The 57,671-nt window shown below is 44.3% G+C and carries 50 protein-coding genes and 1 riboswitch (2 of these 51 only partly in view); of the genes, 40 read left to right on the top strand and 10 right to left on the bottom strand.

Translation table 11 applies throughout. From position 1 onward, the window contains the following. The 3 genes from MHI25_RS22770 to MHI25_RS22760 form a co-directional block, all read left to right on the top strand. On the top strand, nt 1-389 hold the 3' portion of the coding sequence (locus MHI25_RS22770; protein WP_076134553.1) for a hypothetical protein. It extends 145 nt beyond the left edge of the window; 389 of the gene's 534 nt are visible here — the last part of the coding sequence; the start codon falls outside the window, past its left edge; its stop codon occupies nt 387-389. A gap of 97 nt (nt 390-486) precedes the next feature. Beyond that, nucleotides 487-1,605, top strand: a complete 1,119-nt coding sequence (locus MHI25_RS22765; RefSeq protein WP_340394362.1) for a DNA alkylation repair protein — start codon at nt 487-489, stop codon at nt 1,603-1,605. Continuing rightward, a complete protein-coding gene (locus MHI25_RS22760; protein ID WP_340394360.1) occupies nt 1,602-2,174 on the top strand; it encodes a type 1 glutamine amidotransferase family protein in 573 nt (190 codons plus the stop codon). The genes MHI25_RS22765 and MHI25_RS22760 overlap by 4 nt, the downstream gene beginning before the upstream one ends. A 65-nt stretch (nt 2,175-2,239) precedes the next feature. Here the strand turns inward: MHI25_RS22760 and MHI25_RS22755 are convergent, their stop codons facing one another. Continuing rightward, nucleotides 2,240-2,833: a hypothetical protein gene (locus tag MHI25_RS22755; RefSeq protein ID WP_076130242.1), complete on the bottom strand. Its 594-nt coding sequence runs from the start codon at nt 2,831-2,833 to the stop codon at nt 2,240-2,242. 208 nt (nt 2,834-3,041) lie between these two features. Here MHI25_RS22755 and MHI25_RS22750 point away from each other — a divergent pair, with 208 nt between their 5' ends. The 3 genes from MHI25_RS22750 to MHI25_RS22740 are packed head-to-tail and all read left to right on the top strand — an operon-like array spanning nt 3,042 to nt 4,846. Further along, the gene (locus MHI25_RS22750; protein WP_076184205.1) at nt 3,042-3,698 is read left to right on the top strand and encodes a ribonuclease H family protein; all 657 of its coding nucleotides are present in this window, start codon (nt 3,042-3,044) and stop codon (nt 3,696-3,698) included. A gap of 44 nt (nt 3,699-3,742) precedes the next feature. Further along, on the top strand, nt 3,743-4,411 hold the full coding sequence (ung, locus tag MHI25_RS22745; protein WP_339187992.1) for a uracil-DNA glycosylase: 669 nt from the start codon (nt 3,743-3,745) through the stop codon (nt 4,409-4,411). Between the two features lie 30 nt (nt 4,412-4,441). Beyond that, nucleotides 4,442-4,846 carry a hypothetical protein gene (locus tag MHI25_RS22740; protein ID WP_036683006.1) on the top strand — a complete coding sequence of 135 codons (405 nt, stop codon included), beginning with the start codon at nt 4,442-4,444 and terminating at the stop codon, nt 4,844-4,846. Nucleotides 4,847-4,956: 110 nt separating this feature from the next. On the opposite strand, the gene MHI25_RS22735 is transcribed toward MHI25_RS22740, so the two are convergent. Both MHI25_RS22735 and MHI25_RS22730 read right to left on the bottom strand, forming a co-directional pair. Next, entirely contained in the window at nt 4,957-6,066 is a 1,110-nt protein-coding gene (locus MHI25_RS22735; protein ID WP_076130245.1) for an AI-2E family transporter, read from the bottom strand. A 190-nt stretch (nt 6,067-6,256) separates the two neighbouring features. Further along, a complete protein-coding gene (locus MHI25_RS22730; RefSeq protein ID WP_076130246.1) occupies nt 6,257-6,529 on the bottom strand; it encodes a hypothetical protein in 273 nt (90 codons plus the stop codon). Nucleotides 6,530-6,780: 251 nt separating this feature from the next. Between MHI25_RS22730 and MHI25_RS22725 the strand changes: the two genes are divergently transcribed. The 5 genes from MHI25_RS22725 to MHI25_RS22705 all read left to right on the top strand — a co-directional run bounded on the left by MHI25_RS22725 (nt 6,781) and on the right by MHI25_RS22705 (nt 12,203). Continuing rightward, nucleotides 6,781-7,545, top strand: coding sequence for a DeoR/GlpR family DNA-binding transcription regulator (locus MHI25_RS22725; RefSeq protein WP_305953507.1), 765 nt, complete (start codon nt 6,781-6,783; stop codon nt 7,543-7,545). A 117-nt stretch (nt 7,546-7,662) separates the two neighbouring features. Next, nucleotides 7,663-8,574, top strand: coding sequence for a 1-phosphofructokinase (pfkB, locus tag MHI25_RS22720; protein WP_076134545.1), 912 nt, complete (start codon nt 7,663-7,665; stop codon nt 8,572-8,574). 38 nt (nt 8,575-8,612) lie between these two features. Next, on the top strand, nt 8,613-10,541 hold the full coding sequence (locus MHI25_RS22715; RefSeq protein ID WP_076279190.1) for a fructose-specific PTS transporter subunit EIIC: 1,929 nt from the start codon (nt 8,613-8,615) through the stop codon (nt 10,539-10,541). A 174-nt stretch (nt 10,542-10,715) separates the two neighbouring features. Further along, nucleotides 10,716-11,216: a Crp/Fnr family transcriptional regulator gene (locus MHI25_RS22710; RefSeq protein ID WP_076134543.1), complete on the top strand. Its 501-nt coding sequence runs from the start codon at nt 10,716-10,718 to the stop codon at nt 11,214-11,216. A 315-nt stretch (nt 11,217-11,531) separates the two neighbouring features. Further along, a complete protein-coding gene (locus tag MHI25_RS22705) occupies nt 11,532-12,203 on the top strand; it encodes a YitT family protein (RefSeq protein ID WP_076130250.1) in 672 nt (223 codons plus the stop codon). Between the two features lie 255 nt (nt 12,204-12,458). On the opposite strand, the gene MHI25_RS22700 is transcribed toward MHI25_RS22705, so the two are convergent. Beyond that, nucleotides 12,459-13,355, bottom strand: a complete 897-nt coding sequence (locus MHI25_RS22700) for a rhodanese-related sulfurtransferase (RefSeq protein WP_076277386.1) — start codon at nt 13,353-13,355, stop codon at nt 12,459-12,461. 300 nt (nt 13,356-13,655) lie between these two features. Between MHI25_RS22700 and MHI25_RS22695 the strand changes: the two genes are divergently transcribed. Further along, complete coding sequence (locus tag MHI25_RS22695; RefSeq protein ID WP_038572584.1) at nt 13,656-14,450, top strand: TIGR00266 family protein; 795 nt, start codon at nt 13,656-13,658, stop codon at nt 14,448-14,450. 892 nt (nt 14,451-15,342) lie between these two features. On the opposite strand, the gene MHI25_RS22690 is transcribed toward MHI25_RS22695, so the two are convergent. Together MHI25_RS22690 and MHI25_RS22685 are read right to left on the bottom strand one after the other, a co-directional pair. After that, the gene (locus MHI25_RS22690; protein WP_340394356.1) at nt 15,343-15,681 is read right to left on the bottom strand and encodes a hypothetical protein; all 339 of its coding nucleotides are present in this window, start codon (nt 15,679-15,681) and stop codon (nt 15,343-15,345) included. A gap of 18 nt (nt 15,682-15,699) precedes the next feature. Beyond that, complete coding sequence (locus MHI25_RS22685; RefSeq protein ID WP_340394355.1) at nt 15,700-16,077, bottom strand: hypothetical protein; 378 nt, start codon at nt 16,075-16,077, stop codon at nt 15,700-15,702. A 241-nt stretch (nt 16,078-16,318) separates the two neighbouring features. Between MHI25_RS22685 and MHI25_RS22680 the strand changes: the two genes are divergently transcribed. The 8 genes from MHI25_RS22680 (at nt 16,319) to metE (ending at nt 25,729) form a co-directional block, all read left to right on the top strand. Then, the gene (locus tag MHI25_RS22680; RefSeq protein WP_340395700.1) at nt 16,319-16,765 is read left to right on the top strand and encodes an NlpC/P60 family protein; all 447 of its coding nucleotides are present in this window, start codon (nt 16,319-16,321) and stop codon (nt 16,763-16,765) included. A gap of 162 nt (nt 16,766-16,927) precedes the next feature. After that, nucleotides 16,928-17,629 carry a response regulator transcription factor gene (locus tag MHI25_RS22675; RefSeq protein ID WP_340394354.1) on the top strand — a complete coding sequence of 234 codons (702 nt, stop codon included), beginning with the start codon at nt 16,928-16,930 and terminating at the stop codon, nt 17,627-17,629. Then, a complete protein-coding gene (locus tag MHI25_RS22670) occupies nt 17,626-18,633 on the top strand; it encodes a sensor histidine kinase (protein WP_340394352.1) in 1,008 nt (335 codons plus the stop codon). Before MHI25_RS22675 ends, MHI25_RS22670 begins: the two co-directional genes overlap by 4 nt. A gap of 85 nt (nt 18,634-18,718) precedes the next feature. Then, nucleotides 18,719-19,489 carry an ABC transporter ATP-binding protein gene (locus MHI25_RS22665; RefSeq protein WP_280753404.1) on the top strand — a complete coding sequence of 257 codons (771 nt, stop codon included), beginning with the start codon at nt 18,719-18,721 and terminating at the stop codon, nt 19,487-19,489. Next, nucleotides 19,464-21,413: an FtsX-like permease family protein gene (locus tag MHI25_RS22660; protein ID WP_340010860.1), complete on the top strand. Its 1,950-nt coding sequence runs from the start codon at nt 19,464-19,466 to the stop codon at nt 21,411-21,413. The genes MHI25_RS22665 and MHI25_RS22660 overlap by 26 nt, the downstream gene beginning before the upstream one ends. Before the next feature lie 17 nt (nt 21,414-21,430). After that, nucleotides 21,431-22,054: a DedA family protein gene (locus tag MHI25_RS22655; protein WP_036682974.1), complete on the top strand. Its 624-nt coding sequence runs from the start codon at nt 21,431-21,433 to the stop codon at nt 22,052-22,054. Between the two features lie 50 nt (nt 22,055-22,104). After that, the gene (locus tag MHI25_RS22650) at nt 22,105-22,965 is read left to right on the top strand and encodes an undecaprenyl-diphosphate phosphatase (RefSeq protein WP_076184194.1); all 861 of its coding nucleotides are present in this window, start codon (nt 22,105-22,107) and stop codon (nt 22,963-22,965) included. Nucleotides 22,966-23,064: 99 nt separating this feature from the next. After that, nucleotides 23,065-23,271, top strand: a riboswitch (cobalamin riboswitch). 154 nt (nt 23,272-23,425) lie between these two features. Continuing rightward, nucleotides 23,426-25,729 carry a 5-methyltetrahydropteroyltriglutamate--homocysteine S-methyltransferase gene (gene metE, locus MHI25_RS22645; protein WP_076280507.1) on the top strand — a complete coding sequence of 768 codons (2,304 nt, stop codon included), beginning with the start codon at nt 23,426-23,428 and terminating at the stop codon, nt 25,727-25,729. Nucleotides 25,730-25,875: 146 nt separating this feature from the next. On the opposite strand, the gene MHI25_RS22640 is transcribed toward metE, so the two are convergent. After that, a complete protein-coding gene (locus MHI25_RS22640) occupies nt 25,876-26,028 on the bottom strand; it encodes a DUF1540 domain-containing protein (protein WP_076098619.1) in 153 nt (50 codons plus the stop codon). 428 nt (nt 26,029-26,456) lie between these two features. Between MHI25_RS22640 and MHI25_RS22635 the strand changes: the two genes are divergently transcribed. Next, nucleotides 26,457-27,572 (top strand): DUF4349 domain-containing protein, encoded by a 1,116-nt coding sequence (locus MHI25_RS22635; RefSeq protein WP_175619032.1) that lies wholly within the window; start codon nt 26,457-26,459, stop codon nt 27,570-27,572. Nucleotides 27,573-27,669: 97 nt separating this feature from the next. Here the strand turns inward: MHI25_RS22635 and msrA are convergent, their stop codons facing one another. Next, on the bottom strand, nt 27,670-28,656 hold the full coding sequence (msrA, locus tag MHI25_RS22630) for a peptide-methionine (S)-S-oxide reductase MsrA (RefSeq protein WP_038572566.1): 987 nt from the start codon (nt 28,654-28,656) through the stop codon (nt 27,670-27,672). 102 nt (nt 28,657-28,758) lie between these two features. Beyond that, nucleotides 28,759-29,376 (bottom strand): VTT domain-containing protein, encoded by a 618-nt coding sequence (locus MHI25_RS22625; RefSeq protein ID WP_339187977.1) that lies wholly within the window; start codon nt 29,374-29,376, stop codon nt 28,759-28,761. Between the two features lie 163 nt (nt 29,377-29,539). On the opposite strand from MHI25_RS22625, the gene MHI25_RS22620 reads away from it, so the two are divergent. From MHI25_RS22620 to MHI25_RS22580, 9 genes are all read left to right on the top strand, one after another. After that, complete coding sequence (locus MHI25_RS22620; protein ID WP_076184189.1) at nt 29,540-30,475, top strand: Gfo/Idh/MocA family oxidoreductase; 936 nt, start codon at nt 29,540-29,542, stop codon at nt 30,473-30,475. A gap of 23 nt (nt 30,476-30,498) precedes the next feature. Further along, the gene (locus tag MHI25_RS22615) at nt 30,499-30,822 is read left to right on the top strand and encodes a hypothetical protein (RefSeq protein ID WP_076184188.1); all 324 of its coding nucleotides are present in this window, start codon (nt 30,499-30,501) and stop codon (nt 30,820-30,822) included. A gap of 124 nt (nt 30,823-30,946) precedes the next feature. Next, the gene (locus MHI25_RS22610; RefSeq protein WP_036682958.1) at nt 30,947-31,264 is read left to right on the top strand and encodes a helix-turn-helix domain-containing protein; all 318 of its coding nucleotides are present in this window, start codon (nt 30,947-30,949) and stop codon (nt 31,262-31,264) included. A 211-nt stretch (nt 31,265-31,475) separates the two neighbouring features. Beyond that, nucleotides 31,476-32,201 (top strand): hypothetical protein, encoded by a 726-nt coding sequence (locus MHI25_RS22605; RefSeq protein ID WP_076302708.1) that lies wholly within the window; start codon nt 31,476-31,478, stop codon nt 32,199-32,201. 297 nt (nt 32,202-32,498) lie between these two features. Continuing rightward, nucleotides 32,499-33,194, top strand: coding sequence for an iron-sulfur cluster repair di-iron protein (ric, locus tag MHI25_RS22600; protein WP_076184247.1), 696 nt, complete (start codon nt 32,499-32,501; stop codon nt 33,192-33,194). A 150-nt stretch (nt 33,195-33,344) separates the two neighbouring features. Beyond that, nucleotides 33,345-34,055: a hypothetical protein gene (locus MHI25_RS22595; protein WP_076130686.1), complete on the top strand. Its 711-nt coding sequence runs from the start codon at nt 33,345-33,347 to the stop codon at nt 34,053-34,055. Between the two features lie 231 nt (nt 34,056-34,286). After that, a complete protein-coding gene (gene nirB / locus MHI25_RS22590; RefSeq protein WP_076308945.1) occupies nt 34,287-36,710 on the top strand; it encodes a nitrite reductase large subunit NirB in 2,424 nt (807 codons plus the stop codon). Nucleotides 36,711-36,742: 32 nt separating this feature from the next. Then, nucleotides 36,743-37,063, top strand: a complete 321-nt coding sequence (nirD, locus tag MHI25_RS22585) for a nitrite reductase small subunit NirD (RefSeq protein ID WP_076193069.1) — start codon at nt 36,743-36,745, stop codon at nt 37,061-37,063. 52 nt (nt 37,064-37,115) lie between these two features. Further along, nucleotides 37,116-37,907 (top strand): formate/nitrite transporter family protein, encoded by a 792-nt coding sequence (locus MHI25_RS22580; protein ID WP_076281375.1) that lies wholly within the window; start codon nt 37,116-37,118, stop codon nt 37,905-37,907. A gap of 186 nt (nt 37,908-38,093) precedes the next feature. Here the strand turns inward: MHI25_RS22580 and MHI25_RS22575 are convergent, their stop codons facing one another. Beyond that, nucleotides 38,094-38,819, bottom strand: coding sequence for a Crp/Fnr family transcriptional regulator (locus MHI25_RS22575; RefSeq protein ID WP_036682945.1), 726 nt, complete (start codon nt 38,817-38,819; stop codon nt 38,094-38,096). Nucleotides 38,820-39,241: 422 nt separating this feature from the next. Here MHI25_RS22575 and MHI25_RS22570 point away from each other — a divergent pair, with 422 nt between their 5' ends. The 10 genes from MHI25_RS22570 to pflB all read left to right on the top strand — a co-directional run. Then, nucleotides 39,242-41,548: a glycosyl hydrolase family 65 protein gene (locus MHI25_RS22570; protein WP_076307449.1), complete on the top strand. Its 2,307-nt coding sequence runs from the start codon at nt 39,242-39,244 to the stop codon at nt 41,546-41,548. Next, nucleotides 41,545-43,827, top strand: coding sequence for a glycosyl hydrolase family 65 protein (locus MHI25_RS22565; protein WP_340394346.1), 2,283 nt, complete (start codon nt 41,545-41,547; stop codon nt 43,825-43,827). The genes MHI25_RS22570 and MHI25_RS22565 overlap by 4 nt, the downstream gene beginning before the upstream one ends. Before the next feature lie 32 nt (nt 43,828-43,859). Further along, complete coding sequence (gene pgmB, locus MHI25_RS22560) at nt 43,860-44,498, top strand: beta-phosphoglucomutase (protein ID WP_076134520.1); 639 nt, start codon at nt 43,860-43,862, stop codon at nt 44,496-44,498. 1,233 nt (nt 44,499-45,731) lie between these two features. After that, nucleotides 45,732-47,525: a histidine kinase gene (locus MHI25_RS22555; RefSeq protein WP_076184180.1), complete on the top strand. Its 1,794-nt coding sequence runs from the start codon at nt 45,732-45,734 to the stop codon at nt 47,523-47,525. Between the two features lie 19 nt (nt 47,526-47,544). Beyond that, nucleotides 47,545-48,873, top strand: coding sequence for a response regulator (locus MHI25_RS22550; RefSeq protein WP_076134518.1), 1,329 nt, complete (start codon nt 47,545-47,547; stop codon nt 48,871-48,873). A gap of 117 nt (nt 48,874-48,990) precedes the next feature. Then, a complete protein-coding gene (locus MHI25_RS22545) occupies nt 48,991-49,911 on the top strand; it encodes a sugar ABC transporter permease (protein ID WP_076129625.1) in 921 nt (306 codons plus the stop codon). Between the two features lies 1 nt (nt 49,912). Then, complete coding sequence (locus tag MHI25_RS22540; protein WP_036682930.1) at nt 49,913-50,785, top strand: carbohydrate ABC transporter permease; 873 nt, start codon at nt 49,913-49,915, stop codon at nt 50,783-50,785. Between the two features lie 132 nt (nt 50,786-50,917). Further along, the gene (locus MHI25_RS22535) at nt 50,918-52,384 is read left to right on the top strand and encodes an extracellular solute-binding protein (RefSeq protein WP_076129626.1); all 1,467 of its coding nucleotides are present in this window, start codon (nt 50,918-50,920) and stop codon (nt 52,382-52,384) included. A gap of 408 nt (nt 52,385-52,792) precedes the next feature. Next, nucleotides 52,793-55,414 (top strand): bifunctional acetaldehyde-CoA/alcohol dehydrogenase, encoded by a 2,622-nt coding sequence (adhE, locus tag MHI25_RS22530; RefSeq protein ID WP_036682925.1) that lies wholly within the window; start codon nt 52,793-52,795, stop codon nt 55,412-55,414. A 254-nt stretch (nt 55,415-55,668) separates the two neighbouring features. Then, a protein-coding gene (gene pflB / locus MHI25_RS22525) for a formate C-acetyltransferase (RefSeq protein ID WP_076184179.1) crosses the window boundary here: on the top strand, nt 55,669-57,671 show its 5' portion. The gene runs 259 nt beyond the window's last position; only the first 2,003 of its 2,262 coding nucleotides appear in the window; the start codon lies at nt 55,669-55,671; its stop codon lies off the right edge, out of view.

The raw sequence follows: 57,671 nt of genomic DNA, 5'->3' as shown, positions 1-57,671 counted from the left end.
CTATGGAGCACGTCAAGCAGTTGTCGATACGGGACTGGGATGCGATTACGATACTGGAATCCATCTCGCGGAATTATCAGGATAGCTGGATTGTGGAAAAAGTGGCTTCTTTTGCTTCGCGGAATATTATGAGCGCTGATAGTTTGGTTAGACTGATTTATGCGGAAAAAATGCTTGAAATCATTCGTTCTCATAACCAGGTGATCACAAAAGAACTGTTATTTCAAGGCTGTAAGGTTGCTGTACAAATTCTCGAGGATGTAATCTCACAGCCGCTGGTCATTGATCCTGGACACGAACTTAAAGAACATAACCTTAAAGATAAACGCGCGTTAAACAGTCGAGCCCAACAAGGGATTGAAGAGGTAAAGGTACTTATTAATTCTTAGCTGCCAAAGTTGACATACTGTTGTCAAATTGGGTGTGCTACGATTTCATGACAGAATCAAGTCTGCTGATCTAAAGAAGAAAATGAGGGATTATCGAATGGCTGAACCTTTAAAAGCAATGTACAATGAACAATTTCTGCGTGAGTTCGGCGAAAAGATTCGTGGCGTACATAATGTCTTCGAGACTGAGGCATTTGTAAGCTCAGCCATGACTGAACCGTGGGAAATGCTTGAGCTGAAGGCAAGAATGCGGCGGGTCACCGAGACGTTGGGCAGCCACTTAAAGCTTCCTTATGAAGAAGCGCTGGCTATCCTATTCGCCATTGCTGACGATTGTGTAGGATTTCCTTATTTGATTTTTCCGGATTTTGTTGAGGTATATGGTCAGGGAGACGATCATTGGGAATTGTCTATGCAGGCTCTGGAAAGATTCACAGCGAAATCATCGGCTGAATTTGCAGTTAGGCCGTTTCTCTTACGGGAACCAGAGCGGATGATGGCTCAAATGCTGGTATGGGCGAAGCACCCTGATGAGCATGTACGTAGGCTGGCTAGTGAGGGCTGTCGGCCTCGTCTGCCTTGGGGACAGGCGCTTCCCATGTTCAAGCTTGACCCAGCTCCGGTATTACCTGTACTTGAGCAGCTTAAGGCGGATACATCCCTGTATGTGCGTAAAAGTGTCGCTAATCATTTGAATGATATTGCGAAGGATCATCCGGAAGTGGTGCTCGATACCGCTCGGCGCTGGAAGGGAACACATCCCGATACAGACTGGATTGTGCGGCACGGCTGCCGTTCTTTGATTCGTAAAGCTGAGCCAGAGATTATGGCTTTATTCGGATACGCAGAGCAGACAGACGAAGCTGCTCCACTTATAACGAGTGCCTTCATTCTATTGGAACCTTCAATCCTGACCATTGGCGAAAGCTCTGAATTACAGTATAAGCTTCAAGTTCGTGAGGGAGCTCCGGCACGGATTCGGATTGAATACGGAATCTATTTCGTGAAAGCGGCAGGTCGAACCTCCCGTAAATCTTTTTTGTTATCGGATAAGACCGTACCTGGAGGTACAATTCTGTCAGGTAAACGGACACATCGTTGGGCTGATTTAACAACTCGGCGTCATTATCCAGGAGAGCACCGGATTGTGCTGCTGGTAAATGGGCGAGAAGTGGCGGAAGTGGCGTTAGAACTTAAAGGGAGTGCTAATATATGAAAAAAGAAGTTTTGATGTTTCTATCCAATGGCTACGCTGATTGGGAAAGCGGATATATTAGTGCCGAACTAAATAAGCAGGAAAGTGAATATAAAGTAAGAACAGTTGCTCTAACTAGCGACAATGTCAAATCTATGGGTGGATTTACTGTTGTACCTGACTATACTTTAGAAAGTTTACCTGCTCAGTATGAAATGTTGATTTTAATCGGGGGCACAGGCTGGAAAGATAATTCAGCTATTACTCCAGTGATTGAAAAATGTCTGCAGGAGAGTGTACCTATAGCCGCTATATGTGATGCTACAACTTTTTTGGCTGAACATGGCTATTTAGACAACATACCGCATACCGGAAATTCATTGGATTATTTAAAACAAAATGCTCCTAATTATAAAGGAGAAGCAAATTATATTGAAAAACAGGCAGTTTCGAGTGAATATATTATTACAGCTAATGGCACAGCTTCTTTAGAATTTGCAAGGGAAGTTATGAAGAAGTTAGAGGGTTTCCCAATCGAAACCGTCGAGGGATGGTACAACTTTTTCAAAGATGGTTTTTATCAAGAATAAGGGTGTATATAAAAAAGGTGATCTCAAGTCTTAACGACTTGAGATCACCTTTTTGGGGTTGAAGTTTATTTTTTCACTTCTGTAACACCAGTTACTTTTCCTTGATCGGATGAATTAAAGGTGGATTTATATTGATCGTTTGCGAAGTAAACATTACCTTCAACGGTTGCGTTCACTAGGGTAAATCCATCCGCTTCTACGTATACATCTCCAATAAAAGTGCCGCCTTGGATGCGGGCATTTTTACTCTTGATGGTCAATTTTGGAGCAGTCAGTTTAAAGGAGTTGGTGATGTTGTGATCCGCATCTTGTGTGTATAGAGCAATTTTTCTGGCGGGTTCCTCTTTATTCATGAATTCTCCATCCACCACGAGATCTTCGGTGAAGGTTAAGTCTTTAAGTGTAGCAGCAATCCAGGTTCCTTCTGGACTGATGGCGCGTTTGAAGGCTTCTTCATTATCTACTACGGAAGCTGAGGTTACAGCATCTGTGGTGTTATTTTGATTATTAGCGGTGCCTGTATTATTAGTGGTTCCCGCATTATTCGTGTTCTCAGGAGTGCTTGTTGCAGTAGCATTATTGGCATTGTTTGTTGCATTTCCACATCCGACCATTAACACAAAAGCAAATACCGCAGCAACACTTGCTATCTTTCTCATCTGTATAACCTCCCTAAGTAATTGTACTGATATCCTTCGAGCTTACTATAGAGTGATTAGTTAGTAATTTACCAATCAATCTACAAATGGTAATATAGGCCTGGACATCTCTGGCGTATAGTATGACCTGAAAAATGTGATTTATCCGATGAATTCACGAGCAATATGGATTACAATAAGTACAGGCAGTAGAAAAGGAGCATTATCCATGGCCAAACAGAAATATTATGTAGTCTGGGAAGGTAAACAACCGGGAGTCTATAGCACTTGGGCAGAATGCCAGGCACAGACAGATCATTATACCGGTGCAAAATATAAATCCTATGAATCCAAAGCAGCAGCTGATGCGGCATATAAAGCGGGCTGGAAGGGGAATTGGGGAACAGGGGCAGCTGGTGCAGCAAAGTCTAAGGGGACTAGTTCTTTTAAACGCAGTGCTACAGTAGAGACCTCTGAGGAGATTGATTACAACAGTATTTCAGTAGATGTGGGGACTCGTGGTAATCCGGGGCCTGTTGAATATAAGGGTGTAGATACACAAACGGGAGATATCATTTTCTCCTGTGGTCCGATCAAAAAGGGCACTAATAATTTAGGCGAATTTTTAGCGATTGTTCATGCCTTGGCGTTGTTAAAGAAAGAGGGAAGCGATAAAACGGTCTACAGTGATTCAGTAAATGCAATGAAGTGGGTGAAGCAGAAGAAGGTGGCAACAACCTTGCCGCGCGATTCTTCAACAGAGGAAATTTGGGTGCTTATTGATCGGGCAGAGCGTTGGTTGCAAACCAATACATATGACAATAAGGTGCTCAAGTGGCAGACCAAAGAGTGGGGCGAGATCAAAGCGGATTATGGTCGGAAATAAAAAAGCTATATCGCTATGGTTTCGGTTAAAGGAGGAGTTTGGGGATGTTTGGCAACGATTGGGATGAGGTATTGCAGGATGAAATGCAAAAGCCCTATTTTCTAAAATTAATGGACGCACTAACACAAGAATATAAGGAACATACCGTTTATCCGCCAAAAGAATTATTGTTCACAGCATTGAAATTAACGCCTTATAAGGAGACCCGTGTAGTTATTTTAGGTCAAGATCCTTATCATGGTCCCGGACAAGCGCACGGACTAAGCTTCTCTGTCAATCCGGGGGTACGTATCCCTCCGTCACTGCGCAATATTTATGCAGAGCTGAAGGAGGACGTCGGTGTGCCTGTTCCGAACCACGGCTCTTTGCTGCACTTAGCAGAGCAGGGAGTGTTGTTGCTGAACACCGTGCTGACGGTACGTGAAGGTGAGGCTGGTTCGCATAAAGGTCTGGGCTGGGAGACATTCACAGACACTATTATGCAAAAGCTAAATGAAAGATCTACGCCTATGGTGTTTATATTATGGGGAAGTCATGCGCAGAAAAAAGGCGCCTTCATCGATAAAAGCCGGCATAAGGTGCTGCAATCGCCTCATCCAAGCCCACTTTCATCGCATCGTGGATTTTTTGGCAGTCGTCCGTTCTCAAAGGCCAACCAATTTTTAGAGTCGCAGGGGTTGGCAGGAATAGATTGGTTCATTCCGGACTTATAATTTATGGAGTGATGCGAAGGGGAGGTAGCTATGAAGCATTGGGTAGGTAAACCCGTTATAATGTACTGCGGGGAGAAACCTTATACCATTATGAAGGGAATCCTCCGCAAATGGGACCTTTCCGCATCGGTGGCGGTGATTGGCCATCAGGAAATTGCTGTGCCGTTTCGGGATATTGTTGTTATTAAGGCTCTGGCTCCAAAAGAAAGAGCGCTGCCTCCAGTTCTCCATTCCGTAGGTTATGTGATGAGGGATCGGCAGCAATTTGACAATGCAGTGTATTTTAAATCGGCGGTTAGCGTCTGGAAAGAAGATCAGCTTATTGCCTTTAATACGATTATTACCTCACATACGAAAGGTTCAGTTACTCTTCAGAACGGCCAAAACCTGATGAAGGGCAATCACATCTTTGTAGTTCGTTCTTTACGAGGATGATTTCAGGCACCTGTAAAGAATAAAAAAGGGTACGACTCCGAGTGATTGGAGACGTACCCTTTTTTATTTTATAGATAAGCTCCGCCCGTTCACGAAGTAGATTACAACCGTTATAGCTCCTCTTTTTTGATAGGCTCAGTTTCATCTATCCGGTCTGCAATAATAATCTCATACACGCGCAGGAAAACAATTTTTATAATCATATAAACAGGGAGCGCAATAAGAACTCCGATAATACCGTAGAAGTCTCCACCTATAAGGACAAGGATGACCGTAGTCAGTGGATGAACATCCAATGATTTTCCGTAAATAATCGGTGAGAGTACATTATCCTGGATCTGCTGGGCAATGAAGATTACAACCAGGGACCATATGGCCATCGTTGGTGATTCAATGAAACCCACTATAATTACCGGAATCGCTGCTAAGAATGATCCCACATATGGAATGAAGTTAAGGGGCACTGAAATTACGGCGAGCAACAGGGAGTAAGGCAGTCCGATGATAAGGAACCCTATATATAACATAATACCGAGTACGACATTTAGCACCACACGTGTGACGATGAAGCTGCTTAAGGCGCTGTCGATATCTCCAAACATCTCTTGCCCTTCCTTACGATATTTTCTCGGAATTAAGCCTTGAAGCTTAGGCGATAGCTTATAGTCATCTTTTAGCATGTAGTACAGAATGATGGGCAAAGTTGCGATTAACACTACAATGCTGGAAACAACGCCAATCAAATTGGACATGGAATTGGTAACCCAGGTAATAGTATCGCTAAGAAATTCTGATAAACGGGCCGCGACGTCAGAGTCCCCTTTGAAAAAACGTGACAGTGTCGGATTCTCCCTCAATGCATTGAACTGATCCTGCAAACCTTGCACGAGGTAAGGAGTGTTATCAATAAAGTTCTGAATTTGTTCTTGCAGTGTCGGCCAGACTAGAATCCAGAAGAGAACGAACAAGCCGGCAATCAGAAAATAAATGAGCAGGATGGAGAACGCCCGGTTTAATTTTCTTTTCTCAAGGATTCTTACTAACGGACGCAGCAGGTAGTACATGAACCCTGATAACATCATAGGAACAAGTAATAATTTGAAAATGGCACCCAGTGGGGCGAAGAGAAACATTACTTTGGAGCCTAAGTACAAAATCAGTAAAAAGGCGATAATAGCAAGGCTTGTCCGAAAATACTTCTGTTGTGGCAATAAAAACATCCCCCAAAATTCAAATTTATGTCTATGTAGTTTAATAACCCTAATTTACAAGTATTGATTCAAAAGCGGGCAATTCCTTTTAGGTAGTTCTTGGCATACCCATATAGAGGTTCTAGTTACAAAGGTTACGCCAAGTAAAAAGTTCGCAATTTAACAAGGAGATATAACTATTTATCTGCTTTTTCACAGATTATCTTGACTTTCGTCTATGAGATTTTCTAGTGGATAAAGTAAAGATTTCAGGAACTACATCTTCGCCTCCGGTTTCTTTGGTAACTTGTCTTGCTTTAACAAGAGATAAAAAGGAAAAAATCTCACCTAACGCTACAAGTCCAGCTGCGATGATCTCATAATCCTCAGCGCTAAGTTCTGCGGATTCCACTGGGTTATTGTTATTGGTGGTCCCATTCTTATTAGCATTGCTGTTGCCTTTATTTCTCCCGCTGTTTCTTCCATTGGCCATTTCTGATCACCCGCTTTTCCCGGTATGTATTATTAATATGTTATAAATGCCGCATATGAGATAGGCAATTCGGATGTAATTTTGCACTGTCTCTTTTTAGCACTTTACACAGGATGAAAACGCTGTTAAAATCATAAACGAGCACAAACGATCAATAACGGTCACATATAATCAATTAACGGTCAAGAAAATTCATAGATGAGCGCAAGGAATTGCACAGGTCGCGCTGTCACATAAAGGAGCGAGCCACGATGATGTTTGAGGAAGAGAGAAAACAAAAAATCGTGCTTTTTGTGGAAAAAAACTCAAGAGCTTCTGTACAGGAGCTAAGTCAGGAAATGGGCGTATCTGAGTCTACTGTGCGCCGTGATCTGAAGGAGCTGGAAGAAGCCAAGCTATTAAAGCGTACTCATGGCGGAGCGGTTTCCCTGCAGAGTGTTAATTTTGAGGCAGCTTATCCTGATAAGGAAGACCATTTGTTGGATGAGAAGCAAAGGATTGCCCGTAAGGCCGTGGAGATGATTCAGGAGGGTGACGCAATACTGCTTGATGCAGGAACAACAACACTGCAGATTGCCAGAGAGCTGAAGAACTTTTCGAATATCAAAGTCATTACGAACTCGATTATGGCGCTGAATGAACTGCGGGATTGCCGCAATATCGAAGTCTCAATTACAGGCGGTATGCTTCGCCCGGATACGATGGCTTTTGTTGGACCGATGACAGAGCGTTCCTTAGATATGGTGAGAGTAGATAAAACTTTTCTTGCCACTAATGGACTGGATTTGCGGGAAGGCATCACAACTCCGAACATGTTAGAGGCAGCTACAAAACGCAAAATGATCGCAGTCGCCAAGCAAGTTATTCTACTGGCAGATCACAGTAAACTGGGGCAGGTATCCTTTAGCAAGGTTGCAGATGTGACGGAAATGGATCATTGCATTATAGATTCAGGAGCGTCTGACAAATTCATCCGTGAGATCACGCAATTGGGTGTGGATTTCACGCTGGTATAAATTTTATATAGGATAAGCAATTATGAATTACCGTGTGATCGTTTGGAGAAATTACAGATGCCGTACTTGTGATCGGTAATCTATAGCTTAGAAAACCAACATAATTGAGGGATAATCATGATCTATACTGTAACGCTTAATCCTTCCATTGATTATATCGTGGAAGTGGAAGATTTGAGACTGGGTGACTTGAACCGGATGAAACGTGATTTGAAGCTTCCGGGAGGGAAGGGAATTAACGTATCCCGAGTGCTTAATCAGCTTGGGGTTCAGAATAAGGCTATGGGATTCCTTGGAGGCTTCACCGGCCGATATATTGAGGATTGGTTACACGAAGAGTCAATTTCAAGCGATTTCGTGTTTGTTTCTGATGATACGCGGATTAATATCAAGCTCAAGCATGGAGAGGAAACGGAGATTAACGGTGTTGGACCTGTCATTCATGATCCTGAAGCCAATGCACTATTGCAAAAGTTGGCTGCCCTGAACGCGGAGGATGTAGTGATTTTGTCGGGAAGCGTTCCCCCATCACTGGGTGCAGATTTCTATGACAAGCTTATATCTGTGTGCAAACAGAGCGGAGCGGAATTCGTCATTGACACTACTGGTGCTGCACTTCAAAAAGCACTGGCGTATCAGCCATTGCTGGTTAAACCGAACCATCATGAGCTCGCAGAGCTGTTCGGCGTAACCATAGATACGAGGGAAGAGATTATTACTTATGGACGCAAGCTGCTGGATGCAGGAGCGAAAAATGTACTGGTTTCCATGGCGGGTGAAGGGGCTTTGTTCATTACGGAGCAAGGGGTATACCACGCCAACGCACCATCAGGTAAAGTGAAAAATTCTGTAGGTGCAGGAGATTCCATGATCGCTGGTTTTGTAGGGACACTGTCTTTGACAGGAGACTTGTTGGAGGCGTTCCGTGCAGGCGTTGCCTCGGGCAGTGCAACCGCATTCTCTGATGACTTAGCGGACAGAGAATTCATTGAACAGCTGAGACCGCTGATCCAAATCTCAGAAGTGTAAGCCGACAGCATTCAAAGTACTTAAGGGAGTTGAGCATGATGAGAATAACGGATTTAATGATAAAAGAAACGATGATCATGGATCTAAAAGCTACAACTAAGGAAGCTGCAATTGATGAATTGATTGCGAGTCTTGCTGCAAGTGGCCGAATTAATGATCCGATCCTTTTTAAAGAGATGATTCTGAAGCGCGAAGAGCAGTCCAGCACTGGGATTGGCGGCGGCATTGCAATGCCGCACGCTAAGACTAAAGCGGTAAATGAAGCGACGGTTGTATTTGCTAAGAGCGCAAAGGGAGTGGAGTTTGAATCCCTTGATGATGAGCCAGCACGTATCTTCTTTATGATTGCCGCTCCAGAAGGAGCAGGCAATATGCATCTTCGTACACTGGCCTCATTGTCCAGACTACTGATCGATAGCGAGTTCATTGAACAGCTTATGAATACTCAGACTCCTGACGAGGTATCAGCTTTGTTTGATGCCAAGCAGGCGGAAGGTGAAGCTAAGGAGAAAGAGAACGAAGCTGCTGAAACTGCCGCGAAGTCAGAGCCTGAACGTGTAATCGTGGGCAACCCGGATTCCCAAGCTTTTGTCGTAGCTGTAACTGCTTGTCCTACAGGCATTGCACACACTTTTATGGCTGAAGATGCCCTTAAGAAAAAAGCTCTGGAAATGGGAGTTAATATCCGTGTAGAGACGAATGGTTCAGAAGGGGCCAAAAACGTACTTACCCCTGATGAGATTCGGCGTGCAAGCGGTGTAATTGTTGCAGCTGATAAAAAGGTGGAAATGGCCCGTTTTGACGGTAAACCTGTACTGCAAAGACCTGTAAGTGATGGCATCCGTAAGTCGGAAGAGCTTATTCGTAAAGCTATGAATGGGGAAGCGCCGATTTATCACAATGAAGGTCGCGGTGGCAATGACGAAGGGTCTAAAGAGAAATCTGGCAGTATCGGCAGTAAAATATATAAGGACTTAATGAATGGGATCTCCCACATGCTCCCGTTTGTAGTCGGTGGCGGTATTCTGCTAGCAATCTCCTTCCTGATTGAACAAGTAGGTGGAGCAGATCATCCGCTGTTCCAGTTACTGCAGACAATTGGTGGTGGAGATGGTGCCTTCCATTTCCTAATTCCAGTCCTTGCTGGATTTATAGCGCTTAGCATTGGTGATCGTCCGGCTCTGATGCCAGGTATGGTTGGGGGTTACATGGCCTTGAATTCCAACGCTGGGTTCCTCGGCGGGCTGGCTGCTGGTTTCTTGGCGGGTTATGTAATTATCGGACTACGTAAAGTATTTGCAGGTCTGCCTAAAACACTTGACGGACTGAAGCCGATCCTGTTATATCCGGTATTCGGGCTTCTAATTACCGGTGGATTGATGTATTACCTGTTCGATCCGGTCTTTAGCTGGATCAATGTAGGGCTGATTGATTGGCTTAATGATCTTGGAACTGTTAATGCTGTTATTTTGGGTCTGGTTCTCGGTGGCATGATGGCCATAGATATGGGTGGACCTTTCAATAAAGCTGCTTATACTTTTGCCATCGGTGTATTCACTACCAGTGGCAATACCAACGGCTTCATGATGGCTGCTGTAATGGCGGGGGGGATGGTGCCTCCACTTGCAATAGCACTGGCTTCTACTTTCTTTAAGAATAAATTCACAGAAGAAGAACGTAAATCAGGCTTAACGAACTATGTGCTGGGCTTATCGTTCATTACGGAAGGGGCCATTCCATTCGCCGCAGCCGATCCGCTTCGTGTCCTAACCTCTTGTATTCTTGGTTCGGCCGTTGCTGGAGGTCTTACACAGCTTTGGAATATCAACGTGCCGGCTCCGCATGGCGGGATCTTTGTAGCTGCCCTTTCAAGCCACGCGCTGTTGTTCCTCTTAGCTGTTCTGATCGGTTCGGTCATCTCCGGATTGATGCTCGGATTATGGAAGAAACCGCTTGAAGCAAAGTAACTTTATAAATAAATTGAACTGCTGGGTACCAGAATTTTTATTCTGGCACCCAGCAGTTTTTGTATGGACATTAATCACCCACCTCCTCGCCATAGGTAGATTTATCTCCATAAATGAGGTTTAATTTTATATAATTGAAAATATATATAATCAGAAGGAAAAGGAGCGAGCGAGATGATATTACATAAGGGGGAAGTCTTGTTCCGCCAAGGAGACAGCTGTGATTTTTTATTTAAGGTAAAAAGCGGGCTGTTCAAGGTCACAAGACTTCATGAGAATGGGAACATGGTGTTATTCAACATCCTGTATCCCGGTGAGATGGTTCCCCATCATTCACTCATTTCGCCAAAGGAGGCGCATGGAACGGCAGTTGCGATGATGAAGAGCGAGGTGGAGGCAGTTCCATCAGCAGAATGGTATCAACAGCTGCGGGATGATTCTGGTCAAGCGATGGAAATCGCCAGACTGCTTCAGGAGAAGGTACGGTTTATGCAGACACGGCTGGATCATCTTACTGTAGGTACACCTGCAGAACGTATGGAATTGCTAACCCGCTGGTTTAATGACTACTCTCATGGCGCAGCGCTAACAGAGTTATTGACCCAGGAAGAAATAGGACAATTAATCGGTGTAAGACGTGAAACAATCAACCGTTTGCTGCGGAGTACAGAGTGATTCCTGCTTTTTTCTGGCAAACTGTTTAGAGTAGGGTGGCTCCGTGGTATAATGTAAACAGAACTTATCAAATTAGAGAAAGGATCAGGATACCATGTGTCCCCGAAGGACGATTCCCCAAAGGACGATTTGGAAACGTTATGATCTGTCTTATACTTAGCTTCCCTGTAGAAGGTGCGTAAACCGTTGTTACTTGACGAACCGCCTCTGCGAGGGGAAGGAGTATATATATGCGAAGGAGCAATACCTCCGGTTTTACCCGTCGTAGAGGTTGGTGGGACGTCTAGCCGCCATATACGATAAGGGGAGACCTGTATGAGGAACCACAATTACGGAGTGAATGTACTGCTCCGATTGACAGTCATTTTGTTTGGAACATTTTTGCTTGCATTTACTTATTATCACATCAATTTTCAGAATCATTTGTCAGAGGGCGGATTCGTAGGATTATCGCTGCTTGGCAAATACGTATTAGGAATTTCACCTTCGATTTCAACTCTGCTTCTAGACGTTCCAGTACTCTTGATAGCATGGATGTTCAAAGGGAAAGCGTTCGTGTGCAACACTTTTGTTTCTGTAGGAGCTTTTACAATCTTCTATGGTCTCATGGAACGTTATTCCGGTTTGGTCATCAACTTGCAGGACAATTTGGCATTAGCAGCTCTTTTGTCCGGCGTACTGACAGGTTTAGGAGCGGGAATTATCCTGCGGAGTGGCGGGGCTAGCGGTGGAGACGATATTTTGTCGCTGCTGGTTAGTGAATGGAAGGGAATCAAAGTAGGTACGGTATTCATCATGATGGATGTAATCGTTCTGGCACTATCACTCTTTTATATGCCTGTTAAAGAAACGATGTATACAGTGATGGCAGTAGTCGTAGCCGGCTATGTGATCACCTTTACAACCTCTTTAGGCAAACCAAAGCTAGTGAAGGCGCCAAAGATTCAATCTACACTACGTAAACCGCATGATGGTACGGTAATGTGAAGAAGGCTGGTATAAACAGCTTATTCGGGGATATACTACATTTAAGGTCAGCCAGAGTTTCTGGTTGACTTTTTTTTGCTGGATATGACGTAATTTAATAGGTGCAGTCCTTAGGAGCGTTGCTCGGACGTTTCGCTCATAACAAAAGGTGACGTACAGTGAAAATCCTGTACGCCACCTTTTAGTTAACTTAAGACTCACTAGTGCTCGTCTTTGAATCGTGTAGAAACATTTGCGGCCAGCTTGTCCTTTTATTTAGCCCACGGCATTCGTGATTGCTTCGCATTCGTCCGAGCAATGACCACTGTGCTGTGTTTCACAGTCCTCACAGCAAATATGCTGAAGATGACAAGCATCGTTAGCACAATTGATAAATTGGTCAGCTGGCTGACCGCAGTGATGGCAACGTCCGACAACGATATCCTCGTCGGTATGATTAATCTGTACGGAAATCCGCTCATCGAAGACATAACATTTTCCATCAAACAGTTGGCCCTGTACCTCAGGGTCTTTACCGTAAGTCACAATGCCGCCATCCAGCTGGTACACCTGTCCAAAACCTTCCTTCATCATAAACCCGCTTAATTTCTCGCAGCGGATCCCGCCTGTACAGTAGGTCAGGATTGGTTTATCCTTAAGGTCGCTCATATTCTCGCGAATCCAGTCCGGAAATTCTTTGAAGCTGTCTACTTCGGGGCGGATGGAGCCGCGGAAATGACCAAGATCGAATTCGTAACCGGTACGACCATCCAGAATCACCACATCGTCGCGCTGCATCATTTCATAGAAATCTTTAGGCGCCAGATGCTTTCCGGTAATCACGTTAGGGTCCAGTTCATCCTCGACCCGGAACGTCACGAGTTCTTTTTTATAACGAACGAAGATCTTTTTGAAGGCATGACCATCAGCCTCATCGATCTTGAAGACGATATCGCTAAACAGAGGGTTTGCGCGCAAATCCTTCATATATTGCTCGGTTTGGGCAACCGTACCTGATAGTGTTCCGTTAATGCCTTCATCTGAGATGAGAATTCGTCCCTTTACATCAAGCTCTTTGCAGTAAGCCAAATGCTCCTGGGCGAATTGTTCTGCATCCGGCACTTTTACAAATTTATAGTATAGCAGAATTGCATATTCCGATTGTGGATTCATTCATTTCACCTTTATCATTAGAATTAGACTACTAAATAAACATTTAAGTATAAAAAGTATTGTAACATATTATCAAGTATTGACAAGAGATGTGGTACAGTAACCTGAAGAAAGCTGGAATAAATAACATTTTTCAGGGATACCGGATTAAGGTCAGCCAGAACCTCTGGTTGATTTTTTTGCTGAATATAGGCGGTTTTCATGGATAGTTAGGATTAGCGAAACCGTGAATCGCAACGCACGTATATATTTTCATTCATAAGTCACATGTTGACTTTAATTATAAGGAGGAACTGCGGGATGAGTGCTCATGAGATTGATTATGCCATTATGGGTGAGGAAATACAGTGTGTAGAGGTGCAGCTTGACCCAGGAGAGAGTGTAATTGCCGAAGCCGGGAGCTTCATGATGATGGATCAGGAAATAACAATGGAGACGATATTTGGCGACGGCAGCGGAGGCTCGCGTGGAAGTGGCTTGATGGGGAAGCTGATGGGCGCGGGCAAACGTCTGTTGACAGGTGAAAGCTTGTTTATGACTGTCTTTACACACAGTGGTTCTTATGGACGTAAAAGTGTCACCTTTGCTGCTCCGTACCCAGGCAAAATCATCCCGCTCGACCTGCAGCAATACGGTGGAAAAATCATCTGTCAAAAGGATTCATTCCTTTGCGCGGCAAAGGGCGTTTCAATCGGTATTGAATTTCAGCGTAAGCTGGGTACCGGCTTTTTTGGTGGTGAAGGTTTTATTATGCAAAAGCTGGAGGGAGACGGACTTTCATTTGTACACTCTGGCGGTTATGTTATGGAACGCACACTTCAACCGGGAGAGACGCTTAAGCTGGACACTGGCTGTCTAGTCGCTATGACGTCTTCGGTGGATTATAATATTGAGTTTGTAAAAGGGGTCAAAACCGCGCTGTTCGGCGGCGAAGGCCTGTTCTTCGCAACGTTGCGCGGACCCGGCAAGGTGTGGGTACAGTCGCTGCCATTCAGCCGAATGGCCGATCGCATCCTGTCCGCTGCCGGCAACAGCGGTCGGAAAGAAGAAGGAAGCGTACTTGGCGGACTCGGCAATTTGCTGGATGGTAGATAAGTCTGCGTGAGCGCATTGCACAGCGTGGAAGTAGAGGATATATAGTTTGTGGAGTGAGCGTGTGAAGTGCTGAGTAGATGAGGCAGAGAGCGTGCGAAATGTGGAGTGAGCGTGGAAATGCTGAGCATATGAGGCAAAGAGCGTGCGAGATGTGGAGTGAGCATGGAAATGCTGAGCATATGAGGCAAAGAGCATACGAAATATGGAGTGAGCATGGAAATGCTGAGTATATGAGGCAAAGAGCATACGAAATGTGGAGTGAGCGTGGAAATGCTGAGCATATGAAGCAAAGAGCGTGCGAAATGAGGAACATACGAGGTATACAACATTACAAGAGGACGCGTCGTTTCAGCGGTGGCGCTATAGGGTGTGGTGAAACAAGGGCAGAAATGCCCTTGTTTTGCTGTAAAGGTTTAGTATCGCGCGAAAGAAGGGCAAAACTGCCTTTAATTTACTCGAATGAGCTAGTTTGGTGCGAAAGTAGGGCAGAAGTGCCTTTGATTTGCACGAATGAGCTAGTGTGGTGCGAAAGAAGGGCAGAATTGCCTTTGATTTGCTCGAATGAGCTAGTTTGGCGCGAAAGAAGGGCAAAAGTGCCTTTGATTTACTCGAATGAGCTAGTGTGGCGCGAAAGAAGAGTGAAATTGCCTTTGATTTACTCGAATGAGCTAGTATCGCGCGAAAGAAGGGCAATAATGACTTTGATTTACTCGAATGAGCTAGTGTGACGCGAAAGAAGGGCAAAAGTGCCTTTAATTTACTCGAATGAGCTAGTTTGGCACGAAAGAATGGCAAAAGTGCTTTGATTTACGCGACACTGTCAAATGTACGGTATAAATCCCGCAGATAGAGCCGATGGAGCACATATAGCCAAATGTACGGTATAAATCCCTTAGAATAGAGCCGATGGAGCATATATAGCCAAATGTACGGTATAAATCCCGTAGAATGGAGCCGATAGAGCGTATACGGTCAGATGTACGGTATAAATCCCGAAGAATGAAGCCGGTGGAGCACGTACGGCCAGATGTACGGTATAAATCCCGAAGAATGAAGCTGGTGGAGCAGTTGCGGCTAAATGAACGGTATAAATCCCGTAGAATAGAGCCGATGGAGCACATATAGCCAAATGTACGGTATAAATCCCGTAGAATAGAGCCGATGGAGCACCTACAGTCAAATGAGCGGTATAAATCCCGTAGAATAGAGCCGATGGAGCACCTACAGCCAAATGTACGGTATAAATCCCTTAGAATAGAGCCGATGGAGCATATATAGCCAAATGTACGGTATAAATCCCGTAGAATGAAGCCGATGGAGCGTATATGGCTAAATGAGCGGTATAAATCCCGCAGATAGAGCCGATGGAGCATATATAGCCAAATGTACGGTATAAATCCCGTAGAATGGAGCCGATAGAGCGTATACGGTCAGATGTACGGTATAAATCCCGTAGAATGAAGCCGATGGAGCGTATATGGCTAAATGAACGGTATAAATCCCGCAGATGAGCTACTCCAACAAGTAATAAGTTGCTTATGTTCGATGGGATATCACCGTTCGGCGTCTGCAATATCAACTTTAAATTGTCCTCCACTACCGCTATCGCTACCACTACCACTACCACTACTAACTATCACCACCACTCCTGCATCTTTAAACCAATTTATAGTTTGTTAGAGCCGTAATGAGCTATGCTCATTTACGGTTTTTTATGTTTTTTAAGTAATGGTTGGCCGAAGTAGATGACCACTCAGGTACAATTGGGATAGTTTAATTGATAACTATATAATACCAGCTCATGAGTAGCTGGTTCAGGTATGATGTGTTCAACACTATTTCGTACTTTGGAGGAATGTATATTGGTAATGGACGTGGAATTTGGCAAGGAAATTGAGAGTGCTATTTGTTGGGCTAAGGTGCAACTGGGGTCGCAGGAGTATCCGCTGCGTTGTCTTGCTTTTGTTGAAGATGCATATGAAAGAAGCAATGGGATCGAATTGTGGGGAGGCAGCGATGCACGCGAATCCGCAGAGCTGTACGATGCGCACAAGAATACCGGGGCTCCGCCAGCTGGCGCGTTTGTTTTTTATGCTTGCTCAGGTTTGGTGGACGGTGAGCTTAAGGATTGGGGGCATGTAGCTTTGGCCCTTGGGAATGGCGAGGCCATTCATGCCTGGGATATAGTTAGGATAGATCACTACATGGAAATTTGCCATCTGCAAGCTGCTCCGGGCTGGAGCCAACCAGAACTTATCGGCTGGGCACCTGTAGAGAGAGTTCTTGCCGGGATTCAGAAGAAACAATGGGACTAGTTGATATCCTTAAACCTAACTTATCCAAGAACCTAGAAGGTGCCGTAAACAGGTGCTTCATGGGTTCTTTTTTCTTCCTTCCGATTTGACTAACCCTATGCACGGTGTATATATTATTTGGCAGACCCCCTTATATTGTTAAGGCTGGACCGGAGGCATGATATGTTCAAAATATTTATTATAGAAGATGACCGTGGACTTGTGGCTTTGCTACAGGATTATTTACATAAGTTTGGATATGAAACGCAGGCGGTGAGTGATTTTGAGCGGGTCCGCACTCAGTTTGAGGCGTTCACGCCACATCTGGTACTCCTTGATGTTAATTTGCCAAAATATGATGGCTATTACTGGTGCCGCCAAATTCGCGGAATTTCAACCTGCCCTATTCTTTTTATATCTGCCCGCGATGGCAAAATGGACCAAGTAATGGCGCTGGAAAATGGAGCCGACGATTATATCACTAAGCCTTTTGATTACGAAATCGCGATGGCCAAAATCAAAAGTCAGCTGCGGCGCGCCTACGGCACCTATGCCGGTGGGAATAATGAACGCACACTGAACGTTGCCGGAATGACGCTGGATGTAGAGCGGCTAATCCTTACCCGAGGCGAAGCTAAAGTGGACTTAAGCCACACGGAAGCCAAGATACTGGATGAGCTGATGCAAAAGTCCGGAGTTGTCGTTACCCGGGACAGGCTGCTCGAAAAAATCTGGGATGATCAAGCCTTCGTGGATGAAAATACCTTAAATGTATATGTTACACGTGTACGCAAAAAACTTGCTGCTCTCGCTATCACAGATGGACTACAAACCGTGCGCGGTCAAGGCTACCGTTTGATTCCGAATTGGGGGGATGAGGAATGAAGTTGTTTTTACGGGAACAGTTCCCCCTGATCGTGGTCTATCTAGTCCAGCTAGTCCTGATCACATTAGTGTACCGGCTGGATGGAGGCAGCGGTCTGAATGTAAGTTTATATGCCGCGCTGCTCAGCACTTGTCTACTGATTGGCTACCTCGCTTACCGTTACGTCACCAATCGCACGTTCTATGAACGTTTGGAGACTACGCCCTCCTCTCTCGATGAGGCAGGTGGCCCTACACAGGATTCTCCGCTAGCCGTAAGCTTGCGAGGTTTACTGGGGTCGCAATTCCGCCTCTACAAAAATGATTTGCACAGCTACCGCCACAAATTAGAAGAGCATATTCACTTTATTAATCAATGGGTACATGGCATGAAGACGCCGTTGTCTGTCATTCATCTGATCATTCAGGATAAGGATGGTCCGCCTTTTACGGCAATTGGTGATGAACTGGATCGTCTGAAAAAAGGACTGGATACCGTGCTTTATACGGCCCGTCTGGATACTTTCGAGCACGATTTTTATGTGGAACGGCTGAATTTGGAGACCATCGTACGTGGTGTGACCTCTGAGCAGAAGCGTCTTTTTATTCGAAAAAGAGTATTTCCAGCTATACAAATAGATGAGCAGATTACCGTAACCACGGATGAAAAATGGCTCACTTTTGTCCTTACGCAGCTGATTACGAACGCTGTACGTTATACGACAGAAGAGGGCAAACATGTTTATTTCCAAGGGATGGTCACGGAAGATAAGCAGACTGTGCTTGAGATCCGGGATGAAGGAGTAGGCATACCAGCAGGAGATCTGCCGCGCGTGTTCGATGCTTATTTTACCGGGGTGAATGGACGAACCTTCCAGGAATCTACGGGGATGGGTTTATATCTCGTGAAGCAGATCTGCGGCAAGCTTGGACATGAGGTGAGTATCCGTTCCGAAGAAGGAAGCGGGACCACCGTGCGGATTGTATTTAGGGAGCAGCATATAACAAACCTTACAAATGTGTAAGGGCATTGTAAGTTTCAGAAATAGCAGCCTATGTGTACACTTTGTATAATGAAGGCAATCCAGTCGAAAGAAGGAGAGGTAACACTTGCCCATTCTAGATGTTCATAATTTATCAAAAATATATGAGGGTAAAGTGTCCACTCAGGCGCTGAATCATATCCGCTTTTCTGTAGAAAAGGGGGAGTTTGTTGGCATAATGGGTCCATCCGGGAGCGGGAAAACAACGCTGCTCAACACGCTTGCCACCATCGACCAACCGACCTCCGGTCAGATTCTGATCAACGGCCGAGATCCTAATCTGCTTAGCAGAAAAGAAAAGGCGCTTTTTCGCCGTCATGAGCTAGGCTTCGTCTTTCAGCATTTTAATCTACTGGATACGCTCACTGTAGAGGAAAACATCGTATTACCTTTGACGCTTGCAGGTGCTCGTGTCCCAGAGATGGAGAGCAGGCTGAAAGAGGTCACTACCTTGCTTGGCATCGAACATTTGTTGAAGAAGCGCACGTATGAGGTCTCAGGCGGACAAATGCAGCGAGCGGCTATCGCCCGGGCGATGATTCATCGTCCAGCGTTAATTTTGGCGGATGAGCCCACAGGCAATCTGGATTCCAAAGCCTCAGGGGAAGTCATGAATATGTTGACAGAGGTGAATAAGGGAGAAGGAGCTACGGTGCTGATGGTTACGCATGACGCAGTGGCTGCGAGCTTTTGCAACCGGGTCATCTTTATTAAAGACGGACGTTTCTATAGTGAAATGTACAAGGGCAGTAATAGAGGCGCTTTCTTCCAAAGTATTATTGATATGCTGTCTCTGCTTGGGGGAACCAGCCATGACCTTTCGGCAATTCGCTTATAGGAATGTAACACGTAATAAACGCAAATATGCCGCTTATTTTGTCGTCAGTGCTTTTTCGGTGATGATCTTTTTCGTGTGCGCTTTGTTTATTTACCATCCGGATATTTCAAAGAGCTTAATTTATAGTACGGCGGCTCATACGATGATGGTGGCAGAGGCAATTATTTATGTCTTTTGTTCTTTGTTCGTACTCGTATCCGTTGGATCCTTCCTGCAGTCGCGCAAGATGGAGTTCGGAATTTTATTGATGCATGGAATGACGAAGAGACAGCTGAACACCATGGTTTTTCTGGAAAATATGATGATCGGCACCTCTGCCATCCTGACAGGTACCCTTCTCGGGTTACTTCTGGGCAAATTATTTTTGATGATCGGATCTACTTTTTTGGGAATTCCCCTGTTAACCTTTCATCTCCCATGGCAGGCACTTGTGCTTACGATTTGCAGCTTCGTGTTATTGTTTTTTCTGATATCGCTTTGCACCTTTGTTTTTATCGGCAATGAGTCACTGATGCATCTGTTTCAGGGAGAGCGTAAGGCAGAAGAAGAACCCAAAGTATCCTTTGTATTATCTATTATTTCTGCTGTACTGCTGATCAGTGGTTATTATATGGCGGCTACTGCAAAAGCTGCTTCCGTAGAGAAAGTCATGTTTCCGGTCGTTGCGATTACGGTTATCGGGACGTATCTCTTTTATACCCAGCTAAGTATTTGTTTGGTTAAGCTGCTTAAGGACATTCGGCGCTTGTATTGGCATCGTACGAATATCATCACTTTATCCGGTTTGTCCTACCGCTGGAAAGAGAACGGCCGAATGTTTTTTATGGTGACGATTGTATCCGCAGTCTCCTTCACTTCCGTAGGGGTATTTGCATCGATACATACACTTTCCAGAGAGCTGAAATTGGATTATCCCGCAGCAGTGGGTTATGTAGCCAAAGGAAATCAGACGGGTGTACCCTTTGATCAGCATCTGAACGAAATTAAGGAAGAGCTCAAGACGCACGGACTCCCTTATGAAGCGCTTAGTATCCCGATTAAATATGCTGAGGTCGAAGCTCAGACTGGACCCGATCGCACTTTACGCCTTCCCTTGATTGCTTTCAGTGATTATAATCTCGCCCTGCAACGTGCAGGTTTCACAACGGCTGAGCGTGCTCTGGTGGGCAACGAAGGTCTGGTGATGATTGGTTCGCAGCGGGATCGCAGTTTAACAGAAGGCAGAGTAAAAGCGGTCTATTCCTTGCAGCAAGGACTTGCCATTAAAGAAATAGGTTATACCGAGCAAGTCCCCATTGCCGAATATTTATTGCCGGAGCTGGATGGTAGAGATGGCGGGGATTTTAGTGGTGTCGTGATCAGTGACGAGCTTTACAGTGCTATTGATCCCGTGCAGACGGATCTTTATACAGGTTTTTATGTAGAGGATTTTCCGCAGACGGTAGGTATCGCAGCTGATCTTGCCCATAAAGGCAAACAGTCCTATGAAAGTGATTCTCCGTATGCGATTGTGATCAGCGGCACGCTGTTTGAACTTCAGAAAACATTGTATAACACAATGCTTTTTGCTTCCTTGCTGGTGGGTACTGTCTTTTTTATTGCGGCAGGCAGCTTTCTTTACTTCCGGTTATATACCGATCTTGATCATGATCGCAATCAATATTCCACTTTGTCCAAGATGGGGCTTACGGATAAAGAACTCAATCGAATAGTTACGATTCAGCTGTCTTTGTTGTTTTTTGTGCCGGTCGGAATAGCTATTTTACACAGTGTGTTTGCCTTTATTGCGCTTCAACGGTTGTTCTACTTATCTATCGCAACGGAGACAGGCGCGGTGTTACTCGGATATTTGGCTGTTCAAGGACTATACTTCTTTTTTATTCGCAGCCGCTATTTACGCAACCTGAAGAAGAACTTGATATGAGAAATGGGGGTAACAAGATGCAAGCATGGATTACAGATTTTATGGAGCAGTTTGGTTACTTCGGTATTTTTCTGATGCTGGCCTTTGAAAATATATTTCCACCAATTCCTTCAGAAGTGATCCTGCCCTTTGGAGGATTTATGACGACTACGACGAGCTTGACGATCCCTGGTGTAATCATTGCTGCCACGGCTGGTTCACTACTGGGTGCAGTAATTCTCTATTATATTGGCCGATTATTGGATGTGAGCCGGTTAGAGAAACTGGTTGAACGCTGGGGGGGCCTAATTCGCGTCACTAAAAAAGATATCCACAAGGCTGACGCCTGGTTTGATAAATATGGCTACTGGACTGTATTGTTTTGTCGGATGGTTCCGCTGGTCCGCAGTCTGATTTCGATTCCGGCGGGAATGTCGGGCATGAAATTTGGAGTATTTATGATCTTCACAACGATTGGCACATTGGGATGGAATTTGCTGCTTGTGCTTATTGGCGCGGCATTGGGCGAATCCTGGGAAGACATTGCCATGTACATGGATGTGTACTCCAATGTAGTCTATGTACTAATTGCTGGCGGATTAGTTATCCTTGGGTTTCTGTACTTCCGCAAACGCAGCCGGAGAATGAACACTGAGGGCTAAGCGGGTAGAGGACTGATAATAGAAATGACTATTAAAAAGGAGGGAAACACATGGAGCTATTAACGATTATTAAAGCCATTATTTTGGGGCTTGTTGAAGGTTTAACCGAATTTGCTCCAGTATCCTCCACGGGTCATATGATTATTGTTGATGATATGTGGCTGAAATCACAGGAGTTATTTGGACAATATACGGCAAATACCTTCAAAGTAGTTATTCAACTGGGTTCAATATTAGCGGTTGTTGTGATTTTTAGAAATCGGTTCATTGATTTGTTAGGCTTAAAGCGTTTCAGCCGTAAGCAGTTGGATCCTGTAACAGAGGAGCTACCGCAGTTGGAGCAGGGCGGGCATCTCAAGCTGACTCAGGTTCTGGTAGGGTTAGTGCCTGCAGGTGTGTTAGGTGTTCTGTTTAATGATTATATTGATGAGCATTTATTCTCTACCTCAACAGTGTTAATTGGTCTAGTGATTGGGGCTGTATTAATGATTATTGCCGATCTGTTTGGGCCGAAGAAGATCAGAACTGAGAGTGTAGATCAGATTACATACAAACAGGCACTTGGTGTAGGTCTTGTACAGTGTTTTTCGTTATGGCCTGGATTTTCACGCTCGGGCTCGACGATTTCTGGTGGCGTACTCCTCGGGATGAGCCATCGTGCCGCTGCTGATTTTACGTTTATTATGGCAGTACCCATCATGGCAGGTGCCAGTCTGTTGTCACTGATGAAAAACTGGCAATATTTCACCATGGATGCATTGCCGTTTTTTATCGCAGGCTTTATTAGTGCCTTCCTATTTGCGCTGTTATCGATGCGATTCTTCTTAAAACTGATCAATCGTATCAAGCTCTTACCGTTTGCTATATACCGTATAATTCTTGCTGCTGTAGTATATTTCGTATTTTTCTAAGTCCGTTATAAGGAATCGATATAACAGAAGCCCCAGTAATCTATTGCAGATTGCTGGGGCTTTCACGTATGATGACATCAGATTAAGACACTCAAATGATGAATGATATCGGAGACAGGTGCTGACCGGAAAATAGTAATTCGGTAGGCTTAATAGGGAAATTCGGTTCGAAGCCGATGCGGTCCCGCCACTGTAACGGAAGAATCTCGAGCAACAGAGGTCACTGGCAATTTACTACTGCTGGGAAGACTGCTCAAGATGTTGACGCCGCTAGCCAGGAGACCTGCCTGTTTCAACAGCACTGCTTCACCTACGGAAGATAGGGAGGTGTTAGACGTTAACCATGGGTATATCATGGGCGTCTTTCCCTTTGACTTTTTTAGGGAAGGGCGCTCTTTTTTATAGGAAAGCAAGTAGCTTTGGAGTTTGAAATAAGAGATGGAAGAGGGAGTGTATCGAGATGACGAATAAAGTAAAAGTAAGCAATCTTGGATATCCGAGAATCGGAAAGAACCGCGAGTGGAAAAAGACACTGGAAGCCTACTGGCAGGGGAAAATAAATGAGGAGCAATTCCGCTCCGAAATGGCAGCAATTCAGCTGCAGCATTTGAAGACCCAGCAAGAGGCAGGAATTGAGCTTATTCCGGTAAATGATTTTACTTTTTATGACCATGTGTTGGATACGGCTGTTATGTTTGGAATTGTACCTCCACGGTACACGTATGATGGCGGCGACATCGGGCTTGATCTTTATTTTGCAATGGCTCGTGGTAATGCTGAGGCTACTGCCTGTGAGATGACCAAATGGTTTAATACGAACTATCACTATATCGTTCCAGAGATCGGCACACAAACACCACGCTTGACTGAAAATAAACCTCTAGCGGCTTATCGTTTTGCTAAATCGCAGGCAGGGATTGAAGGTAAACCGGTACTTTTAGGTCTGTATACCTTCCTTAAGCTGTCCAAAGGTTACGCAGCGGCAGATATCGCCAAGATTGCTGCACGTTTTGTTCCAGTCTATGTTCAACTGCTACAGGAACTGAAGCAAGAAGGGGTAAGCTGGGTACAAATCGATGAGCCAGCGATTGTTACAGGCATAAGTAAAGAAGAATTAACACTGCTTAACTCGATATACACAGAAATTGCCGGCTCCGTGCCGGGCTTGAATATTATTTTACAGACGTATTTCGAAGCTGCTGAACCGTTGGAGGCACTGCTAGAGTTGCCTGTTCAAGGCTTGGGTCTTGACTTTGTGCACGATGGTGGAGCGAATCTGGCTTCTATCGAACGTCTTGGTTGGCCGAAGGACAAATGGCTGGGTGCCGGAATTATTGATGGACGGAACATCTGGCGTTCCGATTTAGACGCTAAGCTGCAACTGGTAGAAAAGCTCAGCGTTCATGTGCCGCTTGATCGTCTTATTCTTCAGCCTTCTTGCAGTCTGCTGCATGTCCCAGTCACCGTTCAAGGTGAGGTGAAGCTGAAGGCGACTGTTAAGAATGCGTTAGCTTTTGCCGATGAGAAGCTTGCAGAGCTTAGTCTGCTCGGAGCAGCCCTCGCAGATAAAGTAGAAGCTTCTAAAGCAGCGCTGGCCGCTAGTCGTGAAGCTATTGCAGCATTCCGCGCACTACCTGAGCGTGGCCGTAAGGATGTGGCGGAGCAAGTGCTTGCACTTGCAGCTTTGCCTGACCAACGCAGTTTGCCTTTTGCTGAACGCTTAAAGGTGCAGCAAGAGAAATGGCAGCTTCCACTTCTGCCAACCACTACAATTGGTAGCTTCCCGCAGACAGTAGAAGTGCGTCAGGCGAGATTGAAATGGCGTAAAGGGGTCTGGAATCAGGAGCGTTATGATGGATTTGTTCGTGAGCAGATCGCGGATGCAATTACCTTCCAAGAAAAGCTAGGTCTGGATGTTCTGGTCCACGGTGAGTTCGAGCGTACAGATATGGTGGAGTTTTTCGGAGAAAAGCTGGACGGATACTTGTTTACTAGTAATGGCTGGGTTCAATCCTACGGTTCCCGTTGCGTTAAGCCACCGGTGATCTACGCGGATGTTGCATTTATACAGCCTATGACTGTTAAAGAAAGTGTCTATGCACAATCGTTGACGAAGCTTCCGGTTAAAGGAATGTTGACGGGTCCTGTAACTATCCTCAATTGGTCATTTGTACGTGATGATCTCAGCCGGGAAGAGGTAGCCAATCAAATTGCTCTTGCCCTTCGCCATGAAGTAAAAGCGTTGGAAGATGCAGGCATCGAAATGATTCAAGTGGATGAGCCGGCTATACGTGAAGGACTTCCGCTTAAGGCAGAAGACCGTGAGCATTACCTGAACTGGGCAGTGAAGTCGTTCCGCGTTGCTACGAACCATGTGAAGGCTACGACACAAATTCATACGCATATGTGCTATAGCGAATTCAATGACATGATCGATTCCATATCGGCTATGGATGCTGATGTAATCTCCATTGAGACTTCACGTAGCCATGGGGAGCTGATTATCAGCTTTGAGGAGCAGGCCTATGATAAAGGAATCGGTCTTGGAGTGTATGACATCCATAGCCCGCGGGTTCCGGCTGTAGAAGAAATGACGGCGAATATCGATCGTGCGCTGCGGGTGCTGGACCCTGAACAGTTCTGGATTAATCCGGATTGCGGTCTGAAAACACGTGGCTGGCAGGAGACAGAGGATGCACTACGTAACATGGTAAGCGCTGCTGCTATTGCGAGGGAAAAGTCAGGGGTTATTGCATCAAAATAGACATAAATAAATTAGAGCCAGGGTAATTTACCCTGGCTTTTTAGTTCACTTATTTTTTTATAATCAGCTACTTGATAATAATTCTCAATCTTGTTAGAATGAAAAAGAAAAAGAAGGAACCGTGGAGGGTCCCTTCAGGCATTTACTTATTTACTTTCGAAAGTTTTGCAATCTGTTTCTTCTGCGCGTTTTGGTTCTTGGGAGCTGTGGAAAGCTACGAAGATCGATTCAGCGCTGCATTTGTTCTCTTCTGCCCAGTGGGTGCAGGAGTTAACTTCACAAACTACGTCTTTTGCCATGAGGGTTCACCTCCCCTTATAGTAATTGATAGTATCATTCAATGAACGGCTCTGTTCAGCAAGGTGGAGCTTGTCTCAACAAAGCCGTGTCACGCCCTCATTCATTATGAATAGAGGGTATTTGGCTTTTTTTACTAGGTTAGACGTGGTAATTGTACCAAATAATGAGTTTGTAAGCAAATGAGTTCTTTAACTTTCGGGTCACCCTCCCACATCAAAAATATGTCCAATAAGAGCCGCAGAAATGCGGCTTTTTGTGTATTCAACAAGAAAAACCAAAAGAAATTTACCGAAATTCCATATTCCAGTGCAACCTTCCAAGTTTTGGGGCGTTATAGAAATGAGAGACGGAAGAGATCTGTACAGAACATGACATTCCGTAACGTTACAATGCTAGGGATAACCACTACACTTTTGGAGGAATGAGAATGCGCAAATGGGGTCTGCATTACTTATGTTTATTAATTCTTGCGGTGGTATTGGCAGGTTGTGGCTCGGGTGATAACAATTCGGCGGCAGACAAATTAGCTGGTGACGGCGGAAATACGAGTAATTCTGCTGCAGCAACCACTGAGCAATCTTCGAAAGCTACATTAGCGGATAAGAGCACCTCAGCAGAAGCTGAGACAGCAGCGGGAGGCAACGAAGCCCCAGTTGAAAAAGGTTTGACATCAGAGAACACGGATCAAGGGAACGCGGGATTCACAGGCAGTGATGTCGTGGAAGGATTGAACAAGAAGCTAATCTATCATGCCAATCTGACTATGGAAGTAGAAGATTACGGTAAAGCTCAGACTGAAATCCGCAACATGGTAACGATGGCTAAAGGATATATTATAGAGTTTAACGAAAACATGTCGCAATATGAGCAAGGAGGGACGTTTATCCTTAAGGTGCCTGCCTCCGGGTTCTCTCCTTTTCTGAATAATTTGGAAAAAGTAAAACACGAATCGCTACAGCGCAGTATTCAAGGTCAGGATGTCTCGGAGGAGTATGTTGATCTGGAGTCGCGTCTAAAGGCAAAGCAGTTAATGGAAGCTCAATACACAGAGTTTATGAAAAAAGCAACGAAATCAAGTGATCTGGTCGCCTTTGCAAACGAGCTTGGTTCGATTCAAGAAACGATTGAGCAGATCAAAGGCAGAATGCGATATATAGATCAGAACGTATCCTTTTCAACGGTAGAGCTTAGAGTGTACCAGACGGATGAGAGCTTAGCCGTGAAGGAAAAGGCAGAGCAAGGTCCATTGCTAGAACGGGCATCGGATGCTTTAAAAGGAAGCCTGAACGCACTATCTGTTATGTTTCAGTGGATTTTTGTAATTCTTGCAGGCGCATTGCCGATTCTAATCGGTGCGGGCATTATTTTAGCCATCGTTTGGTTTGCCCGCAAAAATATCCGTGCACGACGGGAGCAGCAGACCCAGCGGATACGGCAGGAAAATCGGGAACTGAACAAGGAGGTACTCCCTGGACCAGCAGAGCCAAAGGTGACAACCTCAATAAAGGATAAGAAAGCTAACGAGGACGAGAATAAAGAATAAGCTTCTATGAATTAAAAAGCCTCCAATTCATGGTATACCGTGAATTGGAGGCTTTTCTTTTCTGTAAGACAGTACAGTATTTCGCTTTTATCGAAGATTAGGCAGGCTGGAAGAGTACACGATACTCGCCATAGCCCTCTTTCTCCAGATCCTCTTTTGGTATAAACCGCAATGCCGCTGAATTAATGCAGTAGCGCAGGCCGTTTTCCCCTGGACCATCGTCGAAGACATGACCTAGATGGGAATCTGCTACTTTGCTGCGCACTTCTGTGCGAACCATCAAATGGCTGAGGTCCGTCTTTTCCTTCACGGCGTAATCGCGAATCGGACGTGTAAAGCTGGGCCAGCCACAACCGGAATCGTATTTATCCTGCGAACTGAATAATGCTTCACCAGATACGATATCTACATAAATGCCTTCTCCGTGGTGATCCCAAAAATCATTTCGGAAAGGTGACTCTGTAGCGCTATTCTGAGTGACTTCATATTGAAGTGGCGTCAGACGTTCTTTTAAGCTTAGTTTGTCTTCTTTATGTGTCCAGTGGGTTTCGATAAAATCCTCTCGGCCGGAACCCTTACGGTAACGTTTGTAGTGACCCGGGTTCTTACGATGGTAGCCCTGATGATATTCTTCGGCAGGATAGAAGGTTGCTGCCGGGAGAATCGGGGTAACAATCGGGCTAGCGAATCGGCCGCTTTCTTGCAAAGCTGCCTTGGAAGCCTCTGCTTGTTGCTTCTGTTCTTCAGAATGGGTGAAGATAGCCGTTCCGTAAGAGGTGCCGCGATCATGGAATTGTCCACCCGCATCGGTTGGGTCAATTTGCTGCCAGAATAACTCAAGCAGCTTGCTATAAGGGAAAATTTCTGGATTGAACGTAATTTGTACGGCTTCAACATGTCCTGTAGTTTCGGAGCATACCTCTTCATAGGTAGGATTCACTGTATGCCCGCCAGTATAGCCGGAGACGACACTAATAATGCCTGGCAATTCCTCGAACGGCGAGACCATGCACCAGAAGCATCCACCTGCAAAGGTTGCTTTTTCCGCCTTGGAATTTATATGGTTAGTCTGATGTTCACTCATTAATATCCCTCCATTCATGTAATGCAATTAAATAGATCACAATCTAATTATAAAGCAAATAACCACAGCCTGCCAGCTTACGCCAAATAAGCTCTCTGTTACCTAGTATTTTTTTACTTCCTGTGAACTGTAACGAAAGCTTAGTCCGGCTATAATAAGCACAATGGCATAAACAATGATGGCTATAATCGCATTTCCAGGGTTCTGGAACAGTTGATCCCCAAGGAAGGCATACAAGGCGATGCCTGGGATTTTTCCAATAGCTGAGGCAGCAAGATAACTCCAGAAGGGCAGCCCGGCTGCTCCGGCATAGATGTTAACTGCTGTCTGCGGGATAATCGGCAAGAGACGTGCTAAGACAATAGAAGCAAAGGGCCGCCGTTCTATGCCTTTTGTAAATTTTTCGAGTAGGGGAATAGAAGTCAGATAAGCTCTCGCTTGATCTTGAAATAAGAACTTCACTACGCCAAAAAGGAATGCGGCAGCAAGGGTTGTAGCTACCCAGCAAATTAAAGCACCTGCCAAACTTCCGTATGCATAACCAAAAAATCCGATGACCGCTTTGTACGGTACAACTGGAAAGAGAGCCAGTAAAGTTGCGATCCCTATAGAGCTGAAAAGATTATGATCCTCTTTCATCCAGCTAAGGATGTCATATCTGTAGATAAACGCAAGGATTGTGCCCGAAACATAAAGAATAATCGAGAACCATTTTCTCATAGCTAATATACCCTTTCTTCCACTCATTCATCTCATCATACGGGATAAAAAGTAAATATTGAAGTGAAGATCATTGTCGGCGAACGCCAAGCAGGTATAATAGCATTTATAGAGAACAAAGAGAGAGATAAATTCTTGAATTATAAAGAGGGGAGTTAGATCAGTGATCGTTTCTGCACGCAAAAGAGTCGCCATCATCGGGATTGGCAATATCGCCCGCAAAGTATATTTGCCACTGCTCTCTCAGCATGGACAAGTTGAGGTAGTGGGGGTTCTCAGTCACTCATCCACAACAGTAGAGCAAGCTGTTAAAGCCTACCGTTTTCCTAAAGGTACGACAAATTTGGACGAGCTGTTGTCTTGGGATCTGGATGCAGTATTTGTGCATAGCCCAACGACGACCCATTATGATATAGTAACAAAATGTCTCGAACATGGGATTTCGGTGTATGTAGATAAGCCGCTGTCCTATGATCTGGAAGAATCCAGAAGGATGGCAGAGCTGGCAGAAAATAAAGGGCTGCTGCTAGGCGTGGGCTTTAATCGGCGTTTTGCCCCAATGTATGTCACTGCCAAGAGTTGGCTCGAGGAAGCCGGAGGCATTAGCCATTGCCACGCGATTAAACATCGCACGAAGCTGCAGTTAGGCAGCAGCCGTGAGACTGTGCATGACGACTTGATTCATATGCTTGATCTGCTGTTATGGTTATGTGGAGATCAGTATGAGCTGCTTCGCAGTAATCTTCAATCCAATGGAGAGGGGCGACTTGTGCAGGCATCTGGAATGCTGGGTTGGGAGCAAGGCTCAGTGGGGATGTATAGCATGCTTCGTGAGGCGGGTGTTGATTTGGAGAAGCTGGAGCTGCACGGTAATGGACGTTCGGTGGAAGTGGCAGATCTGGACCAAGCCATCCTATATGAAAAAAATGCTTTGCCACGGACCCAGAGCTTTGGAAGCTGGGATACGGTGCTGGATAGAAGAGGTTTTGGTGGAGTGGTAGATCATTTCCTGAACAATATAAATACACCAGAGTTATGCAGTATTGCTGCTTCAGCAGTTCTGCCTAGTCATAGATTGGCAGCTCAGCTTGCTGAATGAGGTCTCTAAGAAAGGAGTAAAATATGGAAGACAACCGTAAATTAGTGGAGGAACAAATCATCGAAAGCTATAAGCGTGAGGAAGAGATGATGATCCTTGTATTCGCCCAGTGGTGCGTGAATCAAGGACTCGACCCGCACAGTTTATATTTACAGGCTTATCCACAGCAAGAAGGGAATGAAGCCTTGCGAAAAGCGCTTGCCCTAACGGTTTCTGCGGAGGAAGCAGGGGATATTTCTGATGACACAGTTCTGGGCGTACTCTCCTTATTCGGAAATGATGACTTGGCGCAAATCGTGACAGAAGCGATCTCTAAAAGGGAATCTAAAGCACATACAGGGGATTGACAACGAGGATATAATGATAATGTCAGATGAACTTTTTTTAGTAAACGATGTTCATCAGGGATGAAATGTGTTAATATTATATATACTAACTAATAGTAAGTTTCGCTAGTGAGAGGTGAGAACAATGGAAGAACATCAAATTTCGATGTGTCCCAGATTTGAGACAGCCTTCTCTTTCTTAGGCAAACGTTGGAATGGACTTATTATTCAGACATTGATGAGTGGACCGAAGCGGTTTAAAGATATTTCCGGCCTCATTCCTTCAATGAGCGATAAGATGCTGTCCGAGCGGATGAAGGATTTGGAAGGTGAGGGTATTCTGGTTAGACATGTATACCCGGAAACACCTGTGCGTATTGAATATGAACTAACAGACAAAGGCCGTGCGCTGGAGCCTGTTATGCAGCAGATTCAGTCTTGGGCTGAGAGCTGGGTAGAGTAGAAATCAAAGTCGTGTTGTGGCCCTTTTTCCTGAAGAACGGAGGAGGGCTTTTCAATTTTTAAATAAAAACCTTGCACAGATCGAAAAAATCTGTAATATAATAGAAAAAACGTTGTATGTTCCTTGCATGGAAACGCTTGCAATATTGGTTTTTGCTCAAATCTACTCAGCTGGAGTACAGGCATAGCAAAACTATTAGGAGGCGAGGGAGATGAAGACCACCCTGTTTTCCCGGGAAATAACGTATGGAAAAAAGGATGTTGCTGAGCTGGAGAACGCTTCGATCAAAGTACAGCTCATCTATGACAAGACGTTGTTCATGCTGCATAGCCATCTTCCAGATTCCTTATGGGATGCGTGGATTGGCGTGCCTTACAGCATTATCTCTTCACTCTACAAAGGCAACAATGATAGCGGGACTATTTTTCAAAAATGGATTCAAAGTCCTTCTGGCTGGAAATGTATTGGCTGTGAACGGCATTGCCTGGAGTCGACGGAACCTCTTCAAGAAGTGAATGTGGCGAGTAATCAACGACAATATAAGTTCCATAATGGCATTCGCCAAAGCATGGTGCTACAAGCCCTAATTTGGTCCATGTACGAGAATACCGTATTATTCAAACCCTTTTTAGGGGATGAGCCCTTTTTTGATGAAGATGATTTGCATACGATATCCTCTTATTTCGTGCCAACTTACCTTAATGATCTACGTCTTCTGGAGCAGTCTAAGCCTTGTAAAGAGTACAAAGATCAGAATATAAAGATATATCAGGAATGGATATCCGCCCCTGACCTTGTCCTCAAATGGAACGGAGGCCTAACAGAAGGCAGATGGATGACTGGTGTTTATATGGATCACTCCCGCTTTGCTGGCTTAGGACCTTATTTGAAGGACGCAAAGGGTAAGCGAACGTATATGCAGGCTTATGTTCAATAGAAGATACAGATTTGGTGTGATCAAATAGATAAATGTAAGACAAATAACATTATTGATGCCCGTGTGGTAAACAAAGGACAGGTCAATTGTGGGGATTTATCACCATAATTGACCTTTTTCGTTCAACAAAGAGATACAATTTTCGTGAGTACAATCACAAGTCAAAACTCCTTTCAGGGTTAAGGTGAACAGGTAGAAAAGATTTTTTCAGAACCTGATCACATATCCCGAGGAGGAACTATTATGGAAACTAAACAACCTAATGATAGAATTTCGGATTTACAGCATAAGCAATCGGTGCAACCTGGATTTACTCCAGATGCCCTGGTAAAAGATATTGTGCTACAATTCCCAAAAGCTGCGGATTATTTCAAGTCCAAACGGATTGATTTCTGCTGTGGAGGCGCCAAACCTCTTGCTGAAGCAGCTGTAGAGCGTGGACTAGATCAAGAGATGATCATTAGTGATCTCAACAAGCTGTTCGAGGAATATCCGGTACCTCAAGAAGAACTCGCATGGAACACAGCACCTTCTGCAGAGTTAATCGAGCATATCGTGAGTAAACATCACCATTACCTGCGTGAAGAGCTGCCCCTGATTAGCCAAAATGTAACTAAGGTATACCGGGTTCATGGCGGAGATTCCCCTCATTTAGAAGAGTTATATAGTTTGTTTAATGCACTCAAGGAAGATCTGCTTCAGCATACAGCTAAAGAAGAGGAAGACGAGTTTCCAAAATTATTAGCGTATGATGCCAATCCAAGTGAAGAAGGGCTGACCATACTTCGTGAGGCATTAGTTGACCTTGAGAGTGAACATGACACAGCAGGCGATATATTGAGACAAATACGCAAAATAACAGCTGATTTCACCCCACCGGCTCATGCTTGTACAACCTATCGTTTGACTTATGCCCGGCTAGAGGAGCTGGAGAGCATGACTTTTGAACATGTTCATCTGGAGAATAATATATTGTTCCCTAGATTCCAGTAGAAAAAATGAGTTTTCATAGAGTCCCTTAGGGGACTTTTTTTATATTTGAGAACAAAGCTTATTTACGTTATTCTTAAATAGACAGTATGCATAACTTACTACAAGCCTGAGACGCTGTGTGGTCATTAGGCGGGACAAGGCGGTGTCACTATGCCCACGAAATATATGTGGAGGTTGTTACTAGGATTAGTCATCGTATTCATAATAGGTGGGTGTTCCACTCTTGCTGACATTAATAATGAAGGGAATAATGGCTTAGCAGGATCAGACGGGCCTACGCTTTCGCTTATCGTTGCGGGAAATGACTTGCTTACCAACCCTTTGGACAAGCAGCTTAGCGAGAGCTACAGAAAAGGGATAACGATCTTTGACCTACTGAAAGGTAGTGGGAAGGCCACCTTTTCTGAGGATAACACAAGCATTCTAACGGTGAATAATATTTCACTCGGTCCAGGAATGAATTGGGAGCTGCAAATGGATGGGGAGACCATTGGACCTGAGGATTGGGGTCGAACAGTCGGGCATGAATCAAAATTAGTAATTACGGCGATGTCTAAGGAACAAGAGGAACCCCTTCAAATTGTGTTGTTGACCGTGAATGGTGGAAGTGAGCAAGTGAATTTGAATCATTCATATGTTATGGGATTTACTGAAGATTTAACAGTGAGAGGTTTGTTGAAGAACAGCAGTGTGGTGCAGTTGACCGAAGACAACAAAAAGGTGTTATCCATTGGTGATTATACTCCTCTTAGCAATGAAGTTTGGAAGATGAAGGTGAATGGGAAGCAGCTGCTTGAGAATGGAATGGACATGAAGCTTAGAGTGCAGGATGAATTGGAGATTTTATTGGCTATACGTTAAAAAAAAGTACATAAATGCCAGATCTACGGTTGCTCAGAATCCGTGATCTGGCTTTTTTAATTGGAAGTTATAACCTAATAAAGTTGTCTTATTTTTATGTGAAAACATTCACATTTAATGTGACTGTAATCACAATCTCTCTTAAATTTTGAAATGTATAATTCCATTATGTAGAAGAGAAGTTGAAGCAAAGTTCAACAAGAACGGATAAGAATGAGGAGGCACCTAACCATGGCAGCGAAGAGAGAAAAATTAGTATTAGTCGGCAACGGTATGGCAGGCATAGGTACGCTAGAGCAAATATTGAAGCTAGGTGGAGCTTATGACATTACGGTCTTTGGAAGCGAACCTCATCCCAATTATAATCGGATCATGTTGTCCTATGTTCTCGAAGGCAGCAAAACCATCAACGATATCATCCTAAACGACTGGAATTGGTATGAAGATAACAACATTACCTTGCATACAGCAACAACAGTTACACGAATTGACGAGCATTCCAAGCAAGTAATTGCGGATAACGGTATGGCTGTTTCTTACGATAAAGTGATTATTGCAACGGGTTCGAATTCATTTATTTTACCTGTACCTGGTTGTGATAAGGAAGGCGTAGTGGGTTTCCGGGATATTGCAGATTGTGATGCGATGCTGGCTGCGGCTAAACAATACAACAAAGCGGCGGTAATCGGCGGGGGTTTACTTGGATTGGAAGCGGCAAAGGGTCTTGTGAACCTTGGCATGGACGTTACTGTAGTACATCTGATGGAAGATCTAATGGAGCGCCAGCTGGATCGTAATGCCTCTTCTATGTTGCAAGCTGAGCTAGAGCGTCAAGGCGTGAAATTTGCCATGGGCAAACAAACAGTAGAATTGACCGGGGAACAGAGAGTAAGTGGATTACAATTTAGTGATGGCACTTCACTTGCGGCTGATTTTGTAGTTATGGCTGTAGGCATCAAACCGAATATAACTGTGGCAAAAGAAAGCGGAATTGCCGTTAATCGTGGGATTGTAGTGGACGATTATCTGCAGACCTCTATGCAAAATGTATATTCCATTGGCGAATGTGCCGAACATCGCGGAGTTTGTTACGGATTAGTAGCGCCGCTCTTTGAGCAGGGGATGGTTCTAGCTAAACATCTCTGCGGAAGCGATACAAACCCATATGAAGGTTCTGTTGTCTCCACCAAATTAAAAATTTCCGGAGTGGATGTATTTTCTGCAGGTGAGTTTATGGATTCTCCTGAACATACTGTAATCTCAAGCAAAGATGAATGGAAGCGAACCTATAAGAAAATTCTGCTCAAAGACAATGTCATTGTTGGTGCAGTTCTGTTCGGGGATGTGACAGAGTCGGCTAACCTGCAAAAGTTAGTAAAACAAGGCGCTGTAATGACCGATGAAATTTATACAGAGGTTATGGGTACGGGCTGCTGCGGAAGTGGAGCCAAAAAGAGCACATCCGTAGAAGCGATGGCGGACGAAGAAATCGTTTGTGGCTGTAACGGGGTTACGAAAAAAGCGATTGTGGATGCGGTCTTAGAAAATGGTTTTACTACTGTGGACGAAATAAAAGCATGTACAGGAGCGACGCGCTCTTGCGGAGGTTGTAAACCGGTTGTAGAACAAATTTTACAATTTGTCCTGGGTGATAGTTTTGAGCAGTCTGCCAAGCAAGGAATTTGTAGCTGCACAACGCTTAGCCGGGATGAGATTGTTGCTGAGATTACAGCTAAAGGTCTTAGTACTACTAAAGAGGTTATGCATGTACTGGGTTGGAAACAAGAGGAAGGCTGCTCTAAATGCCGTCCGGCGATTAACTATTATCTGGGGATGATAAATCCGGATACACATCAAGACGAGAAGGAATCACGCTTTGTTAATGAACGTATGGGAGCCAATATTCAGAAAGACGGAACCTATACCGTTATTCCACGCATGTACGGCGGGGTAACGACACCGGAGGATTTGAAGAAAATCGCTGATGTCTCCCTTAAATATGATGTGAAAGTTGTGAAGGTGACTGGTGGGCAACGCCTGGATCTAATCGGGGTGAAAAAAGAGGATCTGCCGAAAGTATGGGAAGAGCTCGATATGCCATCAGGTTATGGTTATGCCAAGTCGCTACGTACCGTTAAGACTTGTGTGGGTTCACAGTTCTGCCGTTTCGGCACACAGGATTCGCTGGGAATGGGCGCGCTCATAGAACGTAAGTATGAACGTCTTGATTTTCCTGCCAAGTTTAAAATAGCTGTCAACGGCTGCCCGCGTAACTGTGCGGAATCCTGTACGAAGGATATTGGCATCGTCGGTAATGATGGCGGTTGGGAAGTGTTTATCGGTGGTAACGGTGGGATCAAGCCACGGATCGCTGACTCCTTCTGCAAAATAAAGACCGATGAAGAGTTGATCGAAGTGTGCTCCGCTGTGATGCAATATTACCGTGAGACCGGCAATTATTTGGAGAGAACCTCCGAGTGGGTTGAGCGTATGGGACTTGAGCAGATTCAAATGGTCATTTTGAATAATGAAGATAACCGCAAAGAGCTGGCCGCACGGATTGACTTTGCTCTGACTCAGGTTACGGATCCTTGGAAAAAAATGCTCAATGACAGCAGCACTCGTACTGCGCTTTTTGAAGAAACAAGAGTCTAGCGGATATAACACACACAGAAGGGGAGAGACCAATGAATAAGACCACACAAACGTATGCAATAGGATCAGTACAGGATTTCCTGCTGCAAATTGGCCGCGTAGTGATTGCTGGAAATATTGAACTGGCTGTGTTCCGTGCCTCTGACGGAGCCATCTATGCAGTAGAGAATCGCAGTCCTCATCCTAAGGGGGGACCGCTTGCTGAAGGGATCGTGTCAGGTCACTATCTGTACGATCCACTGTACGATTGGAAAATCGATCTGCGCACGGGTGAGGTGCAGGCACCAGACCAAGGTAGTGTGGTGACTTATCCAGTCACACTGGACGGAGAGAAAGTTACAGTGAGCGTGTAGACACCGAAGAGTGTAGTAATAGATTTAATAGAAAACGGTGGGGTGGAGTATTATGTTTACGCAAAGTGTGGAGAGCATCGTAGAGACGGCAGTCAGTAAGCGGGACAAAATGAATGAAAGCATGCCAAGATATTTTCTAGCAGCCCTATTGGCAGGTGCTTATGTAGGCATTGGGATTATCCTTATTTTCTCCCTAGGAGCACCGCTAGCGGCTGCCAAATCTCCTTTCCAACCGCTTATTATGGGCACATCCTTCGGCATCGCCCTGACGCTTGTAGTATTTGCAGGCTCAGAGCTGTTTACCGGGAATAATATGTTTTTTACTGTAAGTACACTGGCAGGCAGAACCAGTATCTGGGATACCGTTAAGAACTGGATTCTTGTATTCATCGGGAATGTGGTAGGTGCAGTGATTTTAGCACTTTTAATTCGTGGGACTGGGTTGTTTAGTGCTGCGCCGCCGGAGCATTTGATTTTTACAGCCGCTGCTAAAAAAATGAGTCTCCCGTTCTCTGAGCTGTTTTTTCGTGGGATCCTATGTAACTGGCTGGTCTGTTTAGCGCTATGGATGTCCTCACGCGCTAAAAGTGAATCTGCTAAGCTAATCTTAATCTGGTGGTGTCTGTTTGCCTTTATCGCAAGTGGATATGAGCATAGTGTGGCTAATATGACTCTGCTTAGTGTTGCTGTGTTGCTTCCAAATCATCCGGAAACCATTACGATAGCTGGATGGCTGCATAATATGATCCCTGTAACTTTGGGGAATATCATTGGTGGAGGCGTATTCGTCGGTATGGCCTATTGGGTGATCTCACCAGTGCGTGGTGCTCGCAACAACCGTTAAGATCCATTTTTAATTAACTATAAACTATATTAGAGCTGAACCGATCTTGGGTTTAGCTCTTTTTTTGTTGAATATAAAAAAAAGACACCTGCATTAGGCGCCTTGGACCACTCTATTTTATATGATGCAGAATAATTGGGTCATGTATGTTTCATTGAGGTGAATAGAGGGTATATTATAACGGAATTAGATCCGGCAGATTTCGTTCGGACACAATTCGCAGTGGCAAATTTCTTGCAGCATGCCAAGGTCCTTGATGACAATCATACCGTTCTCATACTCAACAGCATCTTTTTTACGCAGGTCGCTCAGCATCCGGTTAACACTTTCACGAGTGGCACCGATCATGTTGGACAAATCTGTATGCGTAATTTTTTTGTTGATAAGGATATTCTCACCGTCGCTGCTCTTCTCACCGTAGGTGTTGCCAAGACGAATGAGCGTGGAGCAGAGTGCACCTGGTTTGCCGTACATCATTAGATCACGGAATTTAGTTTGGGTGAGACGGTGATGAATACCCATCCATTTCATAAAGTCGATAGCAAAGTCACAATGTTGGCAGATGAGAATTTCTAGATCCTTTTGTTCGATGACGCCAACTTCACTTTCTTCAATCACTTCGGCTGTAAAGCTATGCTTAGTGCTGAAGAATGGATCTGCTTGACCTACCATATCACCAGCTTGATACATATAAAGAATGAGTTCTTTACCTTCATCAGTAGATTTAGTTAATTTCACACGTCCACGTTTGATATAAAACAATTTATCCGAGTAGTCGCCTTCCCAGAATAGATGTGAACCCTCTGGAACTATGCGCTCTTTCATTGTAACTAGAAGTCTGTTGAAATTCTGTTCGGAGAAACAGTTTGTATTTCCGTGGGCTTCGATAACATTGTAATGTTCTTTTAGCATAATCGACATCCCCTTTATTCCCTCAGTTTTTCAGTAAATTTTAAATTAATTATACCTTGAAAATCCCTCGAATTGGTTATAAAAAATCGTTTAAAAGTGTCGAATTTTCAACATTGTGATAAATTTCACTTCTAAAGTGTTCGATGTAATATTCTTTTTAACTAAAAAAGAGTAAGTGATCTCACGTTTATGATATATGAACAGCGGCTATCTATTATTCTCAAATACTGGGTTAATCGCTGTTTTTTTGCGTCCCCGTTAGATTGTAACATATAACACAGTTGAAATTCATGTTCAAGAAATTAGTTTTATCTCAACTCCGTATAAATGCACACATCTTCATTACGGTCGGACATTGGCTCTACTGCTATGCAGCGATATCCTGAAATTGGAGCAAAAATCAGGAGAAGGAGAAATCATATATGGCAAAAGTAGCAGACAAATATCTTAAGGTTGATCCGTGGGCAATTATTGAAGAGGGCTTTGATCCAGAGCGAAACCGGACTTCGGAATCTATTTTTTCATTGGGTAATGAATATATGGGTGTACGGGGATATGCAGAGGAAGGGTATTCAGGTGACACCCTGCAAGGAAGTTATTTTAATGGATTAAATGAACAATTGGATATTGGCAATCACTACAAAGGGATTATTCGCTCGCTGAGATATATGGTGAATGCGGTGGACTGGCTGTATACACGTCTATCTGTAGATGGTGAACAGCTTGATTTAGCAAAAAGTAACGTAACGGATTATGTGCGTAGGTTGGATCTTCGTAAGGGTACGTATCGGAGAGAGCTAGTCTGGCATCTAAACGATGGCAAGTCGCTAAAAGTAGTCTTTACACGTCTGGTCAGCATGACTATGTCTCATTTGGGGTTGCAGCGGGTGGAATTTGAACCCCTTAATTTCTCGGGGAGCGTGGACATTTGTGCAGGTCTTGATTTCGGCATTATTCATGAAGAACGCGGCGAATGTATGTGGAACAGTCTCCGCAGCGGAGTAAGTGGAGCGTCCTCTGCTATTATGGCGAGTACCGTGAATACTGGGAACAAGCTGTTCTCAAGCTTTACCTTACAATCCTCGCAGCCGTTGCAGCTTACTGCTGTCGAGAGTGATAAGTTTGTTGGTCAAAATTTCACCCTGGACCTTACGAAAGGAGAAGTCTCCTATTTTACCAAACTGGTTATGAACTATTCGGATAGTGATTCTGCCCATACAGCTGAAGAGCTGTGGAGCAAAGGTCTGTCTCTTGCTGAAACCGCAAGCCAATTGACGGATACTCAAATAATCGCTGATCAGACAGCTTATTGGAAGGGCATCTGGGAGACAAGTGATATCCGAATTGAGGGCGATCCTGAGAATCAACAGGGTATTCGTTTCTGTATCTTCCAGCTTTATCAGACCTATCATGGCGATCATCCCGGTTTTAATATTGGTGCCAAAGGGCTGACGGGGGAAGTATATCGTGGGTTGGCTTTTTGGGATACAGAATCCTATTGCTTACCGTTCTATATGTTCAATAATCCAAAGGCTGCCCGGAGCTTATTGGAATTCAGATATAAAACATTGCCACAGGCTATGCAGCGCGCTAAAGAGGTGGATTGTGAGGGAGCCTGCTATCCTATTGCTACTATAGATGGAACAGAAAGCTGTGATCTCTGGCAGCACTCTAATCTTCAGCTTCATGTAGGGACTGCTGTTTCTTATGGCATTTGGCATTATGTCAAAAATACCGGTGATAAAAGCTTCCTGCATAGTAAAGGGGCTGAGATGCTGATTCAGATCAGCAGATTCTATGCTACACGTGGTCAATGGGGGCAACGCAGCGGGGAATATGGTTATTTTGGCGTAATGGGTCCTGATGAGTTCCAATTGATGGTCAATAACAACTGTTACATTAATCTGATGGCTCAACAATCTTTTGAATACACCCTAGAGACTCTTCGGGAGATGAAAGAACAAGCTCCTGCTGCTTTTGCAGCTGTGGTAGAGAAAACAGAACTTCATGACGAGGAACTCACCGATTGGGAAAATAAGGCGCAGCATATGCGGATTCCGGTTGACGAAGTGACAGGAGTTTATGAAGAGCATGATGGGTTCTTCGATATGCCACATATTGATATTCATTCGATTCCGGTAACAGAATTCCCATTATATTCGAACTGGTCATATGATCGTTTGTATCGCTATGACATGATTAAGCAGCCGGATGTACTTATGTTTATGTTCTTGTACAGCGGACAATTCTCTAAAGAAGCGAAGCTGGCGAACTATGAATACTACGAGCCTAGATGTATTCATGAGTCTTCGCTGTCACCTTCGATCCACTCCATTTTGGCAAGTGAAATTGGCAAACCCGAGGAAGCATATTCGTTTTTTGAATTTGCTACTCGACTGGATTTAGACAACTATAACCGCAATACCCGTGAAGGGCTGCATACTACCTCAATTGCTGCTGCTTGGATGAATATTGTTTACGGCTTTGGCGGAATGCGTTCGGATGGAGCGCGTCTGTCCTTTCAGCCAACCCTGCCAGAACGCTGGGATGAATATAGCTTCCAAGTGTTGTATGAAGGAGTGCTTCTGAGAATTGTGGTCGACAAAAATTCAGTAACAATCACTGCGGTTAATGGTGGAAGTACCGAAATTATAGTGTACGGACAGTCGATTACAGTGGATGCTTCCGGGAAGACGCTTCCGCTAGGCGAAGGGATGCTGGCAGGATGAATTGGACCGTAAAGGATAGTTGTTTTGATAAACAGCTGGTGACGACAAACGGTAACAAATATATGCTAGGCAATGGCTACATGGGATATCGTGGCACACTGGAGGAATTCAGCAAAACCGAGCTAGTAGCTGTCACCCTCGCAGGTCTATATGACAGAGCAGGAGACAAATGGAGAGAACCCGTTAATGCCCCTAATGGATTGTTGACCAAAATTTTCTGTAATGATCAGCTCTTAAGTGTGCTTGACCGTGAACCGGTCGCTCATACTCAGGAGCTGAATATCCGAAATGCCATTCATCATCGGAGCACTGAATTTGCTGTATCTGACGGAGGGACGTTGACGTTTACCGCAGATCGTTTCGTAAGCCAGGATAATCTTCACTTGCTCGTTAGTAAATACTCTATTCGCAGCACACAAGACTGCCGAGTAGCCATTGAGACGGGAATTGACGTAGATGTGTGGGATATCAATGGACCTCATCTCTACGGACAAACGGTGCAATTGAAGGACGAGGTGCTGATCTCTTCATCGGTTAGCGGAGAATTGAAGATTCCGGTGGTTGTGGCGGAGAGGGCGGTATTCAGTTTTGGTGAGGAGCTACTGGAAGATGGTGCTGCTGTTCGCCGGATTTCTTTTGATGCCCGTGCGGGTGAGACGTATGAATGGTTTAAGTATGTAGCAGTCTATACTGGACTTGATGCTGATCAGCCGGAGACGGAAGCTGTTAAATCTGTCCATGCTGCTGAGGCGCTGGGTTATGAGGCGTTATTTAAGTCTCACCGTCTGATATGGGATGAGAGATGGTCACACAGTGATGTAATCATCGAAGGTGATGAAGCTGCCCAATTTGCCTTGAGATATAGTATCTATCAGCTGTTAATCATTGCGCCTACAGTTTCGGAGAAGGTGTCTATTCCAGCCCGGGGATTATCGGGTCAGGTATATAAGGGAGCTGTATTTTGGGATACGGAAATGTTTATGTTGCCGTTTTTCCTGCACAGTGATCCTAAGGTAGCGCGGAACTTGATGATGTACCGGATTCATACATTGGATGGTGCTCGCCGTAAGGCAGCGGAATATGGATTTTTGGGCGCATTTTATGCTTGGGAAAGTCAGGATACGGGAGACGATGCCTGTACTTTGTTTAATGTGAATGATGTATTTACAGGCCGGCCGATGCGCACCTATTTCCGCGATAAGCAGGTCCATATCAGTGGTGACGTTGTGCATGGGATCTGGAAATATGTTCAATTCACAGGGGATGAAAGTCTGCTAACTAGTGGAGGAGCAGAGGTGATCTGGGAATGCGCTCGCTTTTTCTACTCTTACGCTTACTATAATTCGGTTAAACAGCGGTTTGAGATTCTGGATGTTACAGGTCCGGATGAATATCATGAGCGTGTGAACAATAATGCTTTTACGAATGCACTGGTTAAAGAGACGCTTGAGATTGCCTTGCGTACGGCAGCCTTGCTGCAAGAGAAGTATCCTGAGGATTACAGTCAATTGTCCGCTCAGTTTAGCTCAGGGCCATTCCTAGAGGAGTTCAAAACGATGCTGGATAGCTTTTATGTTCCACAGCCTGATCCTGCCAGTCTTGTTATTGAACAATTCGACCGGTACCTCACCTTGGAGGATGTAGAATTAACAGAACTGAAATCACGTGTACTTAATAAAAATGAGTATTTTGGCGGCGGCAATGGCTTAGCTACCACCACAACCATACTTAAACAAGCAGACGTTGTGTTGTTGCTGAATTTGTTCAAGCACTCCTTTAGCAAGGAAGTGAAACAAGCGAACTGGGAATTTTACGAACCGCGTACGGAACACGGATCAAGCTTAAGCCCTTGTATCTACGCTTTGGTAGCTGCTGATATTGGTTCACCGGATTGGGGCTATCCGTATTTTATGCGTACGGCTACCGTCGATCTCACCGGCGAATCTAAGCAATATGTAGGGGATCTCTACATCGGAGGGACTCATCCGGCTGCGAATGGTGGTGCTTGGATGGCTGCGGTTCTTGGCTTCGCTGGGTTGGACTACGATGGAGGGGTTGTGCACATCAATCCATCTCTGCCGAAACATTGGCAGTCCGTTCAGCTTCCGGTTACCCTGCGCGGCGATACCATCCAACTGCGGATTAGTAAGGATGAAGTCACTGTGATCACAACTGCTGATTACAGTGGAGACTTGGTATTCTCGGTGCAAGGCGGAGAAGGCAAGTCCTGCTCTGCAGGTGAGATCCTTCGACTGGCCTTTGACGAAACGGGATTATAAATATTAATACACAACGGAGAGGAAGCAAATCAATGTTGGAAAATATGAAAGGCGCCATCTTTGATCTGGATGGCGTGATCGTAGATACAGCCAAATATCATTATTTGGCGTGGGCGAGCCTTGCAGATGAGCTTGGCTTTAAATTCACGGAGGAGGATAACGAACGGCTTAAAGGTGTGAGCCGGATGAGATCACTTGATATCCTGCTGGAAGTGGGTGGCCTGGAATTTAAGGAAGCAGAGAAGCTGGCAATGGCGGAGAAGAAAAACCGCCTGTACGTAGAATACATTTCTCGACTCGAGGAATCGGAGCTGCTGCCTGGAGTGAAAGAATACCTAACAGGATTGAGATCACGTGGGATTGGCATTGCGTTAGGTTCAGCCAGTAAGAACGCTGAGTTTATTTTGAATAAGCTGAACATTACAGACTTATTTGATGCAGTTGTTGACGGCAACAAAGTGTCACTAGCCAAACCAGACCCAGAGGTGTTCCTGATCGCGGCTCAGGAGATAGGCTTGCAGCCGGATGAATGTGTTGTGTTTGAAGATGCTGAGGCAGGCGTTCAAGCAGGTAAAGCTGCTGGGATGAAGGTTGTAGGTATCGGCAAACCTGAGGTGCTGAAGGAAGCTGATCTGGTCGTTAAAGGGTTGTATGAGCTGCTGACAGACTAAAGCTCTAAATGAACATGGGACCGACTCCAAAGTAGCGGATGACTTTGGGGGCGGTCTTTTTTTGTGCAAAGTCTCTGTATTTAGCTGGCCCAGACTGTCCATCGGACCTCATAGTCGCTATTAGCCATAAATCGGCTCATTTGCGAACCTATCGGACCGCATAGTCGCTATTGGCGCGAAAATCCTTCATATCGCACACGTTTGGAACGAATAATGCCTCTGGGGTCCGTAACTCCCCGTAAAAGCAGGAATTTGTTCAAATAGCTGCATCTGAGTCCGATCGCTCATCGTGAAAAGAGTGTGTGTGGGAATGCAAAACGCCGAATAAGTAGTAAGTCGCACAGTAAATAATTCAGAAGGTTAGTCTCAAGCTCAGGCGGTGATCGGACCCCAAGTCGCTATTAGCCGCATATTAAGTAATTCAGAAAGTTAGTCAAAAGCTCGGACAGTGTATCGGACCGCATAGTCGCTATTAGCCAAAATCCGGCTCATTTGTTATCCTATCGGACCCCATAGTCGCTATTGGCTCGAAAAGCCCTCGTATCGCGCATGTTTGGAACGAATAACGCCTCTGGAGTCCGAACCTCCCTGTAAAAGCCAAAAATCAGCCCAATAGCTGCATCTGAGTCCGATCGCTCATCGTGAAAAGAGTGTGTGTGGGAATGCAAAATGCCGAATAAGTAGTAAGTCGCACATCAAGAAACCCAACGCCCACAACGCCCTACAACGCAACCATCGCACATCAAGCAATCCAACGCACAATAAGCACCACCATCGCACATCAAGCAATCCAGACGCCCAACAGACAAAGTACATTCATGTATTGAAGTACTTGAGTGTTCAAGTGTTCAAGGAGATACATGGCGCTTCTTCATTGTGGGAGCATTCCTCCTAGCCCCACGCAGTGTCCTTTACGTCGCCTCCCACTTTTTCTGTTTGCGGTTTTTAAGAGTTCCGTTGATGGAGTTGCGAAGTGGAGGTTTGGAGCTGGAGAAACGCCAGTGGTCGCCTTTATCCTCGGATTTCTACCGCTCAACGGTATAAAATCAGGAAATCTGAGGATAACAGCGATCGTAAGCCCAAACGCTCCACGTAGTGGCGAACATATCATCGTGCTCTTTTTATCCGCCCAACAGAAAAAACTACATACAAATGAACATAAAAAACTTTAAAATAAACATATGTAAGCGTTTATCACTTTGATATAGTTATTGAACCCGGAGGTGTATCTCGATGTTGTCTAGGCTGATTAGGCCGATTTTGAAGCTAAACGTCAAACAACAGCTTATCCTGCTGTTTCTGATTATGATCTCGCCCATTCTGTTTTTGAACATTTACGGGAATATGAAGGCTGAGCAAATTCTGAAGCGCCATGTGACGAATGCTTATGTAGAGCTGAACAAGCAAAACTTCACCATCATTAACCGAGATATCGATACCGTAAATAAAATTACTACCACTGTAATTCAAAACCCTCTGATTCAACAGATTAATATGACGGGCTCGGATACCATTCTGGAGCGGGTTAAACGTTATGAGACGATAGAGAAGCTGTTGGTCAGTTACTCGCAGGGAGCGGAGCGTGGGGACGGCATCTATTATTCCCTTTATATATACGATCCCGAGGATTATTATTTTTTTGCACCCAATTTCCCGCAGGTTAAGAAGGCGGGGGTATATTTCTTTTCCAAAGCGGAAGAGCCCTATTGGTTCGAGGAGGTTGTCCAGAAAAAGGGTCGCGGATCTCTAAAATTTACAGGGAAGCTAAGTGCACAAGCAGAAAACTTGAAGACACTTACCTACATGAGAGCTGTCAATAACATCTCCAGAAAAGCTGAGACCATTGGGGTTTTAGTCATTACCAAAATGGACGCAAAAATCGGAGAATCCCTCAAATCCATATCGTTGCCTGATGGTGATATTTACTTAACAGATCTGGATAATCGTGTACTCGCTTCTACTACGAATAATACTGGTGAGATCATTACGCTGCCGGAGACGGTCGTTGCTGAGGATTTGGAAGGAACCGTGGATGTTATTACCTCGGATTTTATTTATGTGGTCAATAATAACCATGCCTTAGGACAGAAGCTAGTCTACAAAATCGCCGTAAAAGCGCTGCTGCAGCAACAAAACGAAATGAAAAGTGTGATTCAATACATAACTGTGGCCTATGCTGTTTTTGGATTAATCATGATTACTTATTTCTGGCGTTCATTAATGACGCCTTTGCAAAAGTTAGCTTTTTTCGTCCGGAAGTTTGAGCCAGGCAATCGTGTCCCTGAGACGCCAAAAAGAGGGAGTAACGATGAGGTCAGTGTGCTGATTGGATCTACCTATGACATGGCCCGCAGGCTAAATGGACTAATTACTTATAAATACCAGATGGAGCTAAAACAGAAGGAATCACAGCTTCAACTGCTCTATCAGCAGATCAATCCGCATTTGCTCTACAACACTTTGGAGAGTATTTACTGGAAAAGCTCGCTGGAAGGTAACGTTGAATCCGCCGAGATGATCAAGGAATTATCCAAGCTTATGAAGATTAGCCTCAGTCGGGGAAGGGAGCTGATTAGCCTTGAAGAAGAGCTGGAGCATGCAACAGCCTACATCAAGCTGCAGCAGCACCGGTATGATTATATATTTCGTGTAGTAATGGAGATTCATCCAGATACGAAAAGAAATCTAATTCCTAAAATTACCCTGCAGCCGTTAATTGAGAATGCTATTATTCATGGTGTCAAAAATATGGGCGAGGATGGGGAAATCATCATTAGCGCAGTTTGTGTGGACGATACCGTCGAGATCTCGATTGAAGATAATGGCTATAAGACTGTTGATTACCAGGCCATCGAAGCTGTGCTGAATGACGACAGTCCAAATCCGGCCAGCGGTTACGGGATTCGCAACATTAACCAGCGTATTCATTTACACTTCGGCTCTGATTATGGCATCAGCTATACCCCTCGTAAAGAGGGCGGTACATTGGTGACGGTTAAGCTTCCGAAATCAGAGAATCAGGACTAAGGAAGGGGAGCATACAGATATGTTCAATATATTAGTTGTGGATGACGAACCATTGATTTGTAAAGGGCTGAGCAATTTATTAGCTTCTTCGGGGTTAAACATAGACCATATTTATACAGCAAACAGTGGTTTTGAAGCGCTGGACTGTATTCGGATGGAGGAAATAGACCTGCTCGTTACTGATATTCAGATGGGCGCAATGAGCGGGATTGATCTAATGCAGCATGCAAAATTGGCCAAACCCTGGGTACAGACCATCGTGATTTCTGCACACGAGACGTTTCAATATGCGCAAATGGCCGTTAGGCTTGGAGCGAAGGATTATTTGATCAAACCTTTGAACAGTGAGCAATTTCTGGATTCGGTGCGAAATGTGCTGCTTAAGATGGGGAAACCATCACCAGAATTGGATATTTTCATGTCAGGAATTAACGAAAGCTTTCGGCTGGAAGAGCCGCTTCCGGAATACAGCAAGTTATTGAATGAGCTGCTCATTGAGCCTGAAGGTGTACTGTGTGATGCAGAACGCTTGCAAAAGCTGGATAACCTGAAGCTGCAAGGGCCGTATTTTTCCGTCTTAAAAATCAAGGTACCTCTGGCTGGAATGAATCAGGAGAAGCACTACACCCTGCGGGACAGACGGCTTCTTTGTTATGCCGCGCTGAATATCGCCAAAGAGCTGATGGATCAGGAGTGGAACTCGACAGCCTTTTACGCAGAGGATGAAGAGATTACGATCATTATTCAGTGGGATGAAAAAAGCTATGAAGATTCGTCTGCCAGCCAAATTAATAGGCTAGATATCCTTGGCCGTAGTCTTCATTTTAATATTCAAAAATATCTGCACTTAAATGCAGTTATCGGCATCAGCCAGATTCTCAAGGGTCTTTCTTTTATGGCTGTATTGAACCGTCAAGCCTCCAAAGCCATTCTCTGGAATAATGAACACAATGATCATTATGTGTTTTACTACGGGGATTTTAATTGGAACAGCTACACAACCGATCCTTCAGTAGAAGAGCTTCATACACGCAGCAATCTGATTGTAGAGAAAGCGAGAGAGTATATTGATGAGAACTATGCGCAAAAAGGATTAACCATCCATGAAGTGGCTAAGAAAAACCATGTCAGCCCCAATTATTTGAGCTATCTGTTTAAGAAAAATACAGGTTACAACCTGTGGGAATATGTAATTAAGCTGCGGATGGAAGAAAGCCGGGAGATGATTTTGAACACAGATCTTCGCAGATACGAAATCGCCGAGCGTGTAGGTTATGAATCACCGGAGCATTTTAGTAAAATTTTCAAAAAATATTATGGGATTAGCCCCAGTGAATTGAAGAAGTAAAAACACATACTACTTCGGTAGATTTAGACATGTTCAGTACAACCCTCATTTTCTACAATTTAAGGTAGGAAGCATTTTGCGAAAAATGCTGAAAGAAAAATGGAATGAGGGAGCCTGATGAATCAAACCGCAGTTGTATCCGAAAATCCGCCGGCGCTGAAGGGTACACCTTACAAGCAAAACCGCTGGAAGAAAAACTTTTGGGGATATATGTTCCTCGTACCTGCTGTGATTATTTTTGTAATGTTCTTGTGGGTGCCAATTTTTAAAGGCTTGTTGTACAGCTTCTACCATGTTGATTTTGTAAAAGGGAATAGCTTTGTTGGTTTTGAGAACTATGCTAGAGCCCTTAGTGATCCGGATGTTTTGACCGCGTTAAAAAATACAGGGTATTACATGCTTCTATGTCTTATTATCGGGTTCTGGGTTCCGATTGCTTTTGCTATTATGATCTCGGAGCTGAGAAGGTTCGGGGGCTTTGTACGGGTAGCGGCTTACCTACCTTTTGTAATGCCTGGTGTGGTGCTATATGGACTCTGGAGATGGCTTTATGATCCTGTGGGCCCAATCAATGCAGTATTAAGCTCGCTTGGTGTGGACCAGGTTGCCTTCCTGACAGATACAAGGTGGTCGATGATTTCCCTTGTTTTTATGGAGACGTGGCAGCAGTTTGGATCAGGGATGTTAATATACTTGGCTGCTGTACTCAGCATTCCGCGGGATTGGTATGAAGCAGCTGAGATTGATGGGGCGGGTGTGTGGGCACGTATAAAGTACATCACATTGCCTTCGCTACGTAATTTGATCATTTTGATGTTTATATTACAGATTATCGGGACTTCACAAGGGTATCAGTCACAAATGGCGCTGCTTGATGGTGGACCGAATAATACTACGCTTACCTATGCGCTGCTGATCGTAAAATATGCTTTTACGCGACTCGATTATGGAACAGCGACTGCGCTTGGCATGCTAATGTTCATAGTCCTAGGTGGTTTGGGCATTTTACAGTTCAAGCTTAACAAGGAGGACAACTAAGATGAAGAGCGCAGATAGAGGGATTCTCTCAGAACATGATTTGAAAAAAACAAGCAATAAGATCGTTTATGGCTTGATGTGCGTGGTTATTTTGATTATGGTGTTTAGCATGCTGTATCCGATCTGTATGACGTTATTTAACGGACTGAAATCGAATCAAGAGGTGAACTCATTCCCACCGCATTTTTTCCCGCAGGAATGGCACTTCAGCAACCTTAAAGAAGCGATGAACTACATTGATCTGCTGATGTTCCTTAAGAACACTATTTATATTTTTGTGGGGAATATGGTCGTGACACTAGTCGTATTGGGAATGTCTGCTTTCAGCATTTCTCGTATGAATGTTCCTTACAGAAAGGCAATTTATTTCTTTTTCCTGATGACATTGTTTATTCCGGCGACCAGCTACATGATTCCCAACTTTGTCAATCTAAAAGAGCTTGGATTACTGAATCAGTACGCTGCCTTTTGGCTGCCGGCGGGTGCGAATACATTCTATTTTCTACTCTTAAAGAACTTTTTTGATGGGATACATCCTGAAATTTTTGAAGCCGCGCGGATTGACGGCTCCTCTGAGCCGAGAAGCTTTTTCTCCATTGCAGTGCCATTGTCGGTTCCGATATTTGCTACGCTGGCGATCTTTATCTTTTCTACTGCATGGAATGACTGGTTCTGGCCATCTCTGGTTATGCACAGTGAAGAGAAATATACGCTCGCGACAGCAATCTATAAATACGTTATTAATGTAAAGGCACTTAATACGAATATTAAATTCGCTATCCTATTTATCGTATCGTTGCCGCCGATCCTTGTCTTCCTGATCTTCCAAAAGTTCATTATGCGTGGCGTCGCATTATCAGCAGTTAAGGGATAAGCGCGGATCGACTAATTTAGTCACGGATCGTAAACATGCACATGAAAGGAATATAAATGCACCTCGTTTGTAAACGATTTCTCTTTTATGATCGATATGTAAGATAACTATGAATTGAAAAGGGGAGTTTCAATGCGTAAGTACTCTAGCGTGCTACTAAGCCTCCTTGTGGCCGGATCATTGTTAACCGCATGCGGCGGTAACAACAATAACGGAAACACAACAGGAAACAAGGAAGGGGAAGCGACTACTGCGCCAACGAATGCTGCAACAGATAATGCTGGCAGTGCTACAGCAGCGCCAACTGATGATATCACACAAAGAAAAGTGACCATCAAAATTCACTATCCAACCCCTGACCTAACCGAAGTTAGAGCACAGGAAGATGACAAGATCAAACGTTTCCAAGAGGAGTATCCGAATGTTGAAATCGTCAAAGACGATTGGCAGTACAATGTAAGTGAAATCGGCATCAAAATGGCAGCGAATGAAGCTCCAACCTTCTTTAACACTTACGCTACAGAAGCAAAATTCCTAGTTGAAAAAGGCTGGGTAGCTGACATTACGGATCTGTGGAATAAATACGAATTTAAGGATCAAATTAACCCGGTTCTCCAAAACCAATTTATCATTGACGGAAAAGTATTCGGCGTAACTCAAAAGGGTTATGTAACAACCACAATGATCAACAAAAAAATGCTGGATGAAAAAGGCGTTGCTGTTCCATCTATGGATTGGACTTGGGATGATATGCTGAATACCGCGAAAGGCGTAGCTGATACCAAAAAAGGGATTTCCGGTATTGCTCCAATGGGTAAAGGGAATGAAGCAGGCTGGAACTGGACCAACTTCCTGTTCGAAGCTGGCGGTGAAATTCAGAAGATTGAAGGCGGTAAGGTTGTAGCTACTTTTAATTCTGAGGCTGGGATTAAAGCGCTGGATTTCTACAAGAAACTTAGATGGGAAGCAAACGCGATTCCTCAGGATTGGGCACTGGGCTGGGGTGATGCTGTAGGCGCATTCCAACAAAGTCGTACAGCAATGGTAATGGCTGGATCTGACGGTGTTATTGAGCAAGCGTTGAATCAAGGCGGTCTGAAACCAGAAGATGTACTTACGTATCCAATGCCTGCGATGGAAAAAGGCGGAAAACACACTGGGGTACTTGGTGGTGACTACCTTGTAATCAATCCAAATGCAACACCAGACGAGCAAGAAATGGCATTCCGTTATATTACATTTGATTACTTCTCCGATAAAGGTCTAGAAGCACTGGATGCGGTTCTGCAACAACGTACAACGGATGGCAAATACTTTATTCCGCCGCTCTTAGATTACTATTCTGCAGATTCTGATTTCGGCAAGAAAACAAAAGCTGTGTATGATAAATATACAAATGTATATCAATACAGCCCTGATATTTTAGGCTTGCTGGACGGTAAACCGGAAGCGCAATACAATACACAGGACTACTATGCAACCATGTCCAATGTAATACAAGAGCTGTTCTCCAAAAAAGGAACAGATTCCAAGACACAGCTTGAAGCTGCTGCCAAAACAGTGCAAGAGAAATTCTTCGATACAATTAAAGTAGAATAGGCAAGGAAGAACAGAACCGGCTCCTTTAGGAGTCGGTTTTTTTATGTTTATATTATTGATATTTTTATAAATCAACACGACGGATGGCTTCCGACTATTTTTTAGAGGGTCATGAGAAAAATAGAGTGTCAACAAAATTAGATTTGCATTTTTAAAATATTTTTGCGAGCGGAAAGGTAGAAAATGGGTATCGGTTCTTGTCTTTTTAAACATAAACTTTAGATTTAAGGGATAATACAGCATAAATAATGGTAAAAAACCTATAATATGATCGAATGAAAGCGCTTTGAAAACAAATCAAAAAAACTTTATACTTTGTGAAAGATTTCACTATACAAGGTGGAAATGATGTGATAAGATAAATGTGTAGAGAAAAACAACCTAAAAATTGACAGGAGGACGAGGGAGATGGCAGTTAAGAACGAAGTCGCCGCCCAAGTTAAACAAACTACCGCTGAAGAGTATATTCAGACTTTGGTGGATAAAGCGAAAAAAGCACATGAGGCATTCATGGCGCTGGATCAAGAGCAAGTTGACACAATCGTTCATGCAATGGCGTTGGCTGGACTCGACAAACATATGTACCTCGCTAAATTGGCTGTAGAAGAAACTGGCCGCGGGGTTTACGAAGACAAAATTACTAAAAACATCTTCTCGACAGAATATATCTGGCACGGAATTAAATACGATAAAACAGTAGGCGTTATTGAAGACAATGCTTATGAAAGCTTCCAAAAAATTGCTGAGCCCGTCGGAATTGTAATGGGTATCACACCGGTAACCAACCCTACATCCACCACGATGTTTAAAGCGTTGATTTCGATTAAGACACGGAACCCTATTATATTCGGTTTCCACCCATCTGCGCAAGAGTGTAGTGCAGCAGCTGCTAGAATTCTTCATGATGCGGCTGTAAAAGCTGGCGCACCTGAGAACTGTATCCAATGGATTGAAATGCCAACGATGGACAAAACAAACGCTTTGATGAACAACCCTGACGTTGCACTTATTCTCGCAACAGGCGGTTCTGCAATGGTAAAAGCAGCTTATAGCTGTGGTAAACCAGCTCTTGGCGTAGGTCCTGGTAACGTACCTGCATTCATCGAAAAGAGCGCGGATATCGATCAAGCCGTAACGGACATCATTCTTTCCAAAACATTTGATAATGGTATGATCTGTGCTTCCGAGCAAGCTGTTATTATCGAAGAACCAATCTTCGATCAAGTGAAAAAGAAAATGATCGCTAATGGCTGCTACTTTGTTAACAAAGAAGAAGCTGCCAAACTTACTAGCGGCGCTATGAACGTTGATAAATGTGCGGTTAATCCAGCAATCGTTGGACAATCCGCAGTGAAAATTGCTGAAATGTGCGGCATTCAAGTTCCTGCCGGCACTAAGATTCTGGTAGCAGAACTTGAAGGTGTAGGCACTAAATATCCATTGTCCGCTGAAAAATTGAGTCCTGTGCTTGCTTGCTACAAAGTTAAAAACGCAGATCAAGGTATTGAACGCGCAGCACAAGTTGTTGAATTTGGTGGTATGGGCCATAGTTCGGCTATCCACTCCAACAACGAAGAAGTAATCATGAAGTTCTCTAACCGTCTGCAAACAGGACGTATTCTCGTTAACTCGCCTTCCACTCATGGTGCGATCGGCGATATCTATAACACTAACATCCCTTCGTTGACGCTGGGCTGCGGATCTTATGGTCGTAACTCCGTGTCGCAAAACGTTACAGCAATCAATTTGATCAACGTGAAAAGGGTGAATCGTCGTACCGTGAATATGCAATGGTTTAAAGTACCTGACAAGATCTATTTCGAAAAAGGCGCTACTCAGTACCTGACCAAAATGCCTGATATCACACGTGTCGCAATTATCACTGACCCAATGATGGTTAAGCTTGGATATGTTGAGAGAGTTGAACATTACCTGCGTCAACGCCAAACTCCTGTAGCGATCGAAGTGTTCTCGGAAGTTGAACCAGATCCATCGACAACTACAGTTGAAAAAGGTACAGCAATGATGAACAGATTCCAACCGGACTGCATCATCGCACTTGGTGGTGGTTCCCCAATGGATGCTGCAAAAGGAATGTGGTTATTCTATGAACATCCAGACGCAGACTTTAATGGTCTGAAACAAAAATTCATGGATATCCGTAAACGGGTTTACAAATTCCCTAAACTTGGAAACAAAGCTAAGTTTGTAGCGATTCCAACTACTTCGGGTACAGGTTCGGAAGTAACATCTTTCGCAGTTATTACCGATAAAACAACTGAACAACACACTAAATATCCTTTGGCTGACTACGAGCTAACTCCAGACGTAGCTATCATTGATCCAGAGTTCGTATATAGCTTGCCAAAAACTGCTGTAGCTGATACAGGTATGGACGTATTGACACATGCCATCGAAGCTTATGTATCTGTTATGGCGAGTGACTACACGGATGGTCTGGCAATTAAAGCAATCCAATTGGTATTCCAATACCTTGAAAAATCGGCTCTTGAAGGCGACAGAGTTGCCCGTGAAAAAATGCATAACGCATCAACACTTGCTGGTATGGCCTTTGCTAATGCTTTCCTGGGTATTAACCACAGCTTGGCGCATAAATGGGGCGGTCAATATCACACTGCTCACGGTCGTACTAATGCGATCCTTATGCCACACGTTATTCGTTACAATGCTAAGAAACCTACGAAGTTCGCTTCGTTCCCTAAATATTCACACTTCGTAGCTGACGAGCGTTATGCAGAAATCGCCCGTATTCTGGGATTGCCAGCTCGCACAACTGAAGAAGGTGTAACTAGCCTGATCAATGCTATTCGCGACATGAACAAAAAACTGGGTATCGAAGAATCCTTCCAACAATTGGGCTTTGATCCTAAGGATTTTGAATCCCATGTAGATTACTTGGCTGACCGTGCATTTGAAGATCAATGTACAACTGCCAATCCTAAGCTGCCGCTGGTATCTGAACTCGCAGATGTATATCGTAATGCTTTCTACGGAAGATTTGATAATTAATATTTGGTTAAGTAGATAATAGGATGGTTGTGGATTAGATATAAGTGACAAATATCACCGGAAAGGTGATATTTGTCACAGTCTATTTATAGAAAATAAACTAAAATGTTTATATAAACAACGGTCCCATATATGGAACAATGATTGTGAATTTTCGAACAACCATATTTTTCTTGGGATCACGAGACACGGGATCAACCTTCAAGCCCGCGATCTCTACAAATATAATATAAATATAGATGGAGGGATTTAGCATGTCGGTGATTGAAAAAGATGTACAAGAAGTGAAATCCGGTTGGAGAAGTTTTGCAAAAGGTAAATGGTCCAGAAAAGTTGACGTTAACAACTTTATCGCAAGCAACATTAAGCCTTATGAAGGAAACGAAGAATTCCTCGTAGGACCTACTAGTAACACAACTGAACTGTGGAAGATTATTTCCCAATTGAGCAAGGAAGAAAGAGAAAGAGGCGGCGTATGGGATGTTTCCCTAGATACTGTCTCCACAATCACTTCACATGCACCAGGCTACATTGACAAGGACAAGGAACAAATTGTAGGCGTACAGACTGATGCTCCTTTCAAACGTTCCATCCAGCCATTCGGCGGGATCAAGATGATGGTTGATGCTACGAAGGCTTATGGCTTCGAGCTTCCACAAAACATCGTTGACATGTTTACGAACATTCGCAAAACGCATAACCAAGGCGTATTTGATGCATATACACCAGACATGAGAGCTGTGCGTAAATCCGGCGTAATTACAGGTCTTCCTGATGCTTACGGCCGCGGACGCATCATCGGCGACTACCGCCGCATTGCTCTGTACGGTATTGATTTCCTCATTAAAGACAAAAAACAACAACAAACTGAGCTTGAAGTAGATTCCATGACTGAAGATATCATTCGTTTGCGTGAAGAGCTGTCCGAGCAAATTCGTGCACTTGGCGAATTGAAAGAAATGGCAGCTGCTCATGGTATGGATATTTCCAGACCGGCGACCAACTTCAAAGAAGCTACTCAATGGGTATACTTCGGATATCTGGCAGCAGTTAAAGAGCAAAATGGTGCGGCGATGTCCCTGGGCCGTGTGTCCTCTTTCCTGGACATCTATGCAGAACGCGATATTGCTGAAGGTACTTTGACTGAAGAACAAGTACAAGAAATCGTCGATCATTTCGTAATGAAACTGCGTATCGTGAAATTCTTGCGTACACCTGACTATAATGATCTGTTCTCCGGCGACCCAACATGGGTAACTGAATCCATCGGTGGTATGGCTGAAGACGGAACAACTCGTGTTACTAAGAACAGCTTCCGTTTCTTGAACACCCTGTACAACTTGGGTCCAGCTCCGGAACCAAACTTAACTGTACTGTGGTCCGAAAAATTGCCTGAAGCCTTCAAAAAATATTGTGCTAAGGTTTCCATCGAAACTAGTGCAATTCAGTATGAAAATGACGATGTAATGCGTCCATACTGGGGTGAAGATTATGCGATTGCTTGCTGCGTATCTCCAATGCGTATCGGTAAACAAATGCAGTTCTTCGGTGCTCGTGCCAACCTGGCAAAAGCATTACTGTATGCTATCAATGGTGGTGTAGATGAAAAATCCGGAGCACAAGTTGGACCGGAATTCCCAGCGATCACTTCTGAATATCTGGATTATGACGAAGTAATGAAACGTTTCAAACCGATGATGGAGTGGTTGGCTAAGACTTATGTTAACACTTTGAACATCATTCACTATATGCATGACAAATATTCTTACGAACGTATCGAAATGGCGCTGCATGACCGTGACATTCTGCGTACGATGGCTTGTGGTATTGCTGGGCTGTCCGTTGCAGCTGACTCACTAAGCGCAATTAAATACGCCAAAGTAAAACCTATTCGTAACGAACAAGGTATTGCGATCGATTTCGAAACCGAAGGCGAATTCCCTTGCTACGGTAACAATGACGATGCTGTTGACAGCATCGCAGTAGAATTGGTTGAAACCTTCATGACTATGATCCGTAAAAACAAAACATATCGTGATTCTGTGCCGACTCAATCGGTACTGACCATTACTTCGAATGTAGTGTACGGTAAGAAGACAGGTACTACACCTGACGGACGTAAGAAAGGTGAACCTTTCGCACCAGGTGCTAACCCAATGCACGGACGTGACAAGAAAGGCGCCTTGGCTTCCCTGAACTCTGTAGCTAAACTGCCTTACTCCGATGCACAAGATGGTATCTCTAATACGTTCTCCAT

The organism is Paenibacillus sp. FSL E2-0177, from assembly GCF_037992975.1.
GTDB lineage: Bacteria > Bacillota > Bacilli > Paenibacillales > Paenibacillaceae > Paenibacillus_AQ > Paenibacillus_AQ odorifer.
Note: the sequence above shows the minus strand (reverse complement) of the source record. Positions and strands in the feature narration are given on the sequence as shown.

What these genes read in the sequence shown, in the direction of transcription:
- MHI25_RS22550 (WP_076134518.1), top strand. Translation starts at nt 47,545, where the DNA reads ATGTTCAATATATTAGTTGTGGATGACGAACCATTGATTTGTAAAGGG.
- MHI25_RS22625 (WP_339187977.1), bottom strand. Translation starts at nt 29,376, where the DNA reads ATGAGAAAATGGTTCTCGATTATTCTTTATGTTTCGGGCACAATCCTT.
- MHI25_RS22700 (WP_076277386.1), bottom strand. Translation starts at nt 13,355, where the DNA reads ATGAATCCACAATCGGAATATGCAATTCTGCTATACTATAAATTTGTA.
- MHI25_RS22725 (WP_305953507.1), top strand. Translation starts at nt 6,781, where the DNA reads ATGATGTTTGAGGAAGAGAGAAAACAAAAAATCGTGCTTTTTGTGGAA.
- MHI25_RS22755 (WP_076130242.1), bottom strand. Translation starts at nt 2,833, where the DNA reads ATGAGAAAGATAGCAAGTGTTGCTGCGGTATTTGCTTTTGTGTTAATG.
- MHI25_RS22680 (WP_340395700.1), top strand. Translation starts at nt 16,319, where the DNA reads ATGGACGTGGAATTTGGCAAGGAAATTGAGAGTGCTATTTGTTGGGCT.
- MHI25_RS22660 (WP_340010860.1), top strand. Translation starts at nt 19,464, where the DNA reads ATGACCTTTCGGCAATTCGCTTATAGGAATGTAACACGTAATAAACGC.
- MHI25_RS22750 (WP_076184205.1), top strand. Translation starts at nt 3,042, where the DNA reads ATGGCCAAACAGAAATATTATGTAGTCTGGGAAGGTAAACAACCGGGA.
- MHI25_RS22540 (WP_036682930.1), top strand. Translation starts at nt 49,913, where the DNA reads ATGAAGAGCGCAGATAGAGGGATTCTCTCAGAACATGATTTGAAAAAA.
- MHI25_RS22615 (WP_076184188.1), top strand. Translation starts at nt 30,499, where the DNA reads ATGGAAGACAACCGTAAATTAGTGGAGGAACAAATCATCGAAAGCTAT.
- MHI25_RS22545 (WP_076129625.1), top strand. Translation starts at nt 48,991, where the DNA reads ATGAATCAAACCGCAGTTGTATCCGAAAATCCGCCGGCGCTGAAGGGT.
- msrA (WP_038572566.1), bottom strand. Translation starts at nt 28,656, where the DNA reads ATGAGTGAACATCAGACTAACCATATAAATTCCAAGGCGGAAAAAGCA.
- MHI25_RS22640 (WP_076098619.1), bottom strand. Translation starts at nt 26,028, where the DNA reads ATGGCAAAAGACGTAGTTTGTGAAGTTAACTCCTGCACCCACTGGGCA.
- MHI25_RS22535 (WP_076129626.1), top strand. Translation starts at nt 50,918, where the DNA reads ATGCGTAAGTACTCTAGCGTGCTACTAAGCCTCCTTGTGGCCGGATCA.
- MHI25_RS22705 (WP_076130250.1), top strand. Translation starts at nt 11,532, where the DNA reads ATGAGGAACCACAATTACGGAGTGAATGTACTGCTCCGATTGACAGTC.
- MHI25_RS22715 (WP_076279190.1), top strand. Translation starts at nt 8,613, where the DNA reads ATGAGAATAACGGATTTAATGATAAAAGAAACGATGATCATGGATCTA.
- MHI25_RS22670 (WP_340394352.1), top strand. Translation starts at nt 17,626, where the DNA reads ATGAAGTTGTTTTTACGGGAACAGTTCCCCCTGATCGTGGTCTATCTA.
- MHI25_RS22730 (WP_076130246.1), bottom strand. Translation starts at nt 6,529, where the DNA reads ATGGCCAATGGAAGAAACAGCGGGAGAAATAAAGGCAACAGCAATGCT.
- MHI25_RS22675 (WP_340394354.1), top strand. Translation starts at nt 16,928, where the DNA reads ATGTTCAAAATATTTATTATAGAAGATGACCGTGGACTTGTGGCTTTG.
- pgmB (WP_076134520.1), top strand. Translation starts at nt 43,860, where the DNA reads ATGTTGGAAAATATGAAAGGCGCCATCTTTGATCTGGATGGCGTGATC.
- MHI25_RS22580 (WP_076281375.1), top strand. Translation starts at nt 37,116, where the DNA reads ATGTTTACGCAAAGTGTGGAGAGCATCGTAGAGACGGCAGTCAGTAAG.
- MHI25_RS22740 (WP_036683006.1), top strand. Translation starts at nt 4,442, where the DNA reads ATGAAGCATTGGGTAGGTAAACCCGTTATAATGTACTGCGGGGAGAAA.
- MHI25_RS22765 (WP_340394362.1), top strand. Translation starts at nt 487, where the DNA reads ATGGCTGAACCTTTAAAAGCAATGTACAATGAACAATTTCTGCGTGAG.
- MHI25_RS22650 (WP_076184194.1), top strand. Translation starts at nt 22,105, where the DNA reads ATGGAGCTATTAACGATTATTAAAGCCATTATTTTGGGGCTTGTTGAA.
- MHI25_RS22565 (WP_340394346.1), top strand. Translation starts at nt 41,545, where the DNA reads ATGAATTGGACCGTAAAGGATAGTTGTTTTGATAAACAGCTGGTGACG.
- metE (WP_076280507.1), top strand. Translation starts at nt 23,426, where the DNA reads ATGACGAATAAAGTAAAAGTAAGCAATCTTGGATATCCGAGAATCGGA.
- MHI25_RS22655 (WP_036682974.1), top strand. Translation starts at nt 21,431, where the DNA reads ATGCAAGCATGGATTACAGATTTTATGGAGCAGTTTGGTTACTTCGGT.
- MHI25_RS22555 (WP_076184180.1), top strand. Translation starts at nt 45,732, where the DNA reads ATGTTGTCTAGGCTGATTAGGCCGATTTTGAAGCTAAACGTCAAACAA.
- MHI25_RS22610 (WP_036682958.1), top strand. Translation starts at nt 30,947, where the DNA reads ATGGAAGAACATCAAATTTCGATGTGTCCCAGATTTGAGACAGCCTTC.
- adhE (WP_036682925.1), top strand. Translation starts at nt 52,793, where the DNA reads ATGGCAGTTAAGAACGAAGTCGCCGCCCAAGTTAAACAAACTACCGCT.
- MHI25_RS22735 (WP_076130245.1), bottom strand. Translation starts at nt 6,066, where the DNA reads ATGTTTTTATTGCCACAACAGAAGTATTTTCGGACAAGCCTTGCTATT.
- MHI25_RS22695 (WP_038572584.1), top strand. Translation starts at nt 13,656, where the DNA reads ATGAGTGCTCATGAGATTGATTATGCCATTATGGGTGAGGAAATACAG.
- nirD (WP_076193069.1), top strand. Translation starts at nt 36,743, where the DNA reads ATGAATAAGACCACACAAACGTATGCAATAGGATCAGTACAGGATTTC.
- MHI25_RS22605 (WP_076302708.1), top strand. Translation starts at nt 31,476, where the DNA reads ATGAAGACCACCCTGTTTTCCCGGGAAATAACGTATGGAAAAAAGGAT.
- pfkB (WP_076134545.1), top strand. Translation starts at nt 7,663, where the DNA reads ATGATCTATACTGTAACGCTTAATCCTTCCATTGATTATATCGTGGAA.
- MHI25_RS22595 (WP_076130686.1), top strand. Translation starts at nt 33,345, where the DNA reads ATGCCCACGAAATATATGTGGAGGTTGTTACTAGGATTAGTCATCGTA.
- MHI25_RS22635 (WP_175619032.1), top strand. Translation starts at nt 26,457, where the DNA reads ATGCGCAAATGGGGTCTGCATTACTTATGTTTATTAATTCTTGCGGTG.
- MHI25_RS22760 (WP_340394360.1), top strand. Translation starts at nt 1,602, where the DNA reads ATGAAAAAAGAAGTTTTGATGTTTCTATCCAATGGCTACGCTGATTGG.
- MHI25_RS22710 (WP_076134543.1), top strand. Translation starts at nt 10,716, where the DNA reads ATGATATTACATAAGGGGGAAGTCTTGTTCCGCCAAGGAGACAGCTGT.
- ung (WP_339187992.1), top strand. Translation starts at nt 3,743, where the DNA reads ATGTTTGGCAACGATTGGGATGAGGTATTGCAGGATGAAATGCAAAAG.
- MHI25_RS22575 (WP_036682945.1), bottom strand. Translation starts at nt 38,819, where the DNA reads ATGCTAAAAGAACATTACAATGTTATCGAAGCCCACGGAAATACAAAC.
- MHI25_RS22570 (WP_076307449.1), top strand. Translation starts at nt 39,242, where the DNA reads ATGGCAAAAGTAGCAGACAAATATCTTAAGGTTGATCCGTGGGCAATT.
- nirB (WP_076308945.1), top strand. Translation starts at nt 34,287, where the DNA reads ATGGCAGCGAAGAGAGAAAAATTAGTATTAGTCGGCAACGGTATGGCA.